Origin of the sequence: Streptomyces sp. NPDC086519 (assembly GCF_040686075.1) — a bacterium.
GTDB classification, from domain to species: Bacteria; Actinomycetota; Actinomycetes; order Streptomycetales; family Streptomycetaceae; genus Streptomyces; species Streptomyces shenzhenensis.
Map to the genome: position 1 here is coordinate 1 of NZ_JBFBJL010000057.1, position 56210 is coordinate 56210.

The 56210-nt window shown below is 70.5% G+C and carries 51 protein-coding genes and 1 pseudogene (1 of these 52 running past the window's edge); 18 read left to right on the forward strand and 34 right to left on the reverse strand.

Annotation, left to right across the window (positions count from 1 at the left end; all coding sequences use genetic code 11):
* Positions 1-163: 163 nt before the first annotated feature.
* The 5 genes from AB0P24_RS36890 to AB0P24_RS36910 all read right to left on the reverse strand — a co-directional run bounded on the left by AB0P24_RS36890 (position 164) and on the right by AB0P24_RS36910 (position 5088).
* Positions 164-295, reverse strand: a complete 132-nt coding sequence (locus AB0P24_RS36890; protein ID WP_086025501.1) for a hypothetical protein — start codon at positions 293-295, stop codon at positions 164-166.
* A gap of 362 nt (positions 296-657) precedes the next feature.
* The gene (locus AB0P24_RS36895; protein ID WP_365801813.1) at positions 658-1953 is read right to left on the reverse strand and encodes a globin domain-containing protein; all 1296 of its coding nucleotides are present in this window, start codon (positions 1951-1953) and stop codon (positions 658-660) included.
* Positions 1950-2186 carry a hypothetical protein gene (locus AB0P24_RS36900; protein ID WP_365801816.1) on the reverse strand — a complete coding sequence of 79 codons (237 nt, stop codon included), beginning with the start codon at positions 2184-2186 and terminating at the stop codon, positions 1950-1952. Before AB0P24_RS36900 ends, AB0P24_RS36895 begins: the two co-directional genes overlap by 4 nt.
* A gap of 305 nt (positions 2187-2491) precedes the next feature.
* Positions 2492-4123 (reverse strand): L-glutamate gamma-semialdehyde dehydrogenase, encoded by a 1632-nt coding sequence (gene pruA, locus AB0P24_RS36905; protein ID WP_365801818.1) that lies wholly within the window; start codon positions 4121-4123, stop codon positions 2492-2494.
* 38 nt (positions 4124-4161) lie between these two features.
* A complete protein-coding gene (locus AB0P24_RS36910) occupies positions 4162-5088 on the reverse strand; it encodes a proline dehydrogenase family protein (protein WP_365801820.1) in 927 nt (308 codons plus the stop codon).
* Between the two features lie 142 nt (positions 5089-5230).
* Here AB0P24_RS36910 and AB0P24_RS36915 point away from each other — a divergent pair, with 142 nt between their 5' ends.
* Positions 5231-6526: a helix-turn-helix domain-containing protein gene (locus AB0P24_RS36915; protein ID WP_365801822.1), complete on the forward strand. Its 1296-nt coding sequence runs from the start codon at positions 5231-5233 to the stop codon at positions 6524-6526.
* Between the two features lie 65 nt (positions 6527-6591).
* Here AB0P24_RS36915 and AB0P24_RS36920 read toward each other — a convergent pair whose 3' ends face one another.
* Positions 6592-7167, reverse strand: a complete 576-nt coding sequence (locus AB0P24_RS36920; RefSeq protein ID WP_365801824.1) for a TetR/AcrR family transcriptional regulator — start codon at positions 7165-7167, stop codon at positions 6592-6594.
* Between the two features lie 97 nt (positions 7168-7264).
* Here AB0P24_RS36920 and AB0P24_RS36925 point away from each other — a divergent pair, with 97 nt between their 5' ends.
* A complete protein-coding gene (locus tag AB0P24_RS36925) occupies positions 7265-8779 on the forward strand; it encodes an MFS transporter (protein ID WP_365801826.1) in 1515 nt (504 codons plus the stop codon).
* 108 nt (positions 8780-8887) lie between these two features.
* On the opposite strand, the gene serA is transcribed toward AB0P24_RS36925, so the two are convergent.
* The 6 genes from serA to AB0P24_RS36955 form a co-directional block, all read right to left on the reverse strand.
* The gene (gene serA / locus AB0P24_RS36930; protein WP_365801828.1) at positions 8888-10477 is read right to left on the reverse strand and encodes a phosphoglycerate dehydrogenase; all 1590 of its coding nucleotides are present in this window, start codon (positions 10475-10477) and stop codon (positions 8888-8890) included.
* A 228-nt stretch (positions 10478-10705) separates the two neighbouring features.
* Positions 10706-11704, reverse strand: coding sequence for a ketol-acid reductoisomerase (ilvC, locus tag AB0P24_RS36935; RefSeq protein WP_351961305.1), 999 nt, complete (start codon positions 11702-11704; stop codon positions 10706-10708).
* A 141-nt stretch (positions 11705-11845) separates the two neighbouring features.
* A complete protein-coding gene (gene ilvN / locus AB0P24_RS36940) occupies positions 11846-12370 on the reverse strand; it encodes an acetolactate synthase small subunit (protein WP_365801830.1) in 525 nt (174 codons plus the stop codon).
* Between the two features lie 20 nt (positions 12371-12390).
* The gene (locus tag AB0P24_RS36945; RefSeq protein ID WP_365801832.1) at positions 12391-14241 is read right to left on the reverse strand and encodes an acetolactate synthase large subunit; all 1851 of its coding nucleotides are present in this window, start codon (positions 14239-14241) and stop codon (positions 12391-12393) included.
* A gap of 364 nt (positions 14242-14605) precedes the next feature.
* A complete protein-coding gene (locus AB0P24_RS36950) occupies positions 14606-17623 on the reverse strand; it encodes an EAL domain-containing protein (RefSeq protein ID WP_365801834.1) in 3018 nt (1005 codons plus the stop codon).
* A 402-nt stretch (positions 17624-18025) separates the two neighbouring features.
* Positions 18026-18976 (reverse strand): 2-hydroxyacid dehydrogenase, encoded by a 951-nt coding sequence (locus AB0P24_RS36955; RefSeq protein WP_365801836.1) that lies wholly within the window; start codon positions 18974-18976, stop codon positions 18026-18028.
* Between the two features lie 74 nt (positions 18977-19050).
* Between AB0P24_RS36955 and AB0P24_RS36960 the strand changes: the two genes are divergently transcribed.
* Entirely contained in the window at positions 19051-20049 is a 999-nt protein-coding gene (locus AB0P24_RS36960; protein ID WP_365801838.1) for an aldo/keto reductase, read from the forward strand.
* A gap of 163 nt (positions 20050-20212) precedes the next feature.
* Positions 20213-21394: a PQQ-dependent sugar dehydrogenase gene (locus AB0P24_RS36965; RefSeq protein ID WP_365801840.1), complete on the forward strand. Its 1182-nt coding sequence runs from the start codon at positions 20213-20215 to the stop codon at positions 21392-21394.
* A 10-nt stretch (positions 21395-21404) separates the two neighbouring features.
* On the opposite strand, the gene AB0P24_RS36970 is transcribed toward AB0P24_RS36965, so the two are convergent.
* The 6 genes from AB0P24_RS36970 to AB0P24_RS36995 form a co-directional block, all read right to left on the reverse strand.
* Complete coding sequence (locus tag AB0P24_RS36970; RefSeq protein ID WP_365801908.1) at positions 21405-21632, reverse strand: DUF6191 domain-containing protein; 228 nt, start codon at positions 21630-21632, stop codon at positions 21405-21407.
* 31 nt (positions 21633-21663) lie between these two features.
* Positions 21664-24699: an AAA family ATPase gene (locus tag AB0P24_RS36975; protein ID WP_365801842.1), complete on the reverse strand. Its 3036-nt coding sequence runs from the start codon at positions 24697-24699 to the stop codon at positions 21664-21666.
* A gap of 161 nt (positions 24700-24860) precedes the next feature.
* Positions 24861-25064, reverse strand: a complete 204-nt coding sequence (locus tag AB0P24_RS36980; RefSeq protein ID WP_365801844.1) for a hypothetical protein — start codon at positions 25062-25064, stop codon at positions 24861-24863.
* Positions 25065-25271: 207 nt separating this feature from the next.
* Positions 25272-25913, reverse strand: coding sequence for a hypothetical protein (locus AB0P24_RS36985; protein ID WP_365801846.1), 642 nt, complete (start codon positions 25911-25913; stop codon positions 25272-25274).
* 35 nt (positions 25914-25948) lie between these two features.
* Positions 25949-26524: a GNAT family protein gene (locus AB0P24_RS36990; protein ID WP_365801848.1), complete on the reverse strand. Its 576-nt coding sequence runs from the start codon at positions 26522-26524 to the stop codon at positions 25949-25951.
* A gap of 68 nt (positions 26525-26592) precedes the next feature.
* The gene (locus AB0P24_RS36995; protein ID WP_365801850.1) at positions 26593-26919 is read right to left on the reverse strand and encodes a hypothetical protein; all 327 of its coding nucleotides are present in this window, start codon (positions 26917-26919) and stop codon (positions 26593-26595) included.
* 186 nt (positions 26920-27105) lie between these two features.
* On the opposite strand from AB0P24_RS36995, the gene AB0P24_RS37000 reads away from it, so the two are divergent.
* Positions 27106-27915 (forward strand): methyltransferase domain-containing protein, encoded by an 810-nt coding sequence (locus AB0P24_RS37000; protein ID WP_365801852.1) that lies wholly within the window; start codon positions 27106-27108, stop codon positions 27913-27915.
* A gap of 84 nt (positions 27916-27999) precedes the next feature.
* On the opposite strand, the gene gatB is transcribed toward AB0P24_RS37000, so the two are convergent.
* From gatB to AB0P24_RS37030, 6 genes are all read right to left on the reverse strand, one after another.
* The gene (gene gatB / locus AB0P24_RS37005; protein WP_365801854.1) at positions 28000-29514 is read right to left on the reverse strand and encodes an Asp-tRNA(Asn)/Glu-tRNA(Gln) amidotransferase subunit GatB; all 1515 of its coding nucleotides are present in this window, start codon (positions 29512-29514) and stop codon (positions 28000-28002) included.
* Between the two features lie 15 nt (positions 29515-29529).
* Positions 29530-29772: a hypothetical protein gene (locus AB0P24_RS37010; RefSeq protein WP_123973960.1), complete on the reverse strand. Its 243-nt coding sequence runs from the start codon at positions 29770-29772 to the stop codon at positions 29530-29532.
* A complete protein-coding gene (gene gatA / locus AB0P24_RS37015; RefSeq protein WP_365801857.1) occupies positions 29769-31262 on the reverse strand; it encodes an Asp-tRNA(Asn)/Glu-tRNA(Gln) amidotransferase subunit GatA in 1494 nt (497 codons plus the stop codon). Before gatA ends, AB0P24_RS37010 begins: the two co-directional genes overlap by 4 nt.
* 6 nt (positions 31263-31268) lie before the next feature.
* Positions 31269-31565, reverse strand: a complete 297-nt coding sequence (gene gatC, locus AB0P24_RS37020) for an Asp-tRNA(Asn)/Glu-tRNA(Gln) amidotransferase subunit GatC (protein WP_007384860.1) — start codon at positions 31563-31565, stop codon at positions 31269-31271.
* 103 nt (positions 31566-31668) lie between these two features.
* Complete coding sequence (locus tag AB0P24_RS37025; protein ID WP_365801859.1) at positions 31669-32160, reverse strand: cupin domain-containing protein; 492 nt, start codon at positions 32158-32160, stop codon at positions 31669-31671.
* Positions 32161-32195: 35 nt separating this feature from the next.
* Positions 32196-32567: a DUF4267 domain-containing protein gene (locus tag AB0P24_RS37030; protein ID WP_365801861.1), complete on the reverse strand. Its 372-nt coding sequence runs from the start codon at positions 32565-32567 to the stop codon at positions 32196-32198.
* Between the two features lie 88 nt (positions 32568-32655).
* On the opposite strand from AB0P24_RS37030, the gene AB0P24_RS37035 reads away from it, so the two are divergent.
* A complete protein-coding gene (locus tag AB0P24_RS37035) occupies positions 32656-33234 on the forward strand; it encodes a TetR/AcrR family transcriptional regulator (RefSeq protein WP_365801863.1) in 579 nt (192 codons plus the stop codon).
* A gap of 140 nt (positions 33235-33374) precedes the next feature.
* On the opposite strand, the gene AB0P24_RS37040 is transcribed toward AB0P24_RS37035, so the two are convergent.
* The 4 genes from AB0P24_RS37040 to AB0P24_RS37055 all read right to left on the reverse strand — a co-directional run bounded on the left by AB0P24_RS37040 (position 33375) and on the right by AB0P24_RS37055 (position 39315).
* A complete protein-coding gene (locus AB0P24_RS37040) occupies positions 33375-35621 on the reverse strand; it encodes a bifunctional diguanylate cyclase/phosphodiesterase (RefSeq protein ID WP_365801865.1) in 2247 nt (748 codons plus the stop codon).
* 213 nt (positions 35622-35834) lie between these two features.
* Complete coding sequence (gene ligA, locus AB0P24_RS37045) at positions 35835-38030, reverse strand: NAD-dependent DNA ligase LigA (RefSeq protein WP_365801867.1); 2196 nt, start codon at positions 38028-38030, stop codon at positions 35835-35837.
* 13 nt (positions 38031-38043) lie between these two features.
* Positions 38044-39036: a methionine synthase gene (locus tag AB0P24_RS37050; RefSeq protein WP_365801910.1), complete on the reverse strand. Its 993-nt coding sequence runs from the start codon at positions 39034-39036 to the stop codon at positions 38044-38046.
* A 78-nt stretch (positions 39037-39114) separates the two neighbouring features.
* On the reverse strand, positions 39115-39315 hold the full coding sequence (locus AB0P24_RS37055; protein ID WP_365801870.1) for a hypothetical protein: 201 nt from the start codon (positions 39313-39315) through the stop codon (positions 39115-39117).
* 862 nt (positions 39316-40177) lie between these two features.
* Here AB0P24_RS37055 and AB0P24_RS37060 point away from each other — a divergent pair.
* The 9 genes from AB0P24_RS37060 (at position 40178) to AB0P24_RS37100 (ending at position 49106) form a co-directional block, all read left to right on the forward strand.
* Entirely contained in the window at positions 40178-40945 is a 768-nt protein-coding gene (locus tag AB0P24_RS37060; protein ID WP_365801872.1) for an iron-containing redox enzyme family protein, read from the forward strand.
* 13 nt (positions 40946-40958) lie between these two features.
* A complete protein-coding gene (locus AB0P24_RS37065) occupies positions 40959-41957 on the forward strand; it encodes an NAD(P)-dependent oxidoreductase (RefSeq protein WP_365801874.1) in 999 nt (332 codons plus the stop codon).
* Positions 41888-43114: an FAD-dependent oxidoreductase gene (locus AB0P24_RS37070; RefSeq protein ID WP_365801876.1), complete on the forward strand. Its 1227-nt coding sequence runs from the start codon at positions 41888-41890 to the stop codon at positions 43112-43114. The genes AB0P24_RS37065 and AB0P24_RS37070 overlap by 70 nt, the downstream gene beginning before the upstream one ends.
* A 60-nt stretch (positions 43115-43174) precedes the next feature.
* Positions 43175-43711, forward strand: a complete 537-nt coding sequence (locus tag AB0P24_RS37075; protein ID WP_365801878.1) for a hypothetical protein — start codon at positions 43175-43177, stop codon at positions 43709-43711.
* Positions 43712-43978: 267 nt separating this feature from the next.
* The gene (locus AB0P24_RS37080) at positions 43979-44605 is read left to right on the forward strand and encodes a hypothetical protein (RefSeq protein WP_365801880.1); all 627 of its coding nucleotides are present in this window, start codon (positions 43979-43981) and stop codon (positions 44603-44605) included.
* 266 nt (positions 44606-44871) lie between these two features.
* The gene (locus AB0P24_RS37085) at positions 44872-46449 is read left to right on the forward strand and encodes an SUMF1/EgtB/PvdO family nonheme iron enzyme (protein ID WP_365801882.1); all 1578 of its coding nucleotides are present in this window, start codon (positions 44872-44874) and stop codon (positions 46447-46449) included.
* A 57-nt stretch (positions 46450-46506) separates the two neighbouring features.
* Positions 46507-47244 (forward strand): class I SAM-dependent methyltransferase, encoded by a 738-nt coding sequence (locus AB0P24_RS37090; RefSeq protein WP_365801884.1) that lies wholly within the window; start codon positions 46507-46509, stop codon positions 47242-47244.
* Positions 47245-47290: 46 nt separating this feature from the next.
* Positions 47291-48070, forward strand: coding sequence for a class II aldolase/adducin family protein (locus tag AB0P24_RS37095; RefSeq protein ID WP_365801886.1), 780 nt, complete (start codon positions 47291-47293; stop codon positions 48068-48070).
* Between the two features lie 229 nt (positions 48071-48299).
* Positions 48300-49106, forward strand: a complete 807-nt coding sequence (locus AB0P24_RS37100; RefSeq protein ID WP_365801888.1) for an SDR family NAD(P)-dependent oxidoreductase — start codon at positions 48300-48302, stop codon at positions 49104-49106.
* Between the two features lie 140 nt (positions 49107-49246).
* Here AB0P24_RS37100 and nirD read toward each other — a convergent pair whose 3' ends face one another.
* From nirD to AB0P24_RS37120, 4 genes and pseudogenes are all read right to left on the reverse strand, one after another.
* A complete protein-coding gene (gene nirD, locus AB0P24_RS37105; protein ID WP_365801890.1) occupies positions 49247-49579 on the reverse strand; it encodes a nitrite reductase small subunit NirD in 333 nt (110 codons plus the stop codon).
* Positions 49576-50201, reverse strand: a pseudogene (locus AB0P24_RS37110) (nitrite reductase (NAD(P)H)); the annotation flags it as partial. The pseudogene AB0P24_RS37110 and the gene nirD, both read right to left, overlap by 4 nt.
* A gap of 118 nt (positions 50202-50319) precedes the next feature.
* The gene (locus tag AB0P24_RS37115; RefSeq protein ID WP_365801892.1) at positions 50320-51027 is read right to left on the reverse strand and encodes an SDR family oxidoreductase; all 708 of its coding nucleotides are present in this window, start codon (positions 51025-51027) and stop codon (positions 50320-50322) included.
* A gap of 7 nt (positions 51028-51034) precedes the next feature.
* Complete coding sequence (locus AB0P24_RS37120; protein ID WP_365801894.1) at positions 51035-51574, reverse strand: TIGR00730 family Rossman fold protein; 540 nt, start codon at positions 51572-51574, stop codon at positions 51035-51037.
* Between the two features lie 154 nt (positions 51575-51728).
* Here AB0P24_RS37120 and AB0P24_RS37125 point away from each other — a divergent pair, with 154 nt between their 5' ends.
* Positions 51729-52055: a DUF427 domain-containing protein gene (locus AB0P24_RS37125; RefSeq protein ID WP_365801896.1), complete on the forward strand. Its 327-nt coding sequence runs from the start codon at positions 51729-51731 to the stop codon at positions 52053-52055.
* Here the strand turns inward: AB0P24_RS37125 and mnmA are convergent.
* The gene (gene mnmA, locus AB0P24_RS37130; RefSeq protein WP_365801898.1) at positions 52031-53167 is read right to left on the reverse strand and encodes a tRNA 2-thiouridine(34) synthase MnmA; all 1137 of its coding nucleotides are present in this window, start codon (positions 53165-53167) and stop codon (positions 52031-52033) included. The two genes, AB0P24_RS37125 and mnmA, sit on opposite strands and share 25 nt — an antisense overlap.
* Before the next feature lie 77 nt (positions 53168-53244).
* Here mnmA and AB0P24_RS37135 point away from each other — a divergent pair, with 77 nt between their 5' ends.
* Together AB0P24_RS37135 and AB0P24_RS37140 are read left to right on the forward strand one after the other, a co-directional pair.
* The gene (locus tag AB0P24_RS37135; RefSeq protein WP_365801900.1) at positions 53245-53901 is read left to right on the forward strand and encodes an N-acetylmuramoyl-L-alanine amidase; all 657 of its coding nucleotides are present in this window, start codon (positions 53245-53247) and stop codon (positions 53899-53901) included.
* A gap of 223 nt (positions 53902-54124) precedes the next feature.
* Positions 54125-55756: a multicopper oxidase domain-containing protein gene (locus tag AB0P24_RS37140; protein WP_365801902.1), complete on the forward strand. Its 1632-nt coding sequence runs from the start codon at positions 54125-54127 to the stop codon at positions 55754-55756.
* Positions 55757-55932: 176 nt separating this feature from the next.
* Here the strand turns inward: AB0P24_RS37140 and AB0P24_RS37145 are convergent, their stop codons facing one another.
* Positions 55933-56210: the 3' end of a cysteine desulfurase family protein gene (locus tag AB0P24_RS37145; RefSeq protein WP_365801904.1), read on the reverse strand. The gene runs 886 nt beyond the window's last position; only the last 278 of its 1164 coding nucleotides appear in the window; its start codon lies beyond the right edge, outside the window; its stop codon occupies positions 55933-55935.

Genomic DNA, 56210 nt, shown 5'->3' on the forward strand with positions numbered 1-56210 from the left:
AAACCCCCTTATAAAAACCACTTTGCCCCCCCCCCCCCTTCTTCCCACCCCCGCTGGGTGGGGCGGGGCTGCCCCGCCCGCCCCCCACCCCGTGCGGGTGCGGCTCCCGTCAAGGGGGTGTAAACACGTGTTGCCGACGGCGTGTCAACGGCTCGTCAGCGGCTCAGTGGCCGGTCTGGCCGCCGTTGTCACGGCGGTCGAGGGCGCGCTGGAGGGCGGCGGCGGCGTTCTTGCGGTCGGACTCGCTCGTGCGGGACACGTGGCGGACGCGGCGGCGGACGGTCGTCTCGGCCATGGAAATCGACTCCTTCGGCATACCTGGAGTACGGCAGGGGGATACGAGACGCCGGAAGGGGCGGGGAGCGGCGCCGCAGGGGTTGCCTGCACGGGGCCCGGCTCACGACCGCCATTCGCTTGATCTAGCGAGACGTTCGGCTCCTACAAAAGTAAGGGAGCGGCCCGGTTCTGTCTGCACAATTACTCGGACTTCCTACTATCTGAGACGGCGGACGCGCCGCGGAGCCATGAACCGGGACTTTTCGGGAGCCAGTGGTCAGGGGCAGGGACAAGGAGCCGTACCGGCCTCGAAGGCCATGAACCCGGCCGGGTTCCGCACGGCCTGCGCGCGGGGAGCGGTACGACGGCCGTCCCGCACGGTCAGGCGCCCGCGGGCCACGGACCAGGCGGCGCGGGAATCCCGGCGGCCACCGGATCGTGGTGGATGCGGTCCGCGCGGAGCCCCAGGCCGGCCAGGAGCCGCACGGTGGTGGTGACCAGGCCGGACGGGCCGCTGACGTAGGCCGTATGCCCCCTGAAGTCGCCATGCCCGGCCAGCGCCTCGGCGATCGGCGGGTGCTCGGACATGCCGGGGTCGTTGTCGATCACGGGCACCACCCGCAGCCAGGTGCAGCGGCTCTGAAGCCGGGCCAGGGCCGGCGCATCGTACAGATCATCGGCGGTGCGGGCGCCGAGGAACAGGTGGGCGCGGCGGCCCGACGGGCGCCGTGCGGCCAGGTCCTCCAGCAGGGCCCTGGCGGTGGCCCAGCCGGTGCCGCCGGCCACGACGAGGACGTCGGACGTGATGTCGGCGTCCAGCGTGGTCGTCCCCTGCGCGGGTCCCAGGCGCAACGTTTCACCGACGCCGGTCCGTGTCACGAGGGCGTCACTCACCCCGTCCGGGCCGGTACGCCGGACGTGGAATTCCAGTTCGCCGTCCGGGCCCGGGGCGCCGGCCAGCGAGTACGGGCGCCAGGTGTGCGGCAGGAGGGGGGTCTGCAGGGTCGCGTACTGACCTGGGCGGTACGGGTACGGTTCGCCGGGGCGGACGCGCAGCACCGCGAGATCCGGGCGGCGCCGCTGGTGGTCGACGACCGTGCCGCTCCAGGACGCCGGTTCGGCCAGCGCCCCGGCGGCTCCGTCCACCATGGCGGCGGCGGCGAACCGCACCATGCGCACCCACGCCCGCTCCACGTCCACGCCCAGCCGGCCACCCGCACTGCGGTGCAGCGCCTCGACAAGGGCCTCCTCGAACACCCGGTAGTGCACGGGCAGCACGCCGAGTTTGCGGTGGTCACGGCCGAGCCGCGTGCAGAAGGCGGTCACGTCGGCGGGGCGGTGCAGGTTCTCGATCAGGTACCAGAGCGCCCGTTCCAGGTGGGTCTGCTGGAACTCCATGGACTGCGGGAACAGCTTCCGCAGATACGGATGCCGGCCGAACATGGCCTCGTAGAGGTGGGCGATGAGCCGGTCGAACGGCGCGGCCTGAGCCAGGTTCAGGGTGATGACCTCCTGGTCGGCGGCCCCGTCGTAGGCGCCGGCCGAGCGGGTGTCGTGGCCGGGCACGGGTGCGAAGGACGTGGAGGCACCTCCCGCGCGCGGGGCGGGGGCGAGCAGGCGATCGCGCAGGCGCATGGCTTCCCGGCGGGCGAGCAGCGCGTGGTAGTCGTCGGTCATGCGTGGACCTTTCTCACGCGGGTACCGCATGCCCCGCTGTTCGTGCAGCCGCCGGCCGCGGTCGCGTGCGCCCGGGACTTCGCCCCGCGGGCGCGGTACCAGGCGATACCGGACGTCGGCCCGGCCGTCAGCAGCCGGGCCGCCCCCGCCCGGGAATCCCGGGCGAAGGACGGCACGGCGGCACCCGCGGCCAGGAGGCGGGCGCCTGCGACGGCGACGGCTCGGCGGAACATCGGCGCCCTCCTGCCGGCTCTCGTGGTGCGTGCGCCATGACCGTTACCGATGCCGAACGGCCACTCGCGACGACATGTCCGCGGTCCCGTCGTCGGCACCGTCGGGAGGAGGCCGGAGACCGCATCCGCATCTCATCACCGAGCGACGGCGCACCGGCAGTGCCGACAGGCCCTCTGCGGCAGGGACTTTGGGCCCTGTTGGAAACCGGCGCGCCGTGCAGTCGGCCGGTGCCTCGACCGGCGGACGGACGTGCGGGCCCGCTCGCGGGCCGGGCTTCCCGGCCCCTGGTCGGGCCGGCCGAAGGTCAGCCCATGTGCGGGTACGCGTAGTCGGTCGGCGGGACCAGGGTCTCCTTGATCGCGCGGGTCAGGGTCCAGCGCAGCAGGTTCTGCGGGGCGCCGGCCTTGTCGTTGGTGCCGGAGGCGCGGCCGCCGCCGAAGGGCTGCTGGCCGACGACGGCGCCGGTCGACTTGTCGTTGATGTAGAAGTTGCCGGCCGCGTAGCGCAGCTTCTCCATCGTGTACGCCGCCGCGGCGCGGTCGTTGGAGATGACCGAACCGGTCAGCGCGTAGTCGGACACCGACTCCATCTGCGTCAGCATCTCGTCGTACTTGTCGTCCTCGTAGACGTGTACGGCGAGGAACGGGCCGAAGTACTCGGTGCGGAAGACCTCGTTCTCCGGGTCGCTGCAGACCACGACCGTCGGGCGGACGAAGTAGCCCACCGAGTCGTCGTAGGAGCCGCCCGCGACGATCTCGCAGGACGGGTCGGTCTTCGCGCGGTCGATCGCGGCCTTGTTCTTGGCGAAGGCACGCTCGTCGATCACGGCGCCGATGAAGTTCGACAGGTCGGTGACGTCACCCATGGTCAGGTAGTCGACCTCGGCGGCGAACTCCTCACGGAAGCCGCTGTTCCAGATGGACGCGGGGAGGTACGCGCGGGAGGTCGCCGAGCACTTCTGGCCCTGGTACTCGAAGGCACCGCGGGTGAGTGCCGTCTTGAGGACGGCCCGGTCGGCGCTCGGGTGGGCGACGAGGAAGTCCTTGCCGCCCGTCTCGCCGACCAGGCGCGGGTACGAGCGGTACTTCTCGATGTTTTCGCCGACCGTCTTCCACAGGTACTGGAAGGTCTTGGTGGAGCCGGTGAAGTGGATGCCGGCCAGGTCCCGGTGGACCAGCGCGACCTTCGACACCTCGATGCCGTCGCCGGTGACGAGGTTGATGACGCCCTTGGGCAGACCCGCCTCCTCCAGCAGCCGCATGAGCAGGACGGCCGCGTGGGTCTGGGTCGGGGACGGCTTCCAGACCACGACGTTGCCCATGAGGGCGGGAGCCGTCGGCAGGTTGCCGGCGATCGCGCTGAAGTTGAACGGCGTGATCGCGTAGACGAAGCCCTCCAGCGGGCGGTGGTCGAGGCGGTTCCAGACGCCCGGGGAGTTGGCCGGGGGCTGCTCGGCGAGGATCTGACGGGCGTAGTGGACGTTGAACCGCCAGAAGTCGACCAGCTCGCAGGGCGAGTCGATCTCGGCCTGCTGGGCGGTCTTGGACTGGCCGAGCATGGTGGAGGCGGCGATGGTCTCGCGCCAGGGACCGGCGAGCAGTTCGGCGGCGCGCAGGATGATCGCGGCGCGGTCGTCGAAGGACATCGCACGCCAGGCGGGCGCGGCGGCGAGGGCCGCGTCGATCGCGTCCTGGGCGTCCTGCCGGGTGGCGTGCCGGCCGGTGCCGATGACGGCCTTGTGGTTGTGCGGCTGGACGACCTGGAAGGGCTCGCCGCCGCCGAGGCGCTTCTCGCCGCCGATGGTCATCGGCAGCTCGATGGGGTTCTCGGCGAGCTCCTTGAGCTTCGCCTCCAGGCGGGTGCGCTCGGCGGAGCCGGGGGCGTAGCCGTGCACCGGCTCGTTGACGGGGGTGGGGACCTGGGTCACAGCGTCCATGGGATCCGTAGCTCCTTGTACGTGAGCGGGTGTTGGGCTCAGCCCTTGCTGACCATCGAGCGGAGGAAGAAACTCAGGTTCGCCGGCTTCTCCGCAAGCCTGCGCATGAAGTAGCCGTACCAGTCGGTGCCGTAGGCGGTGTAGACGCGCATCCGGTGGCCCTCGGCGGCCAGGCGCAGGTGCTCGTCGCCGCGGATGCCGTACAGCATCTGGAACTCGTACTCGTCGGGCTTGCGGCCGGCGCGCCGGGCGAGTTCCTGGGCGATGGAGATGAGGCGCGGGTCGTGGGAGCCGACCATCGGGTACCCCGCGCCCTCCATCAGGGTCTTCAGGATCCGCACGTACGCCTTGTCGATCTCGTGCTTGCGCTGGTAGGCGACCTCGGCGGGCTCCTTGTAGGCGCCCTTGACCAGCCGGACCCGGCTGCCCGCGGCGGCGAGGCGCCGGGCGTCGGCCTCGGTGCGGAAGAGGTAGGCCTGGATGACGCAGCCGGTCTGCGGGAAGTCCTTCCGCAGCTCCTCGTGGATGGCGAACATCGAGTCGAGGGTGGTGTGGTCCTCGGCGTCGAGGGTGACGGTCGTACCGATGGCGGCGGCGGCCTCGACGACGGGGCGGACGTTTTCGAGCGCCAGCTCGTGGCCCCTGTCCAGCGCCTGCCCGAACATGGACAGCTTGACCGACATCTCGACCCGCTCGCCGAGGCCCAGCTCGCGCAGCCGGTCGATCAGCGCGAGATAGGCGTCCCGGGCGGCGGCCGCCTGCTCAGGGGTCGTGATGTCCTCCCCGACGACGTCCATCGTCAGCTCCAGGCCGCGGCCCGTGAGCTCCTCGATGACCGGGACGATGTCAGCGACCGACTCCCCGGGGATGAAGCGGTCGACGACCTGCTTCGTCACCGGGGCCGCCGAGATCAGACGTCGCATCCGGTCGCTGCGCGAAGCGGCGAGAATCACGGGACCCAGCACGGGGCACCTCCACAGCACATGCCAGACAGGCCGCGATCCGACGATTTGGATACGGCACGGGGAACCACCGTGAAAGTTAAGGATCCCTCCGATCCTGGGCCATCGACAGCTGTCACGCATCCGTGCCGCGGATCTCAGACAGATGTATGAAGGCGGCCGTGAATTGCGGGAGAATGCCCGGGTGACGTCGGAATTCAAGGGTGACTACCAGGAGCTGGTCGACGAGATCTCGGAGCTGCTGGGCGTCCCGGCGACCCTGGAGAACCGCGACTTCGAGCTGATCGCCTTCGGCGCGTACGACAGTGAGGGCGACCTCGATCCGTCGGCGCTGGACCCGGTCCGCACCCGCTCGATCCTGACCCGGCGCTCCACGGCGGCGGTCCGCACCTGGTTCGAGGGCTTCGGCATCGCCCGGGCGGCCGCACCGGTCCGGATCCCGCCGACCCCGGAGGCCGGGGTGTACCGGGGGCGGATCTGTCTGCCGGTACGCCATCGGGGTGTCGTCCTCGGCTACGTCTGGCTGCTCGACTCCGAGCCGGGCCCGACCGACGCCCAACTGGCCGCCGCCATGGGGGTGGCCGGGCGGCTCGGGGCGCTGCTCGCGGACGAGGCGCAGGCGGGGGCGGGGCTGGGCCGGGAGCTGCGGGCGGTGCTGGTCGCGGAGGGCGGCTGGCAGCGGGAGATGGCGGTGGCCGAACTCCGCACCGCCCTCGGGGTCCGCGCGGACGGCCCGCACACCCTGGTCTGTGTCGCCCCCTGGCCGTCCGCCGCCCCGGACGACGTCCCCTCCCCGCGCACGGTCCCGCACGCCACCGCGCTGTGCGCCCTGCCCTGGGGAGCCGCCGGCCACAGCCTCGCCGTGCTGGTCCGGCTGCGCAGCACGGACACGGCCACCCCCGCCCTGACGGCCGCCGCCCGGCTGCTCAAGGAGGCGGAGGAGGCCCGGTCAGCGGCCGCCCGGGGTGCCGGGGCGCGGACGCCGGCGGTGGCCGCGGGGTTCGCGGGACCGGTCCCGGCGGTGCGGGACTGCGCGGTGGGCGTGGGCGAGGCCCGGGTCGGACTGGCGGAGCTGGGCGCGGTCTGGCAGGAGGCGTCGGCGGCCGCCCGGGCCGCGCTGGCGGAGCCGCGGTTCGGGCCGGTCGCGCGGTGGGCGGACATCGGCCCGTACCGCCTGCTGACCGCGCTGCCGCCCCCGGCGTCCCCCGACCGGGCCGTGGCCCCGCTGCTCACCCCGGCCCACCACGAACTGGCCCGTACCGCCGAGGTCTACCTCGACCACGCGGGCCAGGCGGGCCGCACGGCCACCGCGCTCGGCATCCACCGGCAGACCCTGTACTACCGCCTCTCCCGGGTCGAACAGCTCACCGGCCTCGACCTGGACGACGGCGAGGACCGGCTGCTGCTGCACATGGCACTGAAGAGGGCCCGGCTCGCCTGAGGTGTGCCGCGCCGGTCGCGACGGAACCGGCGAGGTGGTCCGGATGCCGGTCGCGCGGGCCCGCGTCAGCTCCGGGTCGCGGCCTCGACGATCTGGCGCAGCCCCTCGGTGAGCGCGTCGCCGTCGGGGGCGGTCTTCGGGTCGAAGGTCCACTGCGAGATGAGGCCGGACATCAGGGTCATGTAGAAGCGGCCCAGGGTGTCGGCGGTCTCGTCGGAGACCTCCTCCTCGGGTACGCCCATCAGCAGCGAGGTCAGCCCCCGGCCGCCCTCGCGCTGGGCGCGCGCCAGATGGTCGCGCACCTCCGGCATCTGGTCGCCCATCGACACGATCTCCACGCTGAGCCGCCACATCGAGCCGGGCCCGCGCATGCTGTCGACGATGTTCGACCACACCTCCCGGAACCGCTCCAGCGAGCCCGGGGCGCCGGTGAGCCCGCCGTCGCCGCCCTCGAAGGACATCTCCTCCACCAGCGCGATGTAGGCCCGGGCGAGCAGCGCGTCCTTGGAGCCGTAGTGGTAGCCGATCGAGGCGAGGTTGGTCCCCGACTCCCTGACGATGTCGCGCGCCGTCGTCCGCGCGAACCCCTTCTCCAGCAGGCAGCGCTTGGCGCCGTCCAGCAGATCCTCACGGTGTCCCATGCGGACCACCCTACCCGGGATCCATACAACCGTCCTAGACGGACGACTTATACAAGCGTTCTAGACAAGCGTTTAATACGCTCGTATATTCCCTGGCATGACGAACCCGACGAGCACGAACACACCACCGACCACCACGGCTCTGGCCGGGCGCCGCGAATGGACCGCGCTCGGCGTGCTGATGCTTCCGCTGCTCCTGGTCTCGATGGACGTCTCGGTCCTCTACTTCGCTCTCCCCGCGATCGGCGCGGATCTGGCGCCGAGCGGCACCCAGCAGCTGTGGATCCTCGACGTCTACGGCTTCGTCCTGGCCGGCCTGCTGATGACGATGGGCGCGCTGGGCGACCGCATCGGCCGCCGCCGGCTGCTGCTCGCGGGGGCCGCGGCCTTCGGCGGCGCCTCGCTCCTCGCCGCGTACGCGGACAGCGCCGGGACCCTGATCGCCGCCCGCGCGATCCTCGGCATCGGCGGCGCGACCCTGATGCCGTCGACGATGGCCCTGCTGCGCACGATGTTCAGCGACCCCGGCCAGCGCGCGAAGGCGATCGGCCTGTGGTCCGGAGTGATGACGGGCGGGATCGCGCTCGGCTCGGTGATGAGCGGGATCCTCGTCGAGCACTTCTGGTGGGGCTCGGTCTTCCTGGTCAACCTGCCCGCGATGGCCCTGCTCCTGGCCGTCGGGCCGTTCCTGCTCCCGGAGTCCAGGAACCCCTCCCCCGGCCGCTTCGACTGGCTGAGCGTCCCGCTCTCGATGGCCGCCGTGCTCCCCGTCGTCTACGGCGTCAAGGAGATCCCCTCCGAGGGCTGGCACCCGCTCTACGTCGTCTCCCTCACCGTCGGCCTGCTGTTCGCCGCGCTCTTCGTCCACCGCCAGCGCACCACCGGCTCCCCGCTGATCCCGCCCGCCCTGCTCAGGGGGCACGGTTTCACCCCGGCGCTGGTCCTGAACCTGGTCGCCGCACTCGCGATGATGGGCTCGGCGATCTTCACCACGCAGTACCTTCAGTCGGTCCTCGGGATGAGCCCGCTGGCGGCAGCGCTGTGGAGTCTGCTGCCCTCGGTGTTCATCGGGGCCGCGGGGCCGGTCACGGCGCAGCTGGTGCAGCGGGGCGCCGACCGGGGGTACGTGGTCGCCGGCGGCTTCGCGGCCATGGCGGCCGGGTTCGTCCTGCTCACTCTGGTCGGCACCGACTCGCTGTGGCTGGTGCTGACCGGGGCCGGTGTCCTCGCCTGCGGGATGGTCGCGATCATGTCCCAGCTGACCGACCTCGCGATGACCGCGGCGCCGGTGGAACGGGCCGGGACGGCGTCCTCGCTGCTGGAGACGGCCACGGAGTTCGGCGGCGCGCTCGGCATGGCGGTGCTGGGCTCGATCGGTACGGCGGTCTACCGCCACGAGATGCCGGCCACGGCCCCGGCCGAGTCCCGCGAGACGCTGGGCGGCGCGCTGGCCACGGCGGGCCGGCTGCCGGGGCCCGCGGGAGAGGCCCTGACCCGCACCGCCCGGGAGGCGTTCACCAGCGGGATGCAGGGGGCGGCCGTCGCGGGGGCGGTACTGCTGGTGCTGGCGGCGGTGGGGGCGGGGGTGACGCTGCGAAAGTCCGCTGAGTAGGGCCACACGCAAACGCCGGACGGGCCGGTTTCCCGGCCCGTCCGGCGTTCGAGGACATGACGCGAGCCTTCCGGCCCACCGAGTCGGGTGGGCCGGAAGGCAGGAAAATCAGACCAGGTTCACCGAGCGAGCCGACGTCGCCCCGATCTCCGCCGCGACCTCGGCCAGCACACCCGGCGCCACCGTGTCATCGACCGTGAGAACAGCGAGCGCCTCGCCACCGGCCGCCGCGCGAGCGACCTGCATACCGGCGATGTTGATGCCGGCCTCCCCGAGGATGCGGCCCACGGTGCCGACCACGCCCGGCCGGTCCTCGTAGCGCAGCACCAGCAGGTGGTCGGCGATCGCGAGATCGACGTCGTACTCGCCGACCGCGACGATCTTCTGCACGTTCTTCGGGCCGGCCAGCGTGCCGGAGACCGCGACCTCCTCGCCGCCCGCCAGGGTGCCGCGCACGGTGACGACGTTGCGGTGGTCGGCCGACTCCGAGCTGGTCGTCAGCCGTACCTCGACACCGCGCTCCTGCGCGAACAGCGGGGCGTTGACGTACGACACCGTCTCGTCGACGACGTCCTCGAAGACACCCTTGAGCGCGGACAGCTCCAGCACCTTCACGTCGTGCTGGGTGATCTCGCCGTAGACCTCGACGTCGAGGCGGACCGCGACCTCACCGGCGAGCGCGGTGAAGATACGGCCCAGGCGCTCGGCGAGGGGCAGGCCCGGCTTGACGTCCTCGGCGATGACACCGCCCTGGACGTTCACCGCGTCCGGGACCAGCTCGCCGGCGAGGGCGAGGCGGACGGACCTGGCGACCGCGATGCCCGCCTTCTCCTGGGCCTCGTCGGTGGAGGCGCCGAGGTGCGGGGTGCAGACGACCTGGTCGAGCTCGAAGAGCGGGGAGTCGGTGCACGGCTCCTTGGCGTAGACGTCGAGGCCGGCGCCGGCGACCCGGCCCTCCTTGAGCGCCGCGTACAGCGCCTCCTCGTCGACGATGCCACCGCGCGCGGCGTTGACGATCCGCACCGACGGCTTGACCTTGCGCAGCGCCTCGTCGCCGATCAGACCGACCGTCTCGGGGGTCTTCGGGAGGTGCACGGTGATGAAGTCGGCGACTTCGAGCAGCTCGTCCAGCGACAGCACCTTGACGCCCATCTGCGCGGCGCGGGCGGGCTGGATGTAGGGGTCGTAGGCCACGACCTTCATGCCGAAGGCGGACATGCGCTGCGCGACCAGGGCGCCGATGCGGCCGAGGCCGACGACACCGAGGGTCTTCTCGGCGAGCTCGACGCCGGTGTACTTGCTGCGCTTCCACTCGCCGTTCTTCAGCGCGGAGTTGGCCTGCGGGATGTGGCGGGCGCTGGAGATGAGCAGACCGCAGGCCAGTTCGGCGGCGGTCACGATGTTGGAGGTCGGGGCGTTGACGACCATCACGCCGGCCTTGGTGGCGGCGGAGACGTCGACGTTGTCCAGGCCGACGCCGGCCCGGGCCACGACCTTCAGCTTCTTGGCGGCGGCGATGGCCTCGGCGTCGACCTTGGTGGCGGAGCGGATCAGGATCGCGTCCACGTCGGCGATGGCGGGGAGCAGCTCGGCTCGGTCTGCTCCGTTGGCGTGCCGGATCTCGAAGTCCGGGCCCAGCGCGTCGACGGTGGCGGGCGACAGCTCTTCAGCGATGAGTACGACAGGTTTCGAGCTCACGTGAGTCCTCACATGTCCAATGCGGACGGCCGTCCCGACGGCCGCAGGCGGTGGAGGTTGGCTAGCCGCGTGGAGACGCACGACGCTGTGGGCCTGACGCGTATGTAGTACCGCAGTGTAGTGGCGTGGCGGAGGTCGTCCTGCGCCTCGGCGGAAGGATCACCCGTCTGGGATTCGACGGGACGGACAACAGGGCCGGGGCACCGCCCCGGCCCTGTCACCTGGGGCTCACGCGTCTTCGTTCACCCAGGACATCAGCTTGCGCAGCTGCTTGCCGGTGGTCTCCAGCAGGTGCTCGGAGTCCTGCTTCTTGTACTCGTTGTACTTCTTCAGACCGCCGTGGTACTCGTCCATCCAGTTGCGGGCGAAGGTGCCGTCCTGGATCTCGGCGAGGACCTGCTTCATCTCGGCCTTGGTGGCGTCGGTGATGATCCGCGGGCCGGTGACGTAGTCGCCCCACTCGGCGGTCTCGGAGACCGACCAGCGCATCTTCTCCAGGCCGCCCTCGTACATCAGGTCGACGATGAGCTTCAGCTCGTGCAGGCACTCGAAGTAGGCGATCTCCGGCTGGTAACCGGCCTCGACCAGGGTCTCGAAACCGGCCTTGACCAGGGCGGAGGTACCACCGCAGAGGACGGCCTGCTCACCGAACAGGTCGGTCTCGGTCTCCTCGGTGAAGGTCGTCTTGATGACGCCGGCGCGAGTGCCGCCGATGCCCTTCGCGTACGACAGCGCCAGCGCGAAGCCGTTACCCGTGGCGTCCTGCTCGACGGCCACGATGCACGGCACGCCGCGGCCCTCCTCGTACTGACGGCGCACCAGGTGGCCCGGGCCCTTCGGGGCGACCATGCACACGTCGACGCCGGCCGGGGGCTTGATGAAGCCGTAGCGGATGTTCAGGCCGTGGCCGAAGAACAGCGCGTCGCCGTCGTTCAGGTTCGGGGCGATGGACTCCTCGTAGACCTGGGCCTGGATCGGGTCCGGGACCAGGATCATGATGACGTCGGCCTCGGCGGCGGCCTCGGACGGGGTCACCACGCGCAGTCCCTGCTCCTCGGCCTTCGCCTTGGACTTGGAGCCCTCGTGCAGACCGACACGCACGTCGACGCCCGAGTCGCGCAGCGACAGGGCGTGGGCGTGACCCTGGCTGCCGTAGCCGATGACCGCGACCTTGCGGCCCTGGATGATGGACAGGTCGGCGTCGGCGTCGTAGAACAGCTCGGCCACTTTGGGTTCTCTCCTTGGTGTGCAGGTGTTGCGTCCCACCGTATGACGGCGGGCGGAAGGGAAGTCTCGGGGTCTCGGCATACGGGCGGCCGGCGCGCCGGGGGGGACCGTCGGCCGCTCGTGTCGAGTCTTGCTCAAGCCTTACGCAGATCGGTCGAGGGCGCGCAGCGACCGGTCGGTGATCGAACGGGCCCCGCGCCCGATCGCGATGGTGCCGGACTGCACCAGTTCCTTGATGCCGAACGGCTCCAGCATCTTGAGCATCGCGGTCAGCTTCTCGCTGCTGCCGGTCGCCTCGACGGTGACGGCCTCCGGGGAGACGTCCACGGTCTTGGCGCGGAACAGCTGGACGATCTCGACGATCTGGGAGCGCGTCTCGTTGTCGGCGCGCACCTTCACCAGAACGAGTTCCCGCTGAACGGCCGCACCCGGCTCCAGTTCGACGATCTTGAGCACCTCGACGAGCTTGTTGAGCTGCTTGGTGACCTGCTCCAGCGGCAGCGCGTCGACGCTCACCACGATCGTGATGCGGGAGATGTCGGCGTGCTCGGTGACGCCGACGGCGAGCGAGTCGATGTTGAAGCCGCGGCGCGAGAACAGGGCCGCGATCCGGGCGAGGATGCCCGGCTTGTTCTCCACCAGGACGGAGAGCGTGTGCTTGGACATGTCTTCTGCGTCTTCCTCGCTCAGTCGTCTTCGTTGTCGCCGAAGTCGGGGCGGACGTCCCGGGCGGCCATGATCTCGTCGTTGGAGGTGCCGGCGGCGACCATCGGCCACACCATGGCGTCCTCGTGGACGATGAAGTCCACGACGACGGGGCGGTCGTTGATGGAGTTCGCCTCCTCGATGACCTTGTCGAGGTCGTCCGGGGACTCGCAGCGGATGGCGTGGCAGCCCATGGCCTCCGACAGCTTGACGAAGTCGGGGACCCGGGTGCCGCGGGCGTCCGGGTTGACGTCGTCGGGCCCGGAGTGCAGCACCGTGTTGGAGTACCGCTGGTTGTAGAAGAGGGTCTGCCACTGGCGGACCATCCCGAGCGCGCCGTTGTTGATGATGGCGACCTTGATCGGGATGTTGTTCAGGGCGCAGGTGGTCAGTTCCTGGTTGGTCATCTGGAAGCAGCCGTCGCCGTCGATCGCCCAGACCGTCTGGCCGGGGACACCGGCCTTGGCGCCCATGGCGGCCGGCACCGCGTAGCCCATGGTTCCGGCGCCGCCGGAGTTCAGCCAGGTGGCGGGCTTCTCGTACTGCACGTAGTGCGCGGCCCACATCTGGTGCTGGCCGACGCCCGCCGCGAAGATCGTGCCCTGCGGGGCGAGCTGCCCGATGCGCTCGATGACCTGCTGCGGCGAGAGCGAACCGTTGTCGGGCAGGTCGTAGCCCAGCGGGTAGGTCTCGCGCCAGCGGCTGAGGTCCTTCCACCAGGCGGTGTAGTCGCCCTGGTGGCCCTCGCTGTGCTCCTTCTGCACCGCCTGGATCAGGTCGGCGATGACCTCGCGGGCGTCGCCGACGATCGGCACGTCGGCGACGCGGTTCTTGCCGATCTCCGCGGGGTCGATGTCGGCGTGGACGATCTTCGCGTACGGGGCGAAGCTGTCCAGCTTGCCGGTGACGCGGTCGTCGAAGCGGGCTCCGAGGGCGACGATCAGGTCGGCCTTCTGCAGCGCGGTGACGGCGGTGACCGCACCGTGCATGCCCGGCATTCCCACGTGCAGCGGGTGGCTGTCGGGGAACGCGCCGAGCGCCATCAGGGTGGTGGTGACGGGCGCTCCGGTGAGTTCGGCGAGGACCTTCAGCTCGGCGGTGGCGCCGGCCTTGATCACGCCGCCGCCGACGTAGAGGACGGGCCGCTTCGCGGAAGTGATCAGCTTGGCGGCCTCGCGGATCTGCTTGGCGTGCGGCTTGGTCACCGGGCGGTAGCCGGGCAGGTCCATGACCGGCGGCCAGGAGAAGGTGGTCTTCGCCTGGAGGGCGTCCTTGGCGATGTCGACCAGGACCGGGCCGGGGCGGCCGGTGGAGGCGATGTGGAACGCCTGCGCGATCACCCGGGGGATGTCCTCGGCCTTGGTGACCAGGAAGTTGTGCTTGGTGATCGGCATGGTGATGCCGACGATGTCCGCCTCCTGGAAGGCGTCCGTGCCGATCGAGGAGGACGCGACCTGCCCGGTGATCGCCACGAGCGGCACCGAGTCCATGTGCGCGTCCGCGATCGGCGTCACCAGGTTCGTCGCACCCGGGCCGCTCGTCGCCATGCAGACGCCGACCCTGCCGGTGGCCTGCGCGTAGCCGGTGGCCGCGTGCCCGGCGCCCTGCTCGTGCCGGCACAGGACGTGGCGCACCCGGGTGGAGTCCATCAGCGGGTCGTAGGCCGGCAGGATCGCGCCGCCGGGGATGCCGAATACCGTGTCAGCGCCGACCTCCTCAAGCGAGCGGATGAGGGACTTCGCACCCGTGACGTGCTCGACGGGGGCGGACTGCTGTCCTCCGGAACGGGGCCGCGGCTGCGGATGGTGGGCCCCGGTGGCCTGCTCGGTCATCGGCATTCTCTTCTCGATGCTGAGGGTTTTCGCGAGGTTCGTACGGATTTTCGCTGCCGTACGTCTGGTGCTGGTGCAACAAAAAACCCCTCGTGCCGAAAGGCAAGCGAGGGGAGCGCGCCGGTGTGGTCGCTGGGGTTTCCGGAGTCCTCTCCGGTGGGTCCCAGCTCAGCCGACGCGCTGTCCAAGTACGAGAATTCGGGTGCGCATGGAACTGACCCTCCCTCCGACGCGCACCACGTGTCAAGCCCGTGGGACAGGAGTCTCATTATGTGAGCGTAGGGCACTTCCGCCGCCGAGTGCGGCGGGCACGCCCGCGGGCACCCCCCTGGTATACACCCCTGAGCTCCTTCTCATCGTCCGCTCACCTCCGGGGCGCTCCAGTGGGTGTCGAGGCCACGACCGTGGTCAGTCCTTCGGGCCTCCGCGTGGCCGCGCCCTCGACACCGACGCGCCCCTCCGGCTCTCTCACGGCCCCCGCGAAGGCCGGCTCGGCGGGTGCGTGCGGAACCGGGTAGTGGCCGGAACCGAGCGCCCGGCGCAGCCGGTACTCGTCCACCGGGCCGGAGAACGCCATGCCCATCCCGTGCGTGCAGCCCATCGCGCGCAACTCCGTGACCTGCTCGGGCAGGTCCACGCCCTCGGCCACGGACTCCAGGCCGAGATCGCAGGCGATCCGCAGCAGACCGCTGGTGATCTTGTGCAGCCGGGCCGACTCGACGACTCCCTCGACCAGACTGCGGTCCAGCTTGAGCACGTCGACGGGGAGTTTCCGCAGCGCCGTGATCGCCGCGTAGCCGCTGCCGAAGCCGTCCAGGGCGATCCGGACACCGTGCCGGCTGAGCGCGGTCAGCCGCCGCTCCAGTTCGTCCAGCGGGACCCTGGGATCGGTGTCGGACAGTTCCAGGACCAGCGCGCCCGAGGGCAGCGCGTGCCGGGTGAGCAGGGCCTCCACGGAGCCGAGCGGCGAGGACCGGTCGAGCAGCCGCCGGGCGGAGGTCCGGACGGCGACCGGCACCAGCAGCCCGCCGGCGGCCCGCTCGGCGGCCTGCTCGACCGCCTCCTGGAGGATCCAGCGGTCCAGCTCGGCGGTCTTGTCGCTGTCCTCGGCGACCCGCAGGAACTCGGCCGGCGTGAACAGCACCCCCTGCGAGGAACGCCAGCGCGCCTGCGCGGAGACCGATTCGATCCGGCCGTTCTCCAGGGACACCACCGGCTGGTGCAGCAGCGCGAACTCGCCGTCGTGCAGGGCGGCGCGCAGCCGGGTGGCCAGTTCCGCCTTGCGTACGACGTCCTGCTGCATCTGCGGCTTGTACAGCTTGACGCGGCCTTTTCCGGCCGACTTGGCGCGGTACATCGCCAGGTCGGCGTTGCGCAGCAGCTCACCGGCGCCGAGGCCCGGTTCGGCGAAGGCGACACCGATGGACGCGTTGACACGGACATCGTTGCCGTCAATGGCGTACGGCTGGGAGAGGGTCACCCTGAGGCGGTCGGCGAGCTCCAGGATGTGCCGCTCCCGGGCACTGCGGTCACGGGTGCCGTCGCCGACGATCAGCGCCGCGAACTCGTCGCCGCCCAGCCGGGACGCGGTGTCGCCCTGGCGGACCGCGTCCTGGAGTCTGCGCGCGGCCTGGACGAGCAGTTCGTCCCCGGCCTGGTGCCCGATCGTGTCGTTGACGGCCTTGAACCCGTCCAGGTCGATGAAGAGCACCGCCGTGTTCCTGAGGGCGGGGCCCCGGTCGGAGGAGCGGCGGCCGGACAGGGCCTGCTGCACGCGCCGGGTGAACAGGGCGCGGTTGGGCAGGTCGGTGAGCGGGTCGTGCTCGGCGTTGTGCTGGAGCTGCGCCTGCAATCGCACTCTCTCGGTCACGTCCCGGCTGTTGAAGATGAGGCCGCCGTGGTGGCGGTTGACGGTGGACTCGACGTTGAGCCAGCCGCCCTCGCCGGAGCGGAACCGGCACTCGATGCGGGTGGTGGGCTCCTCCTGGGGCCTGGCGGCGAGGAAGCGGCGCACCTCGTGCACCACGCAGCCCAGGTCCTCCGGGTGGATCAGGTTGGCCAGTTCCGAGCCCACCAGGTCCTCGGCGGGCCGTCCGTAGACCCCGGCGGCGGCCGGGGAGACGTACCGGAGGATGCCGTTGGGCGCGGCGATCATGATCACGTCGCTCGAGCCCTGCACCAGGGAGCGGAAGTGGTTCTCCTGCTGCGCCAGTTCCTGGGTGAGGGTGATGTTGTCGAGCAGCATGATGCCCTGGCGCACGACGAGCGCGAGGACCACGCAGCCGGCGGTGATCAGGACGACGTGGTCGGGGCTGCGGCCGTTGAGGACGTTGTAGAGGATGCCCAGGGTGCACACGGCGGCGGCCAGGTACGGGGTGAGCGCGGCCAGGGAACCGGTGATCGGCCGGCCCGCCGGGTACCGGCTGTGATCGCCTCCCGGGGCGGGTACGGGCGGCTGCTTGGGCGCCGGGGCCCGCCCGCCGGGCACGTGCTCGTGGACGACGCGCGTGTGCCCCTCGGGATCGGGGGCGCCCTGCGACCGGGGCGGGGCCCAGGGGGCGTACGCGAGCAGCAGCGAGCCGGCGAACCAGCCCGCGTCCAGCAACTGGCCGGAGCGGTAACTGCTGTGCAGCAGCGGCGAGGTGAACAGGGCGTCGCACATCACGGTCAGGGCGAGGGCGCCGATCGCGGTGTTCACCGCGGTGCGGTTGCCGGGCGAGCGCCGGAAGTGCAGCGCGAGCACCATGCTGACCAGGGCGATGTCCAGCAGCGGGTACGCCAGCGTGAGCGCGGTGTGCTCGACGCTGGGTCCGTCGAACCGGGCGGCCTGGGCGAGCGCGAGGCTCCACGAGAGGGTGAGCAGCGAGCCGCCGATCAGCCAGGCGTCCAGCGCCAGGCAGATCCAGCCGGCCCTGGTCATCGGCCGCTTGGCCAGCACCAGCAGGCCGACGATGGCGGGCGGCGCGAAGCAGAGGAAGAACAGGTCGGCGTAGCTGGGGCTGGGCACGGGCCGCTGGAGCACGACCTCGTACCACCCCCAGACCGCGTTGCCGAGGGCCGCCATCGCCGAGGAGAGGGCGAACAGCAGCCAGGCGGGTCGAAAGCGGACCCGCGGGGAGCGGGCGTAGAGGAAGCACGACACGGCGGCGGTGCCGGCGGCCGCGGTCAGACCGAAGTCGCCCATGAACAGGGCGATCTGGTTCGAGCCCCAGTCGAACGCGGCACCGACGGCGTATCCCGCGCAGATCAGGGCCAGGACGAGTTGGCGGACCACGCCGGTCCCGCCGTCGGTGACCGGCGGCCGGGGGTGCGGCATCCCCGCCGGAGGCTGTGCCCGCAGCCTTCCGGGGAGGGTGGTCGTCACAGGCGTCGGCGCTGTCACCGGATGCTCCCGGTCCCCGTCGCTTTCGGGTCCCTCGGGTCCCGGTGCGCCGGGTGGGGGTGCCCCCCGCGTCCGCCGTGCCCGCGGTGGTGGTGATGGCTGGTGTGGTGGCCGCGTCTGCGCGCAGCCGTGCGCCAGGGTCGCCGCCGGCGGCTCCGCCGCGTCGGATCGTTCGTCCATAGGCCGTGCATCGCCCGTCGCCCCCCTCACGAATCTGAAATGTCCAACCCCGGCGCCCAACGGTGCACGGCGCTGCCCCTTCCGGGACGATACACCAGTCTCGTCACTCAGGGACATAGCTTCTCTACGCTCCGTGACGACCAGCGGCTATGCGCGTACGCACCGCGCCCGGAGGATTGCGGACCGTGCCGGAAGCGGATCGCACGCGTCTTGCCGCGACGGTCAGTTGTCGGTGGACCCCGTCGTCAAAATCACGTTCCGCAACGGCTCTTGGTTCACGAACCGCTTCAACTGCTCGGTGACCAGGCGCCTGGCGCGCGGCAGGAACGCCGAGGTGGGGCCGCCGACATGAGGGCTGATCAGCACCCCGGGCGCCTGCCACAAGGGATGTCCGGCGGGCAGCGGCTCGGGGTCGGTGACGTCCAGGGCGGCGGTGATACGGCCGGCCTCCAGCTCGGCGAGGAGGGCCTTGGTGTCCACGACGGGCCCGCGCGCGACGTTCACGAGCAGCGCTCCGTCCTTCATCCGCGCGAGGAACTCCGCGTTGACCAGGCCACGCGTGGTGTCCGTGAGGGGCGTGGAAAGGATGACGACATCGGCTTCCGGAAGCAGATTCGGCAGTTCGGTGAGCGGAAGCACGGGACCGCGCGCCGAAGCGCGCCCGGAGCGCGCGACGCGCGCCACCCGCGCAACCTCGAAGGGCACGAGCCGGTCCTCGATGGCCGCGCCGATGGCGCCGTAGCCGACGATGAGGACGGATTTGTCGGCGAGGGCCGGGCGGAAGCCGCTCGCCCAGTGCTCCCGCTGCTGGGCCCGCACGAACCCCGGGATGCCGCGCAGGGACGCCAGCGTGAGCGTGAGCGCGAGCTCGGCGGTGCTCGCCTCGTGCACGCCGCGCGCGTTGCACAGCGGTACGCCGGGCGCGATGAGGTCGATCGCGGCGATCATGTCGTCGACACCGGCGGTGAGGGTCTGGATGAGCCGGACGTTCCGCATCTGCGCCAGCGGCCGCACCTTGACCTGCTGCCGCTTCATGTAGGGGACGACGTACACGGCGCAGTCGGCGGGATCGCCGGGAAACTCCTGGCCGCCGTCCCAGAAGAGGTAGTCGAGGCCTTGGGGGAGTTCCTGGAACTCGGCCGGCGGGATGGGGAGCCAAACGTCGGAGGTCATGGCCAGGAGGCTATGTCAGAGGTGTGCGGGCGAGCGGGTTAGGTTGGGGGACGGAGAAGGAGGTTCACGGGCTGGTGGAGCGCAGGACGATCGGCGCGGGGGCGCTCGCGGTGGGGGCCGTCGGACTCGGGTGCATGCCGATGAGCTGGGCGTACAGCGGGTCGCGGCAGCGGGGCGACGAGTCGCTGCGGGCGGTGCACGGGGCGCTGGATTTGGGCGTGACGCTCCTTGACACGGCCGACATGTACGGCCCGTTCACCAATGAGCTGCTGCTGGGGCGGGTGCTCAGGGAACGCCGTGCGGAGGCCTTCGTGTCGACGAAGGTGGGCCTGCTGGTGGGCGACCAGCACATCGTGGCGAACGGCAGGCCCGGCTACGTGAAGCGGGCGTGCGACGCGTCGCTGCGCAGGCTCCAGACCGATGTCATAGACCTCTACCAGTTGCACCGCGCCGACCCCGAGGTGCCGATCGAGGAGACCTGGGGCGCGATGGCGGAACTGGTGCGGGCGGGGAAGGTGCGCGCGCTGGGGTTGTGCGCCGTGGGGGCGCGCGGGGGGCGTAGATCCGGCGCGCGCCTGCATGACGCGACCCTGCGGCAGCTTCGGCGGGTGCAGCAGGTGTTTCCGGTGAGCGCGGTGCAGGCGGAGCTGTCGGTGTGGTCGCCGGAGGCGCTGGAGGCGCTGCTGCCGTGGTGCGCGGCGCGGGGGGTGGGGTTCCTCGCGGCGATGCCGCTCGGCAACGGGTTCCTGACCGGGACGCTCACGCCGGGTGAGGGGTTCGAACCGGATGACCTGCGGGCGCGGCATCCGCGCTTCACGGCGGAGATGATGGCGGCGAACCAGCCGATCGTGGCGGGGCTGCGGCGGGTGGCGGCCCGGCGGGGGGACGGTGTCACCGCCGCTCAGGTGGCGCTGGCGTGGGTGCTGGCGCAGGGGCGGCACGTGGTGCCGGTGCCGGGGGCGAAGCAGGGGCGGTGGGTGGCCGAGAACGCCGGTTCGGCCGGCGTCCGGCTGACTGCCGGGGATCTGGCGGAGCTGGGCGGGCTGCCTGCCGCGCAGGGGTCCTGGGACTGAGCCGCTGCCGGAAGTGCCGCTGTCCGACGGTGGTTCGGTGCGGCGCCGTGGGGGGCTGGTCGCGCCCGCGCGGCGGAGCCGTACATCGACACGGCCCCGCGCCCCTGACGGGGCGCGCTGTACTACCGTCGGGCGGAGGAGCCGAGGCCTGTTCGAAGGGAACATGATCGTGCGACGTCGAGCTGTGCCCGCCTTGTTGTCCGCGGCCGGACTGCTGCTGGTGGCGGGGTGTTCCTCCGGGGGAGGCGGGAGCGGGGATCTGCCCACGCCGTCCTGGGCCGGGGGGTCGTCGACGAGTTCCTCCGGGACCGCCGCGTCGGCCGGGGCAGGCGAGTCCGCCGCGCCTGCCAAGGGGTCGGTCAAGGTGCTGCGTACGGTCGCCGAGGGGCTGAAGTCGCCCTGGGGGCTGGCTCCGCTGCCGGACGGGGCCGGGCTGTTGGTGTCCGACCGGGACGACGGGACGATCAGCAAGGTCGACGAGAAGACCGGGAAGACCACGGAGCTGGGGGTCGTCTCCGGGGTGTCCGCGGCCGGTGAGGGAGGCCTGCTGGGGATCGCCCTCTCCCCCGGCTTCGCCTCGGACCACATGATCTACGCGTACTTCACGTCGGCCTCCGACAACCGCATCGTGCGCATGCTCTGGGACGAGGGCAAGCCGGCCAAGGAGCAGTTGGGCGCCCCCGACACGATCTTCAAGGGCATTCCCAAGGGGTTCATCCACAACGGCGGGCGGATCGCCTTCGGCCCGGACGGCATGCTCTACGCGGGCACTGGAGAGAGCGGGCGGCGGGGCCTCGCGCAGGACAAGGGCTCGCTCGGCGGGAAGATCCTGCGGCTGACGCCGGAGGGCGACCCGGCCCCCGGCAACCCGTTCCCGGGCTCCCCCGTCTACACCTACGGCCACCGCAACGTGCAGGGCCTGGCCTGGGACGACAAGGAGCGGCTGTTCGCCTCGGAGTTCGGGCAGGACACCTGGGACGAGCTGAACGCCGTCAAACCGGGCGGCGACTACGGCTGGCCGAACGCGGAGGGCAGGTCGTCCGACCCGAAGTACGTCAACCCGATCGCCCAGTGGCACACCGACGACGCCTCCCCCAGCGGCATCGCGTATGTCCACGGCGTGATCTGGATGGCGGCCCTGAAGGGCCGGCGGCTGTGGCGCATCCCGCTGGACGGCACGACCGCGGCCGCCGCGCCGCAGGCCTTCCTCACCGGTGAGTACGGCCGCCTCCGTACCGTCGTGGCGGCCGGTGGCGACAAGGTGTGGCTGGTGACCAGCAACACCGACGGGAGGGGCAAGCCGAAGCCCGGCGACGACCGGATTCTGGAGCTGGAGGTGAAGTAGGCGGCGCCGCTCACACCCCGGCGTCCCCGTCGTCCCCGTCGTCCCCGGCGTCCCCAGCGTCCGCCGAGGGGTCCCCTTCGGGCTCCTCCTGCGGGAGGCGTATGACGACCTTGCCGGACGCGAGATCTATCGGTCCGCGTCCGGGATCCGTGTCCCCCACGTCCTCCCGGGTCAGCTCCAGCCGCTTCTGCTCCTCGTGGGTGTGCTTGCGGCCGGGTGCGAAAAGCTCCTCGAACATGTTGAACACGGTGCCTCCTTCGCCGGTCCCCCTACCTGGTCGGGTCGAGGGCCTCGACGGGGAACAACCCCAGTCTGTGTGCCACCGCCGCCGCCTCGCCCCTCCCTGCAACGCCCAGCTTGCCCAGAATGTTCGAGACATGGACGCTCGCGGTCTTCGGGGAGATGAAGAGCTCCTCGGCGATCTGCCGGTTGGTGCGGCCGGCCGACACCAGGCGGAGGACGTCGCGCTCCCTGCCGGTGAGGCCGAGGCCCTCGGCCGGGTCGAGAACCCGGGGGGCGGCGCGGGTGGTCAGGGTGAGGCGGGCGCGCTGGGCGAGGAGGGCGACGGCCTCGGCGAGCGGGCGGGCGCCCAGGTGGTCGGCGACGGCCCCGGCCAGCCGGAGGAGTTGCGTCGCGCGGTCGCGTTCGTCGTCGCCGGTGGCCTCTTCCAGCAGGGCCTCGGCGAGGCGGCGGCGGACCCGGGCGAGGTCGTAGGGGCGGTCCAGGCACTCGAAGTCGGTGACCACGTCCGACCAGACCGCGGCGGTGCCGGTGCCCCGGGCCCGGTGCAGCTCGGCGCGGGTCCAGCGCTCGTACGCCTGCCACAGGGGCGCGCCGGTGGTGAGCGTGCGGGCGGTCTCGGCGAGCCGGTCGAGGGCCTCGGCGCGGCCGTCGGCCGCCGCGGGCAGGGTGCGGGCGTCGGCCTCGGCGGTGGCGGCGGCCAGCAGCAGGGGCCAGCCGTAGCGGTGGGTGCCGGGCGGGAAACCGGCCGCCAGGGCGCGGTCCAGTTCGGCGCGGGCGTCGAGGAGTCTGCCCTCCTCGGCGGCGACGCCGATGGTGATGCGGGCGACCGGCAGCAGTACCTGGGGCATCGGGTCGTGGGTGCCGTAGTGGGCGTGGGCGATGGCCAGCCGGCGGGCGGCCTCCTCCGCGTCACCCCGGGCGAGGGCGATATGGGCGAGGTGCAGGGCGCCGACGCCCCGGGGCTTGGCGCTCGCCGCGGAGCCCAGGGCGCCCGTGGCGGCTTCGGCGGCCTCGTCCCACTGGCCGAGCGCGTACAGCGATTCGGAGAGGTTGCCCCAGATCCATGCCTCGGAGTCCAGCAGGCCGTATCTGCGGGTGAAGGCGAGGCCCTCGCGCAGGATCGGCACGGCCTCCCGGGAGCGGCCGACCGACTCCAGCTCGGACGGCAGGTTCACATAGGCCCGCCCGACGACATGAGCCACACCGTCCTGGAGCACGGCGTCCTTGACCCGGTACAGCTCCGCCAGGCCGTTGTCGACGTCACCCGAGTCGACCATGAGGCAGCCGAGGGTGACGCGCGCGTTGAGCTCGATCTCCCGGGCGCCCACCATCCGCGCGTACTCCACGGCCCGCTCGGCGGCGGCGAAGGCCTCGGGGCCCGGCTGGTGCAGCATCGACCAGGTGGCGGCGTTGGCCAGGACGTCAGCGTGCACCTGGGACGGCGGCAGGCCGCGCACCAGGTCCTGGGCGTTGGCGAGTTCCTGCCGGCCGTCGCCGCGGGCCAGGCCCTGGACCAGCCGGGAGCGCTGCACCCAGAACCAGGCGGCGCGCTGCGGGTCGTGCTCGTCCTGGAGGATCCGCAGCGCCTTCTTGATGATCTTCAGAGCGCGTTCGCGCTCCCCGCAGAAGCGGCCGGCGACCGCTGCCTCCGCCATCAGGTCGAGGTAGCGCAGCGGGGTGGTGGCGGGATCGCAGCCGCAGGGAGGGTAGACGTCGGTGAAGTCGACGGGGCGCAGGGCGGCGCGGACCTCCTCGGGGACGGTGTCCCACAGCTCCATCGCCCGCTCCAGGAGCCGTAGTTGCTCGCTGTAGGCGTGCCGGCGGCGGGCCACGACGGAGGCGTCGAGGACGGCGGGCAGGGCCTTGGCGGGGTCGTGGGCCTGGTACCAGTAGCTGGCCAGCCGGGTCACGTGCGCGTCGGCCGCCACCAGGGTCGGGTCGCTCTCCAGGGCCTCGGCGTAGCGCCGGTTGAGCCGGGAGCGTTCGCCGGGCAGCAGGTCGTCGGCGACGGCCTCGCGGACCAGGGAGTGCCGGAAGCGGTAGCCGTCGCCGGCCGGGGTGGCGGTGAGGAGGTTGGCGCCGACGGCGGCCCGCAGCGCCTCGATGAGGTCGTCCTCGGCGAGCTGGGCGACGGCGGCGAGCAGCCGGTACTCGACGGTGGAGCCGCCCTCGGCGACGATCCGGGCCACCCGCTGGGCGCTGTCGGGCAGGGCCTCGACCCGGACCAGCAGCAGGTCGCGCAGGGAGTCGGTGAGCCCGGTGCAGCAGCCTTCGGTGGCGGCCACCGCGAGCTCCTCCACGAAGAAGGCGTTGCCGTCGGAGCGTTCGAAGATCTCGTCGACCTGGGCGGGGTCGGGTTCGGTGGCGAGGATGCCGGCGATCTGGCGGCCGACCTCCTCGCGGGTGAACCGGGCGAGTTCGAGGCGGCGGACGGTGCGCAGCCGGTCGAGTTCGGCGAGCAGGGGACGCAGCGGGTGGCGGCGGTGGATGTCGTCGGAGCGGTAGGTGGCGAGGACGACGAGCCGGCCGGTGCGCAGGGTGCGCAGCAGGTAGGCGAGGAGGTGGCGGGTGGAGGCGTCGGCCCAGTGCAGGTCCTCCAGGGCGACGACCACCGTGCGCTCGGCGGCGACCCGCTCAAGCAGGCGCGCGGTGAGCTCGAAGAGGCGGGCCATGCCCTGTTCGTCGTGGCGGCCGGAGGTGGCCTCGCCGAGCTCGGGCAGCAGCCGGGCCAGTTCGTCCTCCTGGCCGGCCGCGGCGGCGGCCAGCTCGTCGGGCAGGGCGGCCCGCAGCGCGCGCAGGGCGGTGGAGAAGGGGGCGAACGGCAGGCCGTCGGCGCCGATCTCCACACAGCCGCCCAGGGCGACGACCGCGCCCTGGCGGCAGGCGGCGGTGGCGAACTCCTCGACCAGCCGGGTCTTGCCGACGCCGGCCTCGCCGCCGAGCAGCAGCGCCTGCGGCTCGGCGGCGCCGGCACGCGCCAGCGCGTCGTTCAAGGTGTCCAACTCGTCGCTGCGGCCTACGAACACGGGACTCACGGACCTGGTCTCCACAGGCCAGAGCATCGCATGGGCCCCGGAGCCCACGGCAGCGGTTTTCCACAGCACCGGTGCGCTTGTCGTACCGGTGGGCGGCAACGGGGGAAGCCGGTGGCCCGTCCCCGTGCGGCCACCGGCTTCCCCGTTCCCGGCCTTTGGGCGGTCGGCGCCGCCCGGCCGCCCCGTGGTCACGCCGCGCGCGGGAGCCGGCCCCGGCCGCGGCGGCCGGTATGGGCCTCTCGCGCCGCCTCGCTGTCTGCCGGCACCGCGTCCTGCGGGGCGTCACGGCGTGCGGCGCGGCGGGAGCGGACGGCCTCGCGGACGAGACGGGCCTCGTCGGCCTGCCGGCGCAGTTCGGCGGAACGGATCCGGTGGAGTTCGAACTCGAACATGTGGTGTCCCTTGTGAGAGAGGGTGATCGGGCGTCGCTTTCCGCGATGCCTCCACCTTCTTCTCCCAGGGGGGTGCGCCACATCGGGAGAGTTCCGCATCTTCGCCGGGCTGCCGGGCCCCGGACACGCGTAAGGGGCCTTAGGCCGTCCGCAAGGTGCTTACGGACGGCCTAAGGCCCCTTCTGAACTGGGGTGCAGCGGCTGGGGTCAGCTGGTCGAGGGCAGCGCGAGGAGTGCGTCGGAGTACTTGAGGACGGCCAGCAGCAGTCCGATGACACCGAGCGCCACGCCGGCCCAGGCGACCGACTTGATCCACGGCGCCTGCGGCTTTCCGGGGGCGCCGAAGGCGGGCCGGGCCAGCACCACGACGCCGGTGAGCAGCGCGGCCAGCGCGAACAGGCCGGCCCACAGCGCGGTGGTCGCCCACGCGTCGCCGTACACCTCCTTGACCTGCTTGGCGACGCTCGCGGACGACGAGGTCTGCAACTGGCCGATGAGGGTCTCGCGGGCGGCGGCCACGGTACCGATCCAGCCACCCGTGAGGGAGACCAGGCCGAGCGCGACGGAGACGACGGCACCGGCGCCCTGGCCGACCCCGGACGGCTCCTCCCCGGCGAGGGCCGCCAGTTCGTCGTCGGCCAGTTCGTCGTCGGTCTCGCCGGTCTCGCCGGTCTCCTCGGCGGACTGCTCCGCCTCCTGCGCGTCCTTCGCCTCGGCGGCCTCCGCGGAGACCTCGCCCTCGGGCCCGGCGGCGGTCTCGGTGACGTCCGCAGCCGTCGCGTCGGTCGTCGTCTCGTCGTTCTTCGCCTCGGCGCCGGTCCCGGCCCCGTCCACTGTCTTCGTTCCCATACCTCGCACCGTACGGACGCTGTCTGAGAGGTCTCTTAATGATCGTTCGCGGCGCTGCGCGCGCGTGCCGCACGCCACTCGGGAGCCAGCACCGACCAGACCTCGGTGTCCGTGCGCACACCCCGGTGGGGGTAGTTCTCCCGCATCACGCCCTCGCGGGTCATGCCCAGCCGCCGGGCCACGTTGATGCTCGCCTCGTTGGCCGACGACGCGTGCCACTCCACACGGTGCATGCCACGCTCGTCAAACGCCCAGTCCAGAAGCGTCCGCATCCCGCGGGTCACCAGACCGCGCCCGACGGCCGCCGGCTCCAGCCAGCAGCCGGCCTCGCAGACCCCGGTCGGCGTGTCCCAGACCCGGAACAGCAGCCCGCCGACGAGCTTGCCGTCCAGCCACACCCCGTGCAGGCTGCCGGCGTCGGCGGCGCGCTTGTCGGCATAGGAGCGCAGGTAGGCGCGGGCCTGCTCGACGTTCCCGATCACGTCGGGCAGGGCGATGTGCCGTCCGATGTGCTCCCGCCCCCGGTCGATGTCGGCCAGCAACTCCTCGGCGTGCCAGACCTCCAGGGGCCGCAGCTCGGCGCCGTCGTCACCCAGGGATGTCGCGTACATCGTGCGCTCGCTCCTCGTCCCGTTCCCTCACCACGCCGTCGAGCCTCTCATGGCCCAGCGCGGACGCGTCAGTCGAACTGGTCGCCGAGCGCCATCACCATGGTGCCGAGGATCATCAGCCACAGGGCCCAGCGGGTACGGCCGCGGGCCCCGACCGCCCCCGCAAGCACGCACACGGCGGATCCGGAGCCGTAGGCGGCCGGCACCAGGGCCGGTACGCCCCCGCCCACTCTCATCGACGCGGCGGTGAGCCCCATCAGGGCCAGCAGTACCCCGGTCACGGTGGCGGTCCAGCGGGCCCGACGGGCGTCCTCGTGGAGATCCTCGTCCTCGTCGTCCGCGGTCTCCACCCCGGGCACCTCGGGTTCGGCCTCGGATTCGGCGTGTGCGGTCATGGCGGCCGAGCGTAGTACCCGCACCTGGGGAAATCGGCTGCGAACCAGGTCGACGACTGCTAGCTTCCGCTGGTCAGCCCTGATCGGCCCCTCGCCGACGACCGAAGCGGGTGCATTGTTTGACGGTCCGAATGAGCTCCTACGCATCGCCTTCCACTACGAAGATCACAAGGAGCCCGTTCAGCCATGTCCGACGCCGTCTCTCCCGCACCGTCGAAGGACGCCTCTCTCACTGACCGTCTGACCCTCCCGCGCTACCCGCTCAGCAGCACCTACGACGCCCGCTGGGCCGTCGAGAACCAGATGGGCCCGCACGCCCTGTGGCTGCTGGAACGGCTGGCCCCCGCCCTCGGCCTGGACGCGCTGCGCCCCTGCGCGCGCGTGCTCGACCTGGGCTGCGGCCGGGCGATGACGTCGATCTTCCTGGCCAGGGAGTTCCACGCGCAGGTCACCGCCGCGGACCTGTGGATCAGCCCCGACGACAACGCCGGGCGCATCGCCGAGGCGGGGTTCGCCGACCGCGTGCAGCCGGTGCGCGTCGAAGCGCACGACCTGCCCTTCGCCGAGAACAGCTTCGACGCGGTCGTCTCGGTCGACGCGTACCAGTACTTCGGCACCGCCGACCTCTATCTGCCCACGCTCACCAGGCTGTTGAAGCCCGGCGGCCGGATCGGGATCGTCGTGCCCGCGGTGCGCGAGGAACTGGACGGCGCCGAGCCTCCGGAGCATCTCAGGGCGCACTGGGACCCCGGTTTCTGGGCGTTCCACTCCCCCGGCTGGTGGCACCGCCACTGGACGCGCAGCGGGGCCGTGCAGGTCGAGGCCGCCGACTGGCTGGAGGACGGCTGGCGCGACTGGCTGCTGTGGAGCGAGGTGTGCGCCGCGGAGAGCCCGTACCCCGAGATGGCCAGGATGGCCCGGGAGTCGGTGGAGCTGCTGACCGCGGACCGGGGGCAACTGCTCGGCTTCGCCCGGATCGTGGGCCGCCGCCGCTGACGCGAGACGGCCCCGGAAGCGCTGCCTGACGCGGTACGGCCCCGGAAGCGCTGCCTCCGGGGCCGTGTTCACGTGCGTGGCTGCTCAGCCCTCGCTGACGCCCAGCTTCTCCAGGATCAGCTCCTTGACGCGGGCTGCGTCGGCCTGGCCACGGGTCGCCTTCATGACGGCGCCGACCAGGGCACCGGCCGCGGCCACCTTGCCGCCGCGGATCTTGTCGGCGACACCCGGGTTGCCGGCGATGGCCTCCTCGACGGCGGCGGTCAGCGCACCCTCGTCAGAGACGACCTTCAGGCCGCGCTTGTCGACGACCTCGTCCGGGGTGCCCTCGCCCGCAAGGACGCCCTCGATGACCTGGCGGGCCAGCTTGTCGTTCAGGTCGCCCTTCGCCACCAGCTCGGTGACCCGGGCGACCTGCGCCGGGGTGATCGCCAGCTCGTCGAGCGAAACACCCGACTCGTTGGCGCTGCGCGCCAGTTCGCCCATCCACCACTTGCGGGCGGCGCCCGCGTCGGCCCCGGCGTCGATGGTGGCGACGATCAGGTCCAGCGCACCGGCGTTGAGGATCGCCTGCATGTCGGTGGCCGAGATGCCCCACTCGGCGAGCAGCCGGGTGCGGCGGGCCAGCGGCAGCTCCGGCAGCGCGGCGCGGATCTCCTCGACCCACTCGCGGGACGGCGCGACCGGGACCAGGTCGGGCTCCGGGAAGTACCGGTAGTCCTCGGCTTCCTCCTTCACGCGGCCGGAGGTCGTGGACCCCGTGTCCTCGTGGAAGTGCCGGGTCTCCTGGACGATCGTCCCGCCGCCGCTCAGCACGGCCGCGTGCCGCATGATCTCGAAGCGGGCCGCACGCTCCACGGACCGCAGCGAGTTCACGTTCTTCGTCTCGGAGCGGGTGCCGAACTTGGCGGTGCCGTGCGGGCGCAGCGACAGGTTCACGTCGCAGCGCATCTGGCCCATCTCCATACGGGCCTCGGACACGCCGAGCGCCCGGATGACCTCGCGCAGCTCGCGGACGTATGCCCGCGCGACCTCCGGAGCCCGCTCGCCCGCGCCCTCGATCGGCTTGGTGACGATCTCGATGAGCGGGATGCCGGCGCGGTTGTAGTCGAGCAGCGAGTGCGAGGCGCCGTGGATACGGCCGGTCGCGCCGCCCACGTGGGTGGACTTGCCGGTGTCCTCCTCCATGTGGGCGCGCTCGATCTCCACGCGGAAGGACGTGCCGTCCTCCAGCTGCACGTCGAGGTAGCCGTTGAAGGCGATCGGCTCGTCGTACTGGGAGGTCTGGAAGTTCTTCGGCATGTCCGGATAGAAGTAGTTCTTCCGGGCGAAGCGGCACCACTCGGCGATCTCGCAGTTCAGCGCGAGACCGATCTTGATCGCGGACTCGACGCCGGTCGCGTTGACGACCGGGAGCGCGCCGGGCAGGCCGAGGCAGGTCGGGCAGGTCTGGGTGTTCGGGTCGGCGCCCAGCGTCGTCGAACAGCCGCAGAACATCTTGGTCTTGGTGCCGAGTTCGACATGGACCTCAAGGCCCATGACGGGGTCGTACGACGCCAGCGCGTCCTCGTACGACACCAGGTCGGTCGTGGTGGTCACGGTGAAACTTCCCTCTCAGCCCAGCAGGACGTCGTCGTCGCCCAGCCGCTTCAGCTCGCGGTAGAGGATGGCGAGGCCGGTGACGATCGCGACGGCGGACACGGTGGCGTCGATCAGCCGGAGCGTGTCGTGCTCGGCGCGGGCCTTCTTGATCTGCTTGGCGACACCGACCGCGCCGAACGCGGTGGTGGCCATGGACAGGTAGGTACCGGACTTCGACTTCTTGAAGCCCTTGGCCTTCGACAGTGCGTTGCTCACAGCGACGGTGCCTCCTCCAGGAGCGAGTGCCCCCACCTTTCCACGAAGGCGGCCTCGACGGCGGCGCCGACCTTGTAAAGCCGGTCGTCCTTCAGCGCCGGGGCGATGATCTGCAGGCCCACCGGGAGGTTGTCCTCCGGGGCGAGACCGCAGGGCAGCGACATCGCCGCGTTGCCCGCGAGGTTCGTCGGGATGGTGCACAGGTCGGCCAGGTACATCGCCATCGGGTCGTCGGCACGCTCGCCGATCGGGAAGGCGGTGGTCGGCGTCGTGGGCGACACGATGACGTCCACCTGCTCGAAGGCCTTCTCGAAGTCGCGCGTGATGAGCGTGCGGACCTTCTGGGCGGAGCCGTAGTAGGCGTCGTAGTACCCGCTGGACAGCGCGTAGGTGCCGAGCATGATGCGGCGCTTGACCTCGGGGCCGAAGCCCGCCTCACGGGTGAGGGAGGTGACCTCTTCGGCGGAGTGGCCGCCGTCGTCGCCGGTCCGCAGGCCGTAGCGCAGGCCGTCGAAGCGGGCGAGGTTGCTCGAACACTCGCTCGGCGCGATGAGGTAGTACGCCGACAGCGCGAGGTCGAAGGACGGGCAGTCCAGCTCGACGATCTCGGCGCCCAGCTCCTTCAGCAGGGCGACGGACTCGTCGAACCGCTGGATGACGCCGGCCTGGTAGCCCTCGCCGCGGAACTGCTTGACCACGCCGACGCGCATGCCCTCGACGCTGCCGTTGCGGGCGGCCTCGACGACCGGCGGGACGGGTGCGTCGATCGACGTGGAGTCCAGCGGGTCGTGTCCGGCGATGACCTCGTGCAGGAGGGCCGCGTCGAGGACCGTACGGGCACACGGGCCGCCCTGGTCCAGGGAGCTGGAGAAGGCGACCATGCCGTACCGCGACACCGCGCCGTACGTCGGCTTCACGCCGACCGTGCCGGTGACGGCGGCCGGCTGGCGGATGGAACCGCCGGTGTCGGTGCCGATGGCGAGCGGCGCCTGGAAGGAGGCGAGGGCGGCGGACGAGCCGCCGCCGGAGCCGCCGGGGATCTTGGTGAGGTCCCAGGGGTTGCCGGTCGGTCCGTAGGCGCTGTTCTCGGTGCTGGACCCCATGGCGAACTCGTCCATGTTGGTCTTGCCGAGGATGACCACGTCGGCGGCCTTCAGCCGCTTGGTGAGCGTGGCGTCGTACGGCGGGATCCAGCCTTCGAGGATCTTCGAGCCGACCGTGGTGGGCACGCCCTCGGTGGTGAAGATGTCCTTGAGCGCGAGCGGGACGCCGGCGAGCGGGCCGAGCTTCTCGCCCCTGGCCTTCTTCTCGTCGACGGCACGGGCCTGCGCCAGGGCGCCCTCGCGGTCGACGTGCAGGAAGGCGTGCACCTTCTCGTCGACGGCCTCGATCCGGGCCAGGTGCGCCTCGGTGACCTCTACGGCCGTGAGCTCGCCGGCGGCGATCTTCGCGGCGATCTCGGCGGCGCCGAGCTTGATGATGTCCGTCATGGCTGTCTAGTCCTCCCCCAGGATCTGCGGCACCTTGAAACGCTGCTGCTCCTGGGCCGGGGCGCCGGAGAGCGCCTGCTCGGGGGTGAGCGAGGGACGGACCTCGTCCGCGCGCATGACGTTCGTCAGCGGCAGCGGGTGCGAGGTCGGCGGTACGTCTTGGTCGGCGACCTCGCTGACGCGGGCGACCGCGCCGATGATGTCGTCCAGCTGGCCGGCGAAGTGTTCGAGTTCTTCGGGCTTCAGCTCCAGACGCGCCAGCCGGGCGAGGTGGGCGACCTCCTCGCGCGTGATGCCAGGCATGCAGCGTTCCTCTGGGGTGAGTGTGTGTGGTTTGGAGCCAATCCTATGGGGCGGGGCCCGGTGGCTGTTAAACGGTTTGGCCGGGCCCCGTGTCCATCGGGTTTCAGTGGCGTTTCTCCCAGGCCGTGCTGCGCAGGAAGTGGTTGTCGTAGCGCTCCTGGACCGCCAGGAGGCTCTCCAGGGTGGCCTCGCCGAGGCGGAGCCGCTGGAGGTGGCGGAAGTACTCGAAGCGCTCCACGCCCGGCGTGATGACGATCAGGATGTCCGCGGTGCTGCCCGGGACGGCGGCGAAGGCGTGGGGCCTGCCGGGCGGGACGACGACCAGGTCGCCGCGTTCGGCGGTGACGACGTCGTCGCCGGAGAGCAGTTCGGCGGCGCCGTCGAGCAGGTAGAACAGCTCGGCGGAGTTGCGGTGCAGATGTGGCACGGCGCCGTCGGCGCCCTCCCCCAGCGTGACGCGCACGGTGGACAGCGCGCCGCCGGTGGCGCTGCTGTCGGCGAGCAGTCTGACGCCGACCGGGTCACCGCCGACCACCTCGGCGGCGGCCTCCCGCACGATCACGGACTCATCGAACTTCGGCACGAACAACGACATTGCAGACCCCCGGACGAAGACGGTGTGCCGCGCGGTCAGACGAGGAACAGCAGGGCGGCACTGATCAGCACGACGATCGCGGTGGCGAAGTGGACCCCGTAGGCGACCGCCTTCGCCCCGCCGTTCCGCAGCACTATCAGGGTGTCGGACAACGGCACGAGTGCCACGCCGACCATGAACCAGGCCTCGGCGTGCGCACCGGCGAAGGCCAGCAGCGCGAGCCCCACGACGCCGAACGCGCCGTCCCTGGCGCCCTTGATGGACAGATAGGCGCGGGCGTCGCCCCCCGGGTCCGCCGGCACGCCGTATCCGGCGGCGGCAGGACCCGGCTGGAGCAGGAACCGGTAGGCGAGGAACAGGCAGAACAGGTCGAGCAGGACGGCCAGGGTGTAGGCGGTGACGGTCATGGGATGCCCCTTTTTCTAGCAGCGCTAGGACTGATAGCGAAGCTAGCAGAGCATCGACAGATTGGCTAGCACTGCTAGAATCCAGAGCATGTCGATTCAGAACCGCCGGGAACGCGAACGGGCAGAGCGCGAGCAGCTGATCGTCACGGCCGCCCGCGAACTCGCCGAGACGGAGGGCTGGGACGCGGTGACGACCCGTCGCCTGGCCGCCGAGATCGAGTACAGCCAGCCGGTCCTCTACAGCCACTTCAAGGGCAAGGACGCGATCATGGCGGCGGTGGCCGTCCAGGGCTGCGCGGACCTGGCCGTGGAGCTGCGGGCGGCACGGGCGTCGGCGACGGACACCCGGGAGGCACTGGCGGCGGTGGCGGCCACGTACACCTCGTTCGCCCGCCGCCGCCCGGCCCTCTACGACGCGATGTTCACCCATCTGGTGGACCTCCCGTTCGCGACCCCCGAGGCCCCGGAGGCCCTGCAGGCGGCGTTCGGCGAGATCCTCGGGGTGGTCGAGCCCATCACCGGCGACGACGAGGACGCCGGGCTCCTGACCGAGACCTTCTGGGCGGCCCTGCACGGCCTGGTGACCCTGATGCGCAGCGCCCGCCTCCCCGAAGAGGCCCACGAGACGAGACTGGCCCTACTGGTCAGCCACTTCGTCACTCCGTAGGGACAGCGCCCCTCCAGGGGCGCGGGGAACCGCGCGAGCAACCACAACGCACCCGCACCCGCACCCGCCGGCACCACCGCACCCCCACGGCAGACGCTCGCCTCTCCACAAACGGTGAAACGGGCGGGGGGGGCGGGAAACTACTCGGCCGCCGGCAGAGCCGCCCGCGGCCGCTGCCACCCCCGCGACCCCCGAGCCCGCAGCCACGCCGTGGTCTCCTCCGGCGGCATCGCCGCGGCCACCAGCCACCCCTGCACGGCGTCACACCCGAGGTCCCGCAGCCGCTCCCACGTCTCGTCGTCCTCCACGCCCTCCGCGACGACCAGCAGCCCCAGCGAATGCGCGAGGTCGACCGTGCAGCGCACGATCTCCGCGTCCTCGTTGTCGACCGCCAGCCGGGCCACGAAGGACCGGTCGATCTTCAGCTCGCTCACCGGCAGCCGCCGCAGATGCACGAGCGACGAATACCCGGTGCCGAAGTCGTCCAGCGACATCTTCACACCGTGCCCGTGCAGCGCGGCGAGGGTGTCGGCGGCCCGCTGCGGGTCCTCCAGCAGCACATGCTCGGTTATCTCCAGTTGCAGCGCCCCGGCCGGCACGCCGTGCCGGGCCAGCCGCGCCGCCACCAGGCCCGCGAACCCCGGCGTATGCACGTCGCGCGGCGAGACGTTGACCGCCACCGGCACCCGCAGCCCCTGCGCCCGCCACTCGGCGACCTGTCCGAGCGCGGTCTCCAGCACGTACTCCGTCAGATGGGGCATCAGCCCGGACGACTCGGCGATCGCTATGAACTCGTCCGGCGGCACCTTGCCCCGTTCGGGGTGCACCCACCGCACCAGCGCCTCGAGTCCGGCCACCTGCCCGTCGAAGCGGACCTTCGGCTGGTAGTGCAGCTGCACCTCGTGGGCGTCCAGGGCGCGCCGCAGATCGCCCAGCAGGCCCAGCCGGTCGGGGGTGTTGGAGTCCCGCTTGGACTCGTACACCTCGACGCCGGTACGGTCCCGCTTGGCCTGGTACATCGCCACGTCCGCCCGGCGCAGCATCCCCTCCGCGTCGAGCGCGTGGTCGGGGAAGACCGCGACACCCGCGCTGGCCTCCAGGACGAGGGTGAGCCCGTCCAGGTCGAGCGGGGAGGAGAGGGCCGTGACCAGGCCCCGGGCCACCCTGGTGGCCGAGGTCGTGGAGTCGGCCACCGGCAGTAAGACCGCGAACTCGTCGCCGCCGAGCCGGGCCGCCTCCGCACCGCGCGGCAGCGCGGCCCGCAGCCGGTCGGCTATCTGGAGCAGCAGCCGGTCACCGGCGAGATGACCGAGCGTGTCATTGACCGAACGGAACCGGTCAAGGTCGATCAGCATGAGGGCGGAGCGGGCGCCGATGCGTTCGGCGTCGTCGAGGGCGGTCCAGATCCGCTCAAGGAGCCACTGCCGGTTGGGCAGTCCGGTCAGCGGGTCGCGCAACTGCTCCTCGGCGCGGGCCCGGGCTATCCACAGGGTGGAGTCGAGTGCGACCAGCGGGATGGAGAACAGCGGCAGCAGCAGCGGCTGGGCGACGGCGACCACGCAGATCAGCGGGGCGATGCCGAGCAGGGCGACGGCGACCAGGCCCTGACGCATCAGAGCGGTGCGGGCGACGGTGGGCAGGCCGCCGCCGCGCGGGGCGTGCAGGTACCAGAGCAGGGCGCGGGTGACGGCGAGGTAGGCGACCGCGACGAGCACGACCTCGGGGGCGGTGGCGACGCTCCAGCCGACGGGGTCCCAGGGCGACTCGACGCTCGGGACGCGGCCGAAGACACCGAGCACCAGCGCGCCGGCACCGATGCCGAGGATGTCCACCGCGCCGTGCAGGACGCCCTGCCGCCAGCGGTGGCGCCTGGCTATGCCGACCAGGACGACGACGGTGAGGCTGACCAGGCCGGCCGGCACCCAGCCGTACAGCAGGAGGACGGCGAGGGTGAGGGCGGCACCGGAGCCGGTGCCGCCCCACCAGCGGGCGCGCCCGAGCAGGACGAGGTGGCCGACGATGATGCCGGTCAGCACGGCCAGCGACCAGCCGACCGTGCCGGACGGGAAGAGGGCGTGGTGGTCGGAGAACGCGCGGTAGAAGCCGGCGCCGAGGACGAACGCGGCGGCCGCGACGACCCCGGCGGGCAGCGCCGGCCAGGAATGGTGCCGCTCGTGATCGGTGCCGGACAGGTGGGACGGCGCCTCGACGGCCAGCGGCAGCGGGTCGCGGGCCTCGGCCGCGAGGCTCATCACCGGCCCGCCCGGCATGGCCGGCACACCCGGGTGCCGATCGCCCCGCACCGTCCACCGGCTCCCCCGCCACGCGTACGCTCGGCGGCGCAGCGGCAGCCGCGCGCCGGGGGCGGCGCTCTCGGTCGGTTCCATTCCCGTCCCTCTCACAGCCGGCGGTGCCCACGCCATGCGGTCCGTGCCCTGCCCGAGCACGGCAATGCCCCGACCGCAGCTGGGCACGGCAGGCGCATACCTCAACAGTAGGCCGCAGAAGGCTTCCACGGGCAGCGGTCGTCGACGGTTGCCCGATTGCGCACCGGCCACCCGTATGCATCTGATATGCGCCGAACGGGTGGCCTTCAACCGCTACTCCTCGGTCGGAAGGGCGACTTCGGCCGCCGCGTCCGGTCCCTGCTCCAAAAGGACGACAAATCCGTCCTCGTTGAGAACCGGAACCTTCAGCTGCATCGCCTTGTCGTACTTCGATCCGGGGTTGTCACCGACGACCACGAACGACGTCTTCTTCGACACCGAGCCGGTCACCTTGGCTCCGCGGGTCTGCAGTGCGTCCTTGGCGCCGTCCCGGGTGTAGTGCTCCAGGGTGCCGGTCACCACGACGGTGAGGCCCTCCAGCGGACGCGGCCCCTCGTCCTCCCCGGTCGACTCGTCCTCCAGCGGGACTCCAGCGGCCTTCCACTTTCGGATGATCTCGCGGTGCCACTCCTCGGCGAACCACTCCTTGAGCGCGGTCGCGATGATGCCGCCGACGCCGTCGATGTTCGACAGCTCCTCCTCGGTGGCCTGCTCGATGCGGTCGATGGAGCGGAACTCGCGGGCCAGCGCCTGCGCGGCGACCGGTCCGACGTGCCGGATGGACAGGCCGTTGAGGAAGCGGGCGAGCGGGCGGGTCTTCGCCTCCTCGATGTGCTGCAGGAGGGCGAGGGTGTTCTTCTTGGGCTCGCCCTTCTGGTTGGCGAAGACCGTGACGACCTTCTCCTCGCCGGTCTTGGGGTCGCGCTTGGGCAGTCCGCTGTCGGGGTCGAGGACGTACGCCTTGATGGGCAGCAGCTTCTCGACGGTGAGGTCGAACAGGTCGCCCTCGTCGACCAGCGGCGGGTCGGCGGGCTCCAGCGGCCGGGTGAGCGCGGCCGCGGCCACCGCCCCGAAGTTCTCGATGTCCAGGCACTCCCGGCCCGCGAGGTACGACACCCGCTCCCTCAACTGGGCCGGACAGGCACGGGCGTTGGGGCACCGCAGATCGATGTCGCCCTCCTTCATCGCCCGCAGCGGCGTCCCGCACTCGGGGCACTCGGCCGGCATCACGAACTCCCGCTCGCTGCCGTCCCGCAGGTCGACGACCGGGCCGAGGATCTCGGGGATGACGTCACCGGCCTTGCGCAGCACCACCGTGTCGCCGATCAGCACGCCCTTGGCCTTGACGACCTCCTGGTTGTGCAGGGTGGCGAACTCCACCTCGCTGCCGGCCACGGTGACCGGCTCGACCTGGGCGTACGGCGTGACCCGGCCGGTGCGGCCGACGCCCACCTTGATGTCGATCAGCTTGGTGTTGACCTCTTCCGGCGCGTACTTGTACGCGATCGCCCAGCGGGGGGCACGGGCCGTCGAACCGAGGCGCCCCTGGAGGCGGATCTCGTCGAGCTTCACGACGACCCCGTCGATCTCGTGCGCCACGGAGTGCCGGTGCTCGCCGTAGTAGGCGATGAACTCCCGTACGCCGTCGAGGTCGTCGACCACCCTGTTGTGCGGGGAGGTGGGCAGGCCCCAGGTCTTGAGCAGGTCGTACGCCTCGGAGAGCCCCTTCAGGCCCTCGAAGCCCGTCAGGGCGCCGATGCCGTGGACGACCATGTGCAGCGGACGGGTGGCGGTGACCCGCGGGTCCTTCTGACGCAGCGAACCGGCGGCCGCGTTGCGCGGGTTGGCGAACGGCTTGTCGCCGGCCGCGACCAGGCGTTCGTTGAGCTCGGCGAACTTCTCCATCGGGAAGTAGACCTCGCCGCGGATCTCGACCAGGTCGGGCACGCGCTCGCCGTGCAGCCGGTCCGGGATCTCCGCGATCGTACGGACGTTGGGCGTGATGTCCTCGCCGGTGCGGCCGTCGCCGCGGGTCGCCGCGCGGGTGAGGCGGCCGTGCTCGTAGGTGAGGTTGACGGCGAGGCCGTCGACCTTCAGCTCGCACAGGAAGTGGTACTCCTGCTCGCCCAGTTCCCGGTGGATCCGGTCGGCCCAGGCGGCCAGGTCGTCGTCGTTGAACGTGTTGTCCAGCGACAGCATCCGCTCGCGGTGCTCGACCGCCGTGAACTCCGTCTCGTACGCCCCCGCGACCTTCTGGGTCGGCGAGTCGGGCGTGCGCAGCTCGGGATACTCGTCCTCCAGCGCCTCCAGGGACTTCAGGAGCTTGTCGAACTCCGCGTCGCTGATGACGGGAGCGTCCTTCACGTAGTACCGGAAGCGGTGCTCCTCGATCTGCTCAGCGAGCCGCGCGTGCTTCTCCCGTGCCTCGGCGGGCACTGCCGTCTGAGCCTGCTGCTTGTCGCCGGCCACCGTGTTCCTCCCGTTACTCTGGGTTGTCCGCGAGTGATCTCGCCGCCCTGACGCAGTGGGCGAGCGCCTGCCGGGCGTACGCGGGGGAAGCGCCCGCCAGCCCGCAGGTCGGGGTGACCGTGACGGACTCCGCGAGAAGTCCCGGCCGCAGCCCCAGCCTGCGCCACAGTGTTCTGACACCCATGACGCTACCGGCAGGGTCTGACAATGCCGTGTCCGTGCTCGGCACGACACCGGCGAACAGCCGGGTGCCCGCCTCCACCGCCTCGCCGATCACGTCGTCGTCACGTTCGGTGAGGAGCGAGAAGTCGAAGGAGACGGCGGCCGCTCCGGCGCGGCCGAGCAGGGCGAAGGGGACGTCGGGGGCGCAGGAGTGGACGACGACCGGGCCGTCGGCGTGCACGCCGAGCACGTCGCGCAGGGTGGACTCGACGATCTGGCGGTCGACGGCGCGGTGGGTGCGGTAGCCGGAGGCGGTCCTCACCTGGCCGCGCAGGACGGCGGTGAGGGAGGGCTCGTCGAGTTGGAGCACCAGGCGGGCGCCGGGGATGCGCCGCCGCACCTCGGCCAGGTGCAGCCGCAGGCCCTCGGCGAGGGAGGCGGCCAGGTCACGGCAGGCGCCGGGGTCGGACAGGGCCGACTCGCCGCTCCTCAGCTCCAGGGCCGCGGCGAGGGTCCAGGGCCCGACCGCCTGGACCTTGACCGGTCCCTGGTGGTCCTGGGTGAACTCCTCCAGCGCGTCCAGGTCCTCGCCCAGCCAGGACCGGGCCCGCCGGGTGTCCCGGCCCGGCCGGTCGCCGATCCGCCAGCCGCTGGGCTCCACGCGCGCGTACAGCTCGACGAGCAGGCCGGCGGTGCGGCCGATCATGTCGGCGCCGGGGCCGCGGGCGGGCAGCTCGGGCAGGAAGGGGAAGTCCTCGAAGCTGCCGGTCGCGGTCTTGGCGGCCTCGCGGGCGTCGGTGCCGGGGAGGGAGCCGATGGCTGTCGCGGGGCCGAAGTCGGAGATTGCGTTCACGTGAGGAGCCTATGCGCGGCATGCGGTGGAGTTGGTCGTCTTGATCTCGTCGGCCTCCTACCGGTGTCCCTAGGTCATCAGCGAGCTGCGGGAGCCGTTCTCAAGCAGGAGGGCGCGGCGCATTAGGCACACGCCGTAGACACGTTCAGCGGCAACGCGGCCCACGGCATCGACCGCCGAGAGGATCAGCGTCGTCTCGCCGCGCATCAGCTCGCCTGCGGAGGCGGCCCGCGCGTCCGCGAGGTCCTGCTCGATCAGCTTCAGCCCCACGCCCTAGTCGACGACGTGGTCCTAGTCCTAGTGCCCCTGCTCGCCGTGTTGCTGACCGTGGCGGAGAAGATCCTCGACGCCCCGCGAAGCGGGCGGAAGCGGTGGAGTAGTGGCGCGGCGCCCAGGAAGCCGCACGCCGCCAGCGCACCGAGCAGGTCAGCGCCCGCACGGAGCGGCACGAGGGCGACTGGCAGGCCCCCGCCAGCCGTGCCGTTCGGCGCGAGGTGGAGGCGGCGCGGCGTTCACCCAGCTCAGCACCCCAGGGCGGCTTTGCCGTCCGCCGTGGAACAGGTAAATGACACACCGAAACACCCCGTAGCCTTTGATCAACACCATGGCGCGGGGTGGCACCACAGGAGGCGAGGTCAGCTACCTACGGTTGCCCCCGTTATGTTTTCCGCGGTTCCGCAACGGGACCGCTGGCCTCCGGGCCCGGCATGACCGTTGCCCCCTGTCGAACGGATGACCTGGGGGTGGTGTCACCGGGCCCGGGAGGTGCCGTCGGAGACGCTGATCAACCCCTGCTCGTCGCTGTCACTGCCCGGCCCGTGCCCGGACCGGCTCGCCGGCTCAGCCGGTCCGCTTGGCGGCTACGCCACCGGGCACGATCACCACTGAGTCATTATCGAACACAACCGCATCGTGGTAATGAAGATCGCAGCCCGCAGCCGCAATATCAATCCGTCTACATGACCCGAAACCTCGTCAAGTCGCGTCCGCATGAGGCAAGATGAACGGGTACCGGGCCCGAGGTCTTCGGTGTTGACCGCCGATGAGGTGCCGCCAGGGTCAAGGGGTACGAGCGCCATCTGCGAGTGCCGGTCACTTGTAGGCATGCGATGTCGCAAAGGGAGGGAGGGGGATGACCTACATCGGTCCGTGGCATGCGGAATCTGCGCTTCGCCTTGTGAACTCGAACGTGAATGCCTGGGATTACGATTCGCGTTTCGTGCCCGTTGAAACATCGACGATCCATCCGGTGGTCGAACTGGCGAGTCGACTGGTGCCGGACAGCGGGATAGAGGACCATCCGTTCTTCAGGGTCGCCGCCGGTTCACGAAAGGCACTGGAGTTCTGGGTAACGCAGGAACTGTTTGTCACCGGGGTGTTCGCACAACTGCTCAATCTGACCGCCAGCGCGGTGGTCAACGTGCACCAGCGAGCGAGACTCAACCTGGTCATCCAGGGCGAACACGGTGGAGTGAGGAAAGGGGCGGCCCGCGCCTCGCACCCCTGGCTGCTGCACAAACTGAGGGAGAGCATGGGCATCCCGCAGGAGGCTGTGACCGTGGCCGCCCCGACGCACACGTTCCTGCGTGCGCTGGCAGGGTTCATGGACACCCCTGTGAATGCTCTGGGCAGCCTGGGGGTCGGTAACGAGCAGATGCTTGTTCCGGAGTACGGAGCGGTGAAGCAGGCATTCGAAAGTGCGGCGCCGGACGCGGATTACGCGGAGTTCCTCCATGCCAACATCGATGAGGACACGGCCCACTCCGCGATCATGGCTCACATCGCGTCCGAACTGATCATGCGGGACCCGTCGCTGGCCGATGGTTACTTGGCGGCTGCTCGTGGATCCGTAATCGCGCGCAAGGAGTACTACGACGAGTTGTACGAAATTCTCGCGTAGGTACTGACAATCCATGCCTGAGCTTGGGGTACAGATGGCAGATCTTGGAAAGGTCCTCGTCACGGGCAGCAGTGTTGCCGAGGAGCATCTCGACAGGCTGACGCAGGAAGGATTCCGGGTGCACCAGGTGCCCGGACTCCTCAACGAGGATGAGCTGGCAGCCGAACTCGAAGGCTGCACCGGCTACCTGCTAGGCGGAGACGAGTACGCCTCCAGAAAGGTTCTGAGCCGTGCGAAATCGCTGAAGGTGGTCGGGTTCCTCGGCGTCGGATACATGTCGTTCGTCGATGCGGACGCGGCCCGCGATCTCGGTATCGCAGTGACAAACACCCCCGGCACACTCACCAGCAGCGTCGCCGAGTTCACCGTCGGTCTGCTTCTAGCCCAGCGCAGGCAGATCCCCTCCTACGCCGCCGCCTTCCGGGCCGGCCGAGGAGGGAACGAGCAGAAGCAGCGGGACGTGGCCGGTCACAGGCTGGCCATCGTCGGGCTGGGTGCGATCGGCACGAGGATTGCGGAAATCGCGACGATCGGGCTCAATGCCGAGACGGCTTACTTCTCGCGCACCCGCAAGCCCGCTGAGGAGGAGCGTCTCGGTATCACGTACAGAGAGCTGCCCGACCTGCTGTCCTGGGCCGAGAGCGTCATCCTCATGGTTCCCGAGACACCGGAGACCCGTGGGTTGATCGGGAGCGATGAGATCGGGCTTCTGCCGCCCGGGGGCGTGTGTCTGATCAACAGCGCCAGGCCATCCGTCGTAGCGCCCGGTGCGCTACTCCATGGCCTGACGAGCGGCCGTATCCGTACCGCGGCATTCGACGGCTTCTACGACGTCGAGGTCGCCGAGACCGCCGAACTTCTCGCCCTGCCGGAGTCCCAACTCCTCGTGACCGGCCATATCGCGTCGCTCACGCACGACGCGCGGGATGCCATGGCGCTGAAGTGCATCCAGTCCATCATCAACGTGGTCACTGGAGCGCCGGATGCCTACGTCGTGAACGAGAGAGACTGAGTGTGGAATCCAAGCTGCTCATCGTGGGAGGAGGCGTCGTCGGCTGTGCGATTGCCCTCGAAGCCCGGAACATATTCGACAGCGTCGTCCTGATCGACGCCAGGGAGGGCTTGGGCCTGGCGGCCAGTTCGGCAGCCATCGGAGGGATCACGCCGCAGAGTGACGACTTCTGCCGAGGGCCGTTGCGAGTGCTGGCGGAGGAAAGCCGGAGGATGTACCCGGATTGGCTCAAGTTCCTTGAGAGCCAGTCCGGGGTGAGCGTTCCGTTCCTGCAGTCGGGCCTTCTTCAGGTGGCGTTGAACGATGAAGAAGCCGGCAGGCTCCACGATCAGGTGGTGCCTCAATGGATCGCCCAGGGATTCGCCGTGGAACACCTGGCCCCCGAGTCCGTGGCCGAGGCGGAGCCGCTTCTGTCCCGTCAGGTGAAGTCGGCTGTCAGGCTCCCGAGCGAAGCGGCCCTCGAGCCCGCCGTGCTGATGTCGGCGCTGGTCGGAGCGTTGACCAAAGATCCGGGGGTCACGGTCATGAGCGGGGTGCGGGTCGAGGGCGTCCGCCGCTCCGGCAGCGGTGCGGAAATCGACCTGGGTGCGAGGGGCACGCTGCGCGGCGACGCGTGTGTGGTCGCGGCAGGCGCCTGGAGCCCCGAACTGGTACCCACGGGCGAGCGGGCGCAGTTCCCCGTCCGTGGGCAGGCGGCGGAGCTAAGGGTGCCAGGCCCCCGAGCCTACTCCCTCCGACACCACATCTATTCGAAGATCCCCGTCGGGGGAGAAACCGTCTCGTCGTACGTGGTGCCACGCAGCGACGGGCGCGTGGTGGTCGGAGTGACGTACGACGAGGACCGCTGGGACGAGGCTCCGGAAGAGCAGGCGACCCGACGCCTGCTGGATGCCCTGCACATCATGGTGCCCAGTTCTGACCGCTGGGCTCTTCTGAGGTCCTGGGCAGGAGTCCGACCGGGCACCGCTGACGGCTACCCCCTCATCGGACCGATCGATGAGGACGGCCGTGTCGTCCTCGCCACCGGGCACTTCGGCGTCGGTATCACTCTGGCGCCGGTCACCGGAGCTCTCGTGACCGCACTCCTCTCGAGGACCTGTGTGAGCGAGAGTCACCTCGCGGCCCTACGCATGATGAACCCTAGGCGCTTTATGTAGGCCAGGAAACTGAGGGAGAGCGTGATCGGTAGAGCGAAGCGCATATGGCGCAGTGCCGGTATGCGCTGGGGACTGCTGGCCGTTCTGGTGCTGGTGCTGATGATGCCACTCTGGGGACTGCAGCCCTACGGAAAGCGGTTCGACTACAAAGCGGCCGGTACCTGGGGTGACTGGGTGAGCGGTCTGGGCCAGTTCGCGGCCGTGGCGACGGCGATCGGCGTGGTCTTCCGCTCGGAGCACAGGGACCGCGAGCGACAGCAAACCTCCGTCGCGGCGTGGATGACTGTGCTGTCCGATGTCAACGAACCCTACTGGGCCGTACAGATCGAAAACTCGGCCTCGCTCCCCGTCTTCCGCTGGCGAATTGACAGCCCCGACGGCGCCGTGCATCTGTGCCATGAGGAACTCGGCCCCATCACACCGGGAAGGACGGACTACGAGGTAGCGGTACCGGCACAGGCAGACCAGTCGCACGCGCTTCCGCTGAAGATGACGTTCGTGGACAGCGGCGGGCAGCTCTGGAGCCGGTCCGAAATGGGCAGCATCAGCAAGGTGCGCGGCCCCATCACATGGCACCAGACCGGCACCAGTAGTTAGGCACGAGGTGAGATGGCGGCAGGAGACAACGCGAGTGATCAGCGGGGCATGTCGGTTCGGCGTGTTCATCCTCAGGCATTCCGTGGTTCCCCCGAGCGGTCCTCCTCTGAGAGCACGGAAGGCCGTACGCCTGTCCCGCAGGGGCGGTCTTCCGAGCGGGTTCCGGAACTGTCCCATTATCTGGGGGCTATCCGGGCGCTTCCAGACCTCGCCCCCGAGGGATCCGAGACGGGAGTCCTGCCGGACCGGCCCCTGGAATCGGTATGGATGCCCCGGGAGGCGCGGGAGATCGTCTGCCTGTCCAGAAGCCTTCCTCCTGATGACGAGGATGCTCCCGGCTTGCCACTCGACGGGTTGATCCTGAACGGCACTAGCCGGTCACTCGTCCTGATCGGGCCACCCTGTTCAGGACGTACATCGGTCTGCGTCCACTACGCCTCTGAACTGGCGAAGCGCTTACTCGCCGGTGAGGCCGACGGCCCTGTGCCCTTGCTGTTCGACGCGTTGGACGTTCCGGCACAGGACAACTTCGTGTCCATAGCCGAAGCGATCGTCCAGGCCGCCGTGGCACGTGCCGAGATAGGCGGCTACGGCGAAAACGCCAGATCCGCCCTTCAGAACTCGCTCGACAACGCCTTCCTCTTCGTGGACGGGGTCGAGGACGTCCCCACGAACGGTCATCGAAGCTCAGGTAATTGGTCCTGCAAGACCATATTGTCGACGGTGGCGCAACTCCAGGTCCACTACCCGAACCTGCGGATCCTCATGACGATCTCTGATTCCACCTGGTTCTCGAACGACTGCGCGCGGTCACGTCAGGTCCAGGTCTACGCCCTGCGTCCGCCGCGGCATCAAGATGTCGAGATGTACATCAACACCTGGTTCGGTGGCTGATGCCGAGACGTGACGGAGACCTCGCCCGACAACTCATCGCGGCTGTCCGTGCGGACAGCGCCCTGGCGTCCGCCGCCCGAGTTCCCTACCTCCTGCATCTCCTGGTCGTATCGGTGGAGCAGAACCGTGAAATCCCCACGTCGATCGGTCACTTCTGCCGGCTGGCCGCGGACGAATTCCTGCGTAAGCGCCCTCGGCGTCGGCCAGGAGAATCTCAGAACACGTGCCTACTGCGGGCCGAATACGACTCCGAGATACAGCGGATCATGGAGGAGATCGGCTTCGAAGTCGTTTCGCTGCGCGCCGCCGACCCACTGGCCAATGCGATACCGGCATCCGCCACGCAAGCGCCCATCGTGCGCGCCCTGGGGGGTGACGACCAGTTCTACGACGCGTATCCGGCCGTGGCCGACTACGTTGGTTTCCTTCGGCGTGGCCACGGCATCCTGGCGGTGGACGGCTCCGCTCGGCTTTCCTTCCGGGAGAGCCTGTTTCGTGACTACTTCGCCGGCTGCGCGATGGCGCACAGAAGCTCACAGACAATTGTGGAGTCCTGCCGGAGCGTCGTCTGGCACGCACCGCTGAAGTACTGGGCCAGTGCCCAGTCGACCTTCGAGGGGTACCGCCTGGTCACGGCCGTCATTGCAGAGTTGGTGAGCGCGGCCGAAGACGACGCGGCCTGCGTCCTCACCTATCAGATCCTCGCCGGTGAACTGATGGCTGCCCTCCGGGTGGCCATGCCGGACGTCCCTGCCACGGGTCTCAGCCGCGGTCTGCATCGCACCGTATCGGCTGCCCTGACCGCCGCATCGACGGACCGGGCGATCCCGCTCGACAAACGCGCCAAGGCAGCGACGCTCTACGCACAGCTCAACCCGGTCACCTGGGAGGAAAGCTCACGCGCCCTAGTGGCGGAAAGCATGTGCATGCCTGGCGGGACATTTCCCGTCGGCAGCGTCAGCCCGTTGGACTCAGAGGACGAAAAATATCGACTCATCGACTGGCATCCACAGCGGAATGAGGAGATCCCGTCCTTCCGGATCGCGAAGTTCCCGGTGACCAACAGCGAATACGCGGAGTTCATCCTCTCCGGCGGCTACCGTGACCTCGACTGCTGGCCCGAGGGGCCGGCCCGGTTGTGGGCGATGCAGGATTCCGCGTTCATCGATGGCCCCGACGGCCCACGCATCGGATCGACCGCCTCCCAGCGCCTGCATCTCCGGAAGGAAATACGAGAGGGCATCGTGGATGAGAACGCGTTGCAGGACTATGTCGACCAACTCCTGCTCCGCGAGGTACCGCTCTACTGGTGGGACCCCAGGTACAACCAACCGACCCAGCCGGTCGTCGGCGTCAACTGGTGGGAGGCGCTGGCCTACTGCCGGTGGCTGACGAAGAGGTTGCGTGAGAACGGTTCCCTGGACGACCGTGGTTTCGTGGACATCCCGTCGGAGTTCGAGTGGGAGCGTGCCTGTCTGCGCAGTCCGGTCTCGCAGCCCTATCCGTGGGGGGAGGCCTGGGAGGACGACATGGCCCATGTCCGGACCGAAGTGAACTGGATTCAGCAGTCAGTGCCCGTGGGGATCTTTCCATGGGCGACCTGGGAAGGTGGACCACAGGACATGGTGGGTAATGTCTGGGAATGGACTAAATCCCTGGCCTGGTCGTACTCGGACGCCCGTCCCGGGCGCGAGGATGTCTCGGACCAGGGTGACAGGACCGTCCGCGGAGGATCGTGGTTCTCGCGTGAGATGAATGCGCGAAAGATCCAGTTCAGGTCCTATGACCCGCCGCAGAACGCCTACGTGGACCTTGGCTTCCGTGTTGCCTACTACACAATGTAGGGGGGTTCACGAATGGGAAATGCCCATGCGCCGGCCGCGGCGCCCGTCCCCTCGCGCGTGGAGGACCGGCCCGACCTCTACGACTGGACCTACCAGGGGTATGACGAGGACCTAGGGTACTGGCGGTCCGTGGTGGGTACCGGCCCGGTGCTGGAACTGGGAGCGGGGAGCGGAAGAATCAGCGTGCCGCTGTCGGCCGGCGGCGTCGACGTGATCGCGTTGGACCATTCGGCCGACATGCTGCACGCGCTCGGGAAGAGGTCGGTGGCGGAGGGCGTCGTGGTGCGGCGGCTATGCGCCAGAATGCAGGATCTCCCCCTCCGAACGGCCTCCCTGACCTCGGTCATCTGCCCCTTTGGGTCCGTCAACTACCTTCTGGATCAGGCGGACTGGCTCCGACTCTTCGCCGAGGTGCGGCGTGTCCTCCGCCCCGGCGGGGTCTTCGCCTTCGAAGCCCTTGCCTGGGCCACGTTCGGTGATTGGCTCCATGGGGCTGAGGAGCGCGTTGTCAAACAGGATCGGACGAGCGAGCGGGTGATCGCTCTCACCTGTCGTTACGCGTTCGACTCCGCGACACAGCTAGCCCGTCAGGTCCGAACGTACACGGTGAAGGACGGGGCCGGTGAAGTGGAGCACCAGGTGTTGTGGGTGAACCGTTACGCCATGGCGGGAGAGATCAGGGCGATGTTGCGGTACGCAGGATTGGTGATCGCGGACGAGGCCGGTGACTACAACGGCGGACCTTACCGGCATGACTCCGAGTTCTATCTCGTGAGGTGCCGGGCAGGCCACTGACCGTTCTATCGGCGGTGCGGAGCGGCAGGAAAGCAGGAGTTCGCTGATGAAAGACGAACCGGTGCATCACGGCGAGCCCTACGACGAAGAACTGCGTCTGCGGCGTGAACTGGCGGCTGTCTACCGTTTGGTCGCCCACTTCGGGATGACGGATTTGATATTCACGCACATCTCTCTTCGTCTGCCGGGGCCCGGCCACCACTTCCTGATCAATCCGTACGGGTTTCTCTTCGAGGAGATCACCGCCTCCAGCCTCGTCCGAATCGGTCTCGATGGGCAGCCCCTCGACGCGGCGGGGCCCCCGGTGAACCCCGCCGGTTTCGTCATTCACAGTGCCATCCACCGGGCACGCCCCGACGCCCACTGTGTACTCCACACCCACACCGAGTGGGGTTGCGCGGTCGCAGCCCTGAAGGACGGTTTGCGGCCTGTCAACCAGATATCGATGGAGTTCCACGGACGCGTCGCCTACCACAACTACGAGGGGGTGTCACTGAATCCCGACGAACAGGAGAGACTGGTGGAAGATCTGGGCCCGCACCCTGTCATGATCCTGCGCAACCACGGGCTACTGAGCGTCGGGAGTTCGGCGGCTCAGGCATTCCTGCGTATGTATTACCTGGACAAGGCCTGCCGCATCCAGATCCTGGCGCAGTCGGGCGGTGCACAACTGGTCGTTCCGGATGACGTGGTGTGCGAGTATGCCGCCCGGCAGCTCAACGTCGAAACAGAGGACCCAGGCCTGCAGGACGCTCTGGCGTACGACTTGGCGTGGGCCGCTCTGCTGAGGCTCCTCGACAGGGTCGCCCCGGACTACTGGATCTGATGAGGGCTCCGTCGCGACAGCTCCTGTACCGACCAGGAACACGGAGCACCTCACGCCGTGCCGTGTGCGGCCGTTCCCCGACTGCCGCACCTGTGGCTCGCCACCCCTCCGCGCCGTCGGCCTGGCACCGGTACCACCAGGGGTGGGGGCGCGGGCGGCGGGGAGAGCGTCGCGCAGGGTGCCGGGCGGTTACGCGGAATCGGCCTTTCGGGGGGCTGTCATGGACCGCATGATCCCGAAGGAACATGCTTGTGGCCAGTGTTTTCCGGCACTCCGCCCCACGGAAGGACTCGGTCATGCCCGCCTGGAAGGCCGAATCCCCGACCAGACCGGCCGCACCGCCGTCGTCACCGGTGCCAACAGCGGCCTCGGGTATGTCACCGCGCGGGAGCTGGCGCGGTGGGGGCCCGGGTCGTGGTCGCCTGCCGGAGCAAGGTGCGCGGCGGCCGACGGGCTCGTGGCCGAGGTGCCGCAGGCGCACGCCGAGTCCCTACGGCTGGACCTCGGCGACCTGACGTCCGTGCGGGAGTTCGCGGACCGGCTGCCGTACGACCGTGTCGACCCGCCCGTCAACAACGCCGGCGTGATGATGCACGCACTGGCCAACATCGACCCCTCGGACCTGAACGGCTCACGCCGCTACCGACGCTGGGTCGCCTACGCCCGGTCCAAGACAGCCAACCTGAACTTCACGCACGAGCTGGCCCGCCGACTGGCCGTACCCGGGACAGGTGTGGTGGCCGTAGCTGCTCACCCCGGATACGCTGCCACCAACCTCCTGACCGCCCGTTCCCGGGCGGAGGGCCGCCGGGTCGCCAAGCGGCTCGTGGAGCTCGGCAACCGGATCGTCGCCCAGCCGGCCGAGGCGGGTGCCCTGCCGACGCTCTCCGAGGCGACCGCCCCCGACGTACGGCCCGACGCCTTCCTCGGCCCGTCCTTCGCGATGTGGCGGGGCGCACCGGCCCCGCCACGGCGAGCACCGTGGACGCTCAGCGACCAGATGGGGAGCGGCTCTGGGCGGAGTCCGAACGCCTGACGGGCGTCACATATGACGCGCTGAAGGCGTGAACAGCCTTGGAGAGAATTGCCGCCGTCCACCACCAGGCCGGTGTCGACAACGGAGGCGATATCGGCGGACGCCCGGTCCAGGACGGCGGCGGACAGGATCCGGGAGGATCAGCGGACGCGCACCTCGTACGCGGCGACCGCCACCGACTCGTCGTCCAGGCACTGCCCGGTGACCAGGTCGAACCGCTGCTTCAGCAGGGGCGAGGCGACGAACGGACGGCCCTGGTCGGTACCGGTCAGGCCACGGGAGAGGATGGCCGCGCGGTCGAACGGGTCGCAGTTGTCGATGCCGTACAGACTGCCGTCCAGGTCCTGGAACAGGGCGACCTGGCGGCCGTCCGGCAGCAGCGCGGCCAGGGAGCTGAGGTCGCAGACCGTGAACCAGTCGTCGTCGGGTTGGAGCTGGACCTTCAGGTCGGTGGTCTCGGGTGCCAGGATCATCGCCAGGCACTTCCTTCCAGAATGTTTTCGGTGGGGCGCATGCCGATGGACAGCAGCGGCAGGTCGGGCTTCATCTGGTCACGCTCGGGGACGAAGCCGACGACCGGGTCGGGGGTATCCGGGCGTTCACGAAGGACACGAACCGGGCCAGCTTCTCAGGGTCGTTGATGGTCTCGGCCCACTCGTCACGGTAGCCCGCGACGTTTGGCGCCGTCAGCGCCTCCAGCTCCCCGCAGATGCCGAGCGAGTCGTGCACCACCACGTCCCGTAAGTGGTCCAGGCCGCCGGGGATGCGCTCCAGCCAGGTCGAGGTGCGCTCCAGGCGGTCGTCGGTACGGATGTAGAACATCAGGAACCGGTCGATCAGACGGATAAGTTCGTCGTCGGACAGGTCCTGGGCCAGCAGGTCGGCGTGGCGCGGGGTAGCGCCCGCCGTTGCCGCCGACGTACAGGTTCCAGCCGTTGGAGGTGGCGATCACCCCAAGCCCGTCGACTCGGCCTCCCCGCACTCGCGGGTGTACCCAGACACGGCCGACTTCAGCTTGTGCGGGGAGCGCAGCCCCCGGTAGCACAGCTCCAGGTCGATCGCCATCCGGACGGAGTCCTGCACGCCGTACCGGCACCGAGGTGAAGGGCTGACTTCACTTCCGCGACGAGGCAATCCGGGTCCGCCGGGTTTCCGGCCGCAGTGCCCGGGGACGCGGCGGGCGCCGACCGTGCGATGAGCGGTGCCGGTAGTACTACCCGGGAAGCGGGCCGGGGCGCACAGTGACGTCGTTGATCTCCGCGTCCCCCGGGAGGTCCAGGGCCATGAGGATCGTGGTCGCCACCGATTCCGGGTCGATCCAGCGGGACGGGTCGTAGTCCCTGCCCTCCTGCTGGTGGACCTTCGCCTGCATGGGGCTTGCGGTTCGGCCCGGGTAGACCGAGGTGACCCTGACGCCGGCCGCGTGCTCCTCCTCGCGGAGGGAGTCGGCGAGGGCCTTCAGGCCGTGCTTGGACGCCGCGTACGCCGACCAGCCCGCGTGCGCGTCGAGGCCCGCGCCCGAGTTCACGAACACCACGTGGCCGCGGGCAGCACGGAGCTGGGGCAGGAAGTGCCGGGTCAGCTCGGCCGGTGCGACCAGGTTGACGTTGAGCTGGTGGCGCCAGGACTTCGGGGTCAGCTCGCCGACCTCGCCCAGGTCGACGACGCCCGCGACGTGCAGCAGTGAGTCCACGCGGTCCGGGAGGGTCTGGTGGGAGAAGGCCCAGGAGAGCTTGTCCGGGTCCGCCAGGTCGCCGACCAGGGTGCGGGCGCCGGGGAACGCGGCGGCCAGTTCCTTCGCGCGGCCCGCGTCGCGCGCGTGCAGGACGAGTTCGTCCCCGCGCGCGTGCAGGCGACGGGCCACGGCGGCGCCGATGCCGGAACCGGCACCGGTGATCACATGAGTTGCCATGGGGCCCATGCTCGCATCAGCGGGCGCCGGGACCCTGCTCCAAGTGGGCCAGGGCCTGTGCGGGTTCGTCGGCGAAGAACATCAGCTCCGCCAGGGGGCGGGGCAGGAAGCCCTCCGCCTCCATGCGGTGGAACTGTTCCTTCAGGCCGTCGTAGAAGCCGGCGGTGTTGAGCAGGACGACGGGCTTGTCGGTGCGGCCGTGCTTCTTCAGCTCCAGGATCTCGGTGGCCTCGTCGAGGGTGCCGGTGCCGCCGACCATGATGACCACGGCGTCGGCCTTCTCCAGGAGGAGCCGCTTGCGTTCCGCGAGGTCGGCCGCGACGACCATCTCGTCGGCGCCGGGACGGGCCTTGTTGGCGAGGAAGTCCACGGAGACGCCGATCAGCTTGCCGCCGGCTTCCTGGACGCCGTCGGCGACGACCTTCATGAGGCCGACGTTCGAGCCGCCCCAGACCAGGGAGTGGCCGCCCTTGCCGATCAGTTTCGCGAAGTCGCGGGCGGGGCGGGTGTAGCGCTCGTCGAGATCTGCCGCGGAGAGGAAGACACAGATTCGCATGGGGTCAGGGTAGGCGTGGCCGGGTGGCGGGCGGGCCGTACGTGGCTGGTCGCGGCTGCGCGGCGGAGCCGTGCATCGATACAGCCCCGCGCTCCTTCAGGGGCGCCCGGGTGAACGCCGGGAACAAGTGGAGGCCCGTGGGCGTCACCTTCATATGGCCTCAGGACACACGATCACCATCGAGAACAGTGACCAGCACGTGCGCGTGACGCACGGCGATCTGGTCCTCGCCGAGAGCGACCGGGCCCTCGTCCTCCACGAGACCGGTTGTCCCCCGCGCTACTACATCCCCGCCGAGGACGTGCGTCTCGACCTCCTCACACCCTCCGAGACGCACACCGTCTGCCCCTTCAAGGGGACCGCCTCCTACTGGTCCCTGCCGGACGCGCCGGACCTGGTCTGGGCGTACCCCGAGCCGAAGACGGACGTCGCCCAGATCAAGGACCACCTCTGCTTCTACGAGGTCGAGGTCGCCGGCTGACGCCGGATCGTCGACGCGATGGTCGCCGAGCCGACGACGCGGGTGTCGTCGTACAGGACGATCGCCTGGCCGGGGGCGACGCCCCGGACCGGCTCGGTGAACGTGACGTGCAGTTCGCCGTCGACCAGTTCCGCGCTCACCTCGGTCTCGCCGCCGTGGGCGCGGAGCTGGGCGGTGTAGACGCCCGGGCCGGTGGGGGCGGTGCCGCACCAGCGCGGCTTGATCGCCGTCAGTCCGGTCACGTCGAGGGCGGCGGCCGGGCCGACCGTCACCGTGTTGTCGACCGGCGAGATGTCGAGGACGTAGCGCGGCTTGCCGTCGGCGGCGGGGTGGCCGATGCGCAGCCCCTTGCGCTGGCCGATGGTGAAGCCGTACGCGCCTTCGTGGGTGCCGATCTTGGTGCCGGACTCGTCGACGATGTCGCCCTCGGCCTTGCCGAGCCGCTGGGCCAGGAAGCCCTGCGTGTCGCCGTCCGCGATGAAGCAGATGTCGTGCGAGTCGGGCTTCTTGGCGACCGCGAGGCCCCGGCGCTCGGCCTCGGCGCGGATCTCGTCCTTGGTGGTGAGGGTGTCACCGAGCGGGAAGAGGGCGTGGGCGAGCTGCTTCTCGTCCAGGACGCCGAGGACGTACGACTGGTCCTTGGCCATGTCGGAGGCGCGGTGCAGCTCGCGGGAGCCGTCGGGGAGCGTGACGATCTTCGCGTAGTGGCCGGTGCAGACGGCGTCGAAGCCGAGCGCGAGGGCCTTGTCCAGCAGGGCCGCGAACTTGATCTTCTCGTTGCAGCGCAGGCACGGGTTGGGGGTGCGGCCCGCCTCGTACTCGGCGACGAAGTCCTCGACGACGTCCTCGCGGAACCGGTCGGCCAGGTCCCAGACGTAGAACGGGATGCCGATGACGTCGGCGGCGCGGCGGGCGTCGCGGGAGTCCTCGATGGTGCAACAGCCCCGGGCGCCCGTGCGGAAGGACTGCGGGTTCGCGGAGAGCGCCAGATGGACGCCGGTGACGTCGTGGCCTGCCTCGGCCGCGCGGGCGGCGGCGACGGCGGAGTCCACGCCGCCCGACATGGCGGCGAGGACGCGGAGGGGGCGGGTGCGCTGCGGGGTGTAAGTCATAGCCCCTCAAGGGTACGGGGGCGCGGGAACCGGGGCCCGCGAGTATCCGTTGGAGATCACATGGGGGTGGACCGGACATGGGGCAGACGGCGGCGGGTGATCAGGACCGACGGATCGGGCGGCGGGCGCTGCTGATCGGCGGGGCGGCGGCGGCCGTGGGCACGGCGGCGCTGACCAGGGACGAACTGACGCGGCTGTACTGGCGGCTGCCGGGAGTGCGCCGGGCGCGGGTGGCGGGGGCGGTGGACTTCGAGGGCGCGCGCTGGGCGGCGGCGTCCCCGGCGAACTACCGCACGGCGGACCGGCCGGACGACTACCCGATCGACCGGGTGGTCATCCATGTCACCCAGGGCGGCTACGCGAGCGCGGTGAAGGTGTTCCAGGACCCGGCGCACGGGGCGGCGGCGCACTACATCGTGCGCAAGGACGGGCGGATCACCCAGCTGGTCCGCGAACTGGACGTGGCGTTCCACGCGGGGAACAGGTCGTACAACGAGCGCAGTGTCGGGATCGAGCACGAGGGGTTCGTGGACCGCCCGGAGGACTTCACCGACGCGATGTACGCGGCTTCGGCGCGGCTGACGGCCGCGATATGCCGGCGGTACGGCATGGCCGTGGACCGCGGGCATGTGATCGGTCATGTGGAGGTGCCGGGGACGGATCACACCGACCCGGGAAAGCACTGGGACTGGGGGCGCTACATGGGACTTGTCCGGCGCGTCGGACAGGCCTGACACCGGGTTCCGCCCGTGGCTCAATCGTTATGCTGTGCCCGCGCTGCGCGCTGTCTGTGTCCGTTGCGTCCCGCACCCCGGTCGCCAACTGCGCGTGCTCAACTCGGCCTTCTTTCAGCGGAGTTAAGCATTACCGGCGTCCACGGCCGCTTCACAGTTCCCCCGGTTCGCTCCTAACTTCGCCCCAGATGTCACACAGTCCACAGGTCAAACATCCGGGGCCATGACGCACACCACGGATCCCGCCTTCGAGGCGGACAGCAACCACGAGCAGGTCACCGGCGGCGGCAGGCGTCGGCGTGCCAAGGGCGCGGAGGCCGCCAAGGCGGAGCACTCCAAGGCCGGACGCACCAAGGACGGCGAGCACGCCAAGGAAGGAAAAGCCAAGCGCGGCAAGGGCGTTCACCGGCGGAGGTTCCTCGGCGGCATGGCCGGGGTCGGTCTGGGCGCCGTCGCCGCGGCCGGCTCCACCTTCGCGCTGCTGGCCGACGCGAAGGGCAACAAGGCCGGCGCGGCGACCAACACCGCCACCCTGAACATCCCGGACCTCCTGGAGGGCACCACCTCCGGCAGCACCACCACCTTCACGCTGGAGGCCAGGACCGGCACCGCCGAGGTGCTCTCGGGGGTCACCAGCGACACGATGGGTTACAACCAGTCCTTCCTCGGCCCGACCATGAAGTGGACCAGCGGGGACACGGTCCTGCTCGACATCACCAACAGCCTGGGCGAGGACACCACCGTCCACTTCCACGGCGCCCATGTCCCGGCCAAGATGGACGGCGGCCCCCAGGTCGCCTTCTCCGACGGGGAGACCTGGTCCCCGACGTTCACGGTCAAGGACGACGCCAAGACGCTCTGGTACCACCCGCACGCCCTGGGCGCCACGGCCAAGCAGGCGGTGCACGGCCTGGCCGGCATGATCATCGTCGAGGACGACTCGACCGCCTCCTCGGACCTTCCCAGCACGTACGGCACCGATGACATCCCGCTGATCTTCCAGAGCCTCGCCACCGACAGCGCCGGCGACATCAAGTACAACCTCACCGGCTATCTGAGCAGCGGACTCAGCTTCCCGCTGCTGCTGAACGGCACGAACGTCGACGACACCACGCTCACGTTCACCGCGACCAAGACCCGCACCAGGTTCCGGGTGCTCAACGCCTCGCCGTCCGACATCATCACCATCCAGCGCAGCGACGGCGGCAACCTCAACCAGATCGCCACCGACCAGGGCTACCTCACCGCGGCCACCGAGGTGACCAGCATCCGGCTGGTGGCCGGCGCCCGCGCCGAGTTCGTCCTCGACCTGTCGGACGCCGTCACGCTCCAGGCCGTCGTCACCACCGGCTGGGTCCGTGGCGGCAGCGGGACCTACGACGTGCTCGCGATCACCGCATCCGGCACCGACACCCCGGACGACCTGCCGGCCTCGCTCAACACGATCGACCGGTACGACACCAGCGACTTCACCGCCCGGACGATCACGCTCGGCCAGAGCGGCACGACCATGACGATCAACGGGTCGGCGGGGACGAGCATGTCCTCGATGGCCATGATCAGCACCACGCTCGGGTCCAAGGAGATCTGGACGATCAAGAACGGCACCCAGCTGGAACACTCGTTCCACCTGCACGACGTGCCCTACCAGCTGATCTCCGTCAACGGCGAGGATCCGACGGGAGTCGACCTCGGCTGGTTCGACACCTACGAGGTGGTCGGCGGCGGCTCCATCGAGATCGCCATGGAGTTCACGGACTTCTCCGACGACACCTACATGTACATGCTCCACTGCCATCTGCTGCAACACGAGGACGAGGGCATGATGGCCTCCCTCATGGTCACGGACAGCTAGGCCTGCCGGGCAGGCTGCCGCCGGCGGTGGGAGTGCCGGCGGCAGCCGTTCGCGAGGTTCCGGTCACCGACAGCTCGCCGGAACACATCGGGCCGGCCGCAAGGGCCACGGAGCCGGGCCGGTGCCGCGTGCCGCGTGCCGCGTGCCGCGCAGGTGCTTCGCACGGGCAGGTCCGGTCAGCTGAGTCCGGCGGCCCGCGCCCGCTCCACCGCCGGGCCGATCGCCTTCGCGACCGCGTCGACGTCGGCCTGGGTGGAGGTGTGGCCGAGCGAGAAGCGCAGGGTGCCGCGGGCCAGGTCCGGGTCGGTGCCGATGGCCAGCAGGACGTGACTGGGCTGGGCGACCCCGGCCGTGCACGCGGAGCCGGTCGAGCACTCGATGCCCTGGGCGTCGAGCAGCAGGAGCAGTGAGTCGCCCTCGCAGCCGGGGAAGGTGAAGTGCGCGTTGGCGGGGA

Excerpts from the sequence above, each read along its gene's own strand:
- AB0P24_RS36990 (WP_365801848.1), bottom strand. The coding sequence starts at position 26,524 with ATGTACGCGACATCCCTGGGTGACGACGGCGCCGAGCTGCGGCCCCTG.
- AB0P24_RS37120 (WP_365801894.1), bottom strand. The coding sequence starts at position 51,574 with ATGCGAATCTGTGTCTTCCTCTCCGCGGCAGATCTCGACGAGCGCTAC.
- AB0P24_RS37000 (WP_365801852.1), top strand. The coding sequence starts at position 27,106 with ATGTCCGACGCCGTCTCTCCCGCACCGTCGAAGGACGCCTCTCTCACT.
- AB0P24_RS37095 (WP_365801886.1), top strand. The coding sequence starts at position 47,291 with ATGAAAGACGAACCGGTGCATCACGGCGAGCCCTACGACGAAGAACTG.
- AB0P24_RS37065 (WP_365801874.1), top strand. The coding sequence starts at position 40,959 with ATGCCTGAGCTTGGGGTACAGATGGCAGATCTTGGAAAGGTCCTCGTC.
- AB0P24_RS37135 (WP_365801900.1), top strand. The coding sequence starts at position 53,245 with ATGGGGCAGACGGCGGCGGGTGATCAGGACCGACGGATCGGGCGGCGG.
- AB0P24_RS36925 (WP_365801826.1), top strand. The coding sequence starts at position 7,265 with ATGACGAACCCGACGAGCACGAACACACCACCGACCACCACGGCTCTG.
- AB0P24_RS37030 (WP_365801861.1), bottom strand. The coding sequence starts at position 32,567 with ATGACCGTCACCGCCTACACCCTGGCCGTCCTGCTCGACCTGTTCTGC.
- AB0P24_RS36900 (WP_365801816.1), bottom strand. The coding sequence starts at position 2,186 with ATGTTCCGCCGAGCCGTCGCCGTCGCAGGCGCCCGCCTCCTGGCCGCG.
- mnmA (WP_365801898.1), bottom strand. The coding sequence starts at position 53,167 with ATGACTTACACCCCGCAGCGCACCCGCCCCCTCCGCGTCCTCGCCGCC.
- AB0P24_RS36955 (WP_365801836.1), bottom strand. The coding sequence starts at position 18,976 with ATGACCTCCGACGTTTGGCTCCCCATCCCGCCGGCCGAGTTCCAGGAA.
- AB0P24_RS36945 (WP_365801832.1), bottom strand. The coding sequence starts at position 14,241 with ATGACCGAGCAGGCCACCGGGGCCCACCATCCGCAGCCGCGGCCCCGT.
- AB0P24_RS36975 (WP_365801842.1), bottom strand. The coding sequence starts at position 24,699 with ATGCTCTGGCCTGTGGAGACCAGGTCCGTGAGTCCCGTGTTCGTAGGC.
- nirD (WP_365801890.1), bottom strand. The coding sequence starts at position 49,579 with ATGATCCTGGCACCCGAGACCACCGACCTGAAGGTCCAGCTCCAACCC.
- AB0P24_RS36985 (WP_365801846.1), bottom strand. The coding sequence starts at position 25,913 with ATGGGAACGAAGACAGTGGACGGGGCCGGGACCGGCGCCGAGGCGAAG.
- AB0P24_RS36995 (WP_365801850.1), bottom strand. The coding sequence starts at position 26,919 with ATGACCGCACACGCCGAATCCGAGGCCGAACCCGAGGTGCCCGGGGTG.
- AB0P24_RS37080 (WP_365801880.1), top strand. The coding sequence starts at position 43,979 with ATGCCCCGGGAGGCGCGGGAGATCGTCTGCCTGTCCAGAAGCCTTCCT.
- AB0P24_RS37100 (WP_365801888.1), top strand. The coding sequence starts at position 48,300 with ATGATCCCGAAGGAACATGCTTGTGGCCAGTGTTTTCCGGCACTCCGC.
- pruA (WP_365801818.1), bottom strand. The coding sequence starts at position 4,123 with ATGGACGCTGTGACCCAGGTCCCCACCCCCGTCAACGAGCCGGTGCAC.
- AB0P24_RS36915 (WP_365801822.1), top strand. The coding sequence starts at position 5,231 with ATGTATGAAGGCGGCCGTGAATTGCGGGAGAATGCCCGGGTGACGTCG.
- gatA (WP_365801857.1), bottom strand. The coding sequence starts at position 31,262 with ATGACGGACATCATCAAGCTCGGCGCCGCCGAGATCGCCGCGAAGATC.
- AB0P24_RS37025 (WP_365801859.1), bottom strand. The coding sequence starts at position 32,160 with ATGTCGTTGTTCGTGCCGAAGTTCGATGAGTCCGTGATCGTGCGGGAG.
- AB0P24_RS36970 (WP_365801908.1), bottom strand. The coding sequence starts at position 21,632 with ATGTTCGAGGAGCTTTTCGCACCCGGCCGCAAGCACACCCACGAGGAG.
- ilvN (WP_365801830.1), bottom strand. The coding sequence starts at position 12,370 with ATGTCCAAGCACACGCTCTCCGTCCTGGTGGAGAACAAGCCGGGCATC.
- AB0P24_RS36965 (WP_365801840.1), top strand. The coding sequence starts at position 20,213 with ATGATCGTGCGACGTCGAGCTGTGCCCGCCTTGTTGTCCGCGGCCGGA.
- AB0P24_RS37115 (WP_365801892.1), bottom strand. The coding sequence starts at position 51,027 with ATGGGCCCCATGGCAACTCATGTGATCACCGGTGCCGGTTCCGGCATC.
- AB0P24_RS37140 (WP_365801902.1), top strand. The coding sequence starts at position 54,125 with ATGACGCACACCACGGATCCCGCCTTCGAGGCGGACAGCAACCACGAG.
- AB0P24_RS36895 (WP_365801813.1), bottom strand. The coding sequence starts at position 1,953 with ATGACCGACGACTACCACGCGCTGCTCGCCCGCCGGGAAGCCATGCGC.
- AB0P24_RS36980 (WP_365801844.1), bottom strand. The coding sequence starts at position 25,064 with ATGTTCGAGTTCGAACTCCACCGGATCCGTTCCGCCGAACTGCGCCGG.
- AB0P24_RS37085 (WP_365801882.1), top strand. The coding sequence starts at position 44,872 with ATGGAGGAGATCGGCTTCGAAGTCGTTTCGCTGCGCGCCGCCGACCCA.
- AB0P24_RS37125 (WP_365801896.1), top strand. The coding sequence starts at position 51,729 with ATGGCCTCAGGACACACGATCACCATCGAGAACAGTGACCAGCACGTG.
- AB0P24_RS37075 (WP_365801878.1), top strand. The coding sequence starts at position 43,175 with ATGCGCTGGGGACTGCTGGCCGTTCTGGTGCTGGTGCTGATGATGCCA.
- AB0P24_RS37060 (WP_365801872.1), top strand. The coding sequence starts at position 40,178 with ATGACCTACATCGGTCCGTGGCATGCGGAATCTGCGCTTCGCCTTGTG.
- AB0P24_RS36890 (WP_086025501.1), bottom strand. The coding sequence starts at position 295 with ATGGCCGAGACGACCGTCCGCCGCCGCGTCCGCCACGTGTCCCGCACG.
- gatC (WP_007384860.1), bottom strand. The coding sequence starts at position 31,565 with ATGCCTGGCATCACGCGCGAGGAGGTCGCCCACCTCGCCCGGCTGGCG.
- AB0P24_RS36920 (WP_365801824.1), bottom strand. The coding sequence starts at position 7,167 with ATGGGACACCGTGAGGATCTGCTGGACGGCGCCAAGCGCTGCCTGCTG.
- AB0P24_RS37040 (WP_365801865.1), bottom strand. The coding sequence starts at position 35,621 with ATGGAACCGACCGAGAGCGCCGCCCCCGGCGCGCGGCTGCCGCTGCGC.
- AB0P24_RS37035 (WP_365801863.1), top strand. The coding sequence starts at position 32,656 with ATGTCGATTCAGAACCGCCGGGAACGCGAACGGGCAGAGCGCGAGCAG.